The organism is Rouxiella badensis (assembly GCF_026967515.2).
GTDB classification, from domain to species: Bacteria; Pseudomonadota; Gammaproteobacteria; order Enterobacterales; family Enterobacteriaceae; genus Rouxiella; species Rouxiella badensis.
Map to the genome: position 1 here is coordinate 4,250,368 of NZ_CP114062.1, position 57,671 is coordinate 4,308,038.

Consider the following 57,671-nt stretch of genomic DNA (forward strand, 5'->3'; position numbering starts at 1 on the left):
AAAGCAGGTCGCCGTGGTGCCTTCGCCGAGCTGGGGCCGTTTCCCGCACGCGTTTAGCCACATCTTTGCCGGGGGTTATGCGGCAGGTTATTACAGCTATCTGTGGGCAGAAGTGTTGTCTGCCGATGCCTACTCACGCTTCGAAGAGGAAGGGATTTTCAACCGCGAAACCGGTCAGTCCTTCCTGGACAATATCCTGACGCGCGGCGGATCCGAAGAACCTATGGAGTTGTTTAAACGCTTCCGTGGTCGTGAACCGCAGCTGGATGCTATGCTTCGTCATTATGATATTAAAGAGCAGAGCCTCGAAGGATAACAACCTCCCGTGAGTGTGTTTTTAGCATGTGAAGAAGGCGCCGATGCAGGCGCCTTATCTATTCTGGCCGAGCGCTGGAAGCTGGTTTCCGATCCAGATGCCCTGATGGCGCTGGTACTGACCCCTGAAAGACTGGAATTGCGTAAGCGTGACGAACCGAAGCTGGGTGCCATCTTTGTCGATTTTGTCGGCGGAACCCTGGGGCATCGTCGTCGATTTGGCGGCGGACGCGGTGAAGCTGTGGCCAAGGCGGTAGGGATTAAGGGCAGTTATCTGCCTGACGTCGTCGATGCAACGGCAGGGCTGGGCCGAGACGCCTTTGTGCTGGCGGCGCTCGGTTGTCGGGTAAGAATGATTGAACGCAATCCGGTGGTGGCTGCGTTGCTTGACGACGGATTGTCGCGCGGTTACCGCGATGCGGAAATCGGTTCCTGGCTGCAGGAGCGCATGACGTTGCTGCATGGCTCAAGCCTGACGGCGCTCAGCGAAATCACACCTCGCCCGCAGGTGGTTTATCTCGACCCGATGTACCCCCATCGACAGAAGAGTGCACTGGTGAAAAAAGAGATGCGGGTCTTCCAGGGGCTGGTCGGTGCGGATGACGATGCAGACGGCCTGCTCGAACCTGCGCGCCGTCTGGCGACCAAACGAATAGTGGTAAAACGCCCCGACTATGCCCCGCCAATGGCCGATACGCCTGCTCAGGCGGCGGTGACCACTAAGAGCCACCGTTTTGATATTTACACGCCGCTTTAAGCAGCGTTGCCTTGCCGAGCAGCATCACCGGCAGGCCCTGCGTTAACCACGAATCAAACACGGCCTGCTGGCGACTGTCCAGCGGCGTGTCTGACCAAATGAGATAATGCTCCATCGGCGAGGCCGCCAAGTCTGGCTCTTCAACCTCGCAGTGGACTATCTCGACGTTAAGCCCCTCGCCGCACAGCCTCAGTGACTCCAGCCACAGCTCGAGCGGATCGTCGATTTGCATCGGCAGCAACAGTACCTGCGGACGCGCCCTGTGACGCAGCGTACGCATAAGGTAGGTGGCATATTCAATTATGATGCTGTCCAGCAGCCCTTTTTGCTGTATCGGCAGTCTCTGTCTGCTGGTGGAAAGAAAGGCGCGAATAGGGCGAAGCACCCGGTTAACCAGGCAATCGAGTGGATATTCTCGCCCAAATTGCCAAATCAAACGACGTAGCTTGAGTAACTCACCCTCGCCGAGGGCGTTTAAGATCTCTGCCTGTAGAGCGTGCCAGCTGCTGTGAGGTGCTGGACCGATATTCTCGGCTATCCGCTTTGGCTCTGACGCGCTAAGGTGCGGGCGGATCTGCGCGATCGGAATACCGTCCGTGACTTTTCGCAAGATCGTATGTAGCTGAGTAAGATCGCTCTCGCTGTACCAGCGGCTCCCTTTGGCATCGCGCTGTGGGTGAATAAGCCCATAACGTTGCCAGGTGCGTAGCGTTATGGGCAATACACCGCAAAGCTGGGCTGTAGTTTCAATACTGTAATGGCGGGCTAACGGACGCGGCGTATTTGGGTGAGATGAGTGCATTTCCATAGGGCAACAAATTCCATTTGTTCGCTAATGACTGACTAGCTATAAGTGAAAAAAATGGCTTTGTATAGTGGGATGCAAGTTGATCTAAATTTAATGAAGCGAAATTTGAGCTGTGTCATTTATTGATGAAAACAAGGAGAGCGGGAGATGCAACATCACACCCCCCGGAGAGAGTACGAACATTACTCTTTGGTGTCTTCAGGGTCACGCAGAGGCACAATCAGCATATCGATGTGTACCGTGTTAATCAGCTGGCGTGCCGAGGACATCAGCTTGCTCCAAAAGTCCTGATGATGGCCACACAACACGAGATCGACGTCGTATTGTTTGATGGCATCAACCAGCACCTGAGCCAAATCGCCGCTGCCGCTTAGGGTCTCTGCAATAGGATAACCGGCGTTATGTGACAGTTCGCTCAGTGCGTTGTGCGTTTCTTCAGAGATACGTTTTTGCATGTCACCGAGGTTGACGTCTATCAGGCCGGTATAGAGGTCCGAATAATTGACATCAACGTGGATAAGAGACACTTTGGCATTGTAAGGTCTGGCAAGGGAGACCGCTTTCTCAACCAGCACTTTACTCTCTGGTGACAGGTCCACCGCAATGAGGATATGTTTATAAGCCATAAGAAACTCCTTCCATAAGTCATTTAACGTTTATTCGGATTATCGGGGTGTCGTCCAGTACTGCCGTATAACCACGACTTTCATAAACTAATGTTGCATAAACAACAGTCTAAAAACTTAACCTACCTCAAGTATAGCCATAAAACGTCTACTTATGCCGGACTATTCTCCAGGCGAATGGTTTGCATCACATTGTTCGAACAGGCTTAGCGACAGAAATATTCTTTTTTTGTCCCCCGATTTATATTTCATTTCCTACACTCAATAATAAGCGGGAGTTCGGCATATTGCCTCTTTTCGCAAGTGAAGCGAACGCTGAGTTGGCTAGCCCGGAAAGGGTCTGGGGGGCGGGCATAAAATTGCCCAGGTATCGGGTAAAAGGCGGTGAGAAAGGGCGAAAGGCTTACAGGTCGCTGACGGTAAGTATAGATGTCGCCGTAAGGGGGAATCATGATCAGTCCCATTGCGCTATTTTGGGCTTTATGTGTTGTATGTGTTGTGAATATGCTGCGCTACTACTCTTCTCTTCGTGCGTTGCTGGTGGTGTTACGAGGATGCGATCCGCTGCTTTATCAGTATGTTGACGGAGGAGGATTTTTTACCGCGCACGGGCAGCCCAGTAAGCAAATTAGGTTAGTGCGTTACATCTATGCGCAGCGCTATGTTGATCATCACGACCCCGAGTTTATTCGTCGTTGTGAAAGGGTTCGCGGACAATTTGTGCTAACAACAGGGTTATGCGGCTTAATCCTCATCAGTATGTTGGCGATGCTGATTTGGTATTAAATCCGATAAAAAAGGACGATGAATGAGAGTTAAACGACAGTGAGTCTGAATATTGAGGCAAAAAAATAAAGGCGGCGCACTTAACATGCACCGCCTTTTTTACGCATAAAGTCCGTTAAATCAGCTTCAGCGCCAACCAGTACAGTACGCCTGAGAGCAGAATCGACACCGGCAGGGTGAGCAACCACGCCAGCGCGATGTTCTTAATGGTCTTGCTCTGTACGCCACCGCCGTCAACTATCATGGTGCCCGCAACCGCAGAAGAGAGCACGTGGGTGGTTGAAACCGGCATACCGGTGTAGCTCGCCACACCAATAGAAACTGCGGCAGTAACCTGTGCAGAGAGACCCTGCGCATAGGTCATGCCTTTTTTGCCAATCTTCTCACCGATGGTGGTCGCGACGCGTTTCCAGCCAATCATGGTACCCAGAGCCAATGCTAATGCAACGGCAACGATAATCCAGATAGGCGCGTATTCAACGGTTTGCAGCAGATCGCCGTGTAAATCGTTGAGGAAACGCTTATCGGCAGCGCTGGTTTCACTCAGCTTAGCCGTTTTATCTACCGTATCGGAAACACACATCAGCAGGCGACGCATCTGGCTACGCTGTTCCGGCGCGAGTTCACTGTAGCTTTGCAGGTTATTCAGCATTCCCTGAGTACGAGAAAGTGCTTCAAGCGCAAGGCTGTCATTACAGTGGAACTCGACGGGCGTCTGAGTGCTGCTGTCTGTCGGCGCAGGTACCAGCGGAGTCAGGGCAACCACGTGCTGTAGGGTATCCGTATGCTGCTGATAGTACTGTTGCAAATGCGTCACGGCATCACGGGTGCGGGTGATGTCATAACCGGTAGCGTTCATATTCAATACGAAGCCAGCAGGAGCAACGCCAATCAATACCAACATAATCAGGCCAATGCCTTTCTGACCGTCGTTCGCGCCGTGGGAGAAACTTACCCCAATAGCGGAAAGGATCAGAGCAATGCGCGTCCAGAATGGCGGTTTTTTCTTGCCGTCCTGCTTCTCACGTTCAGCCGGCGTCAGATGGATGCGCTGACGCTTTTTGTTCCCGCTCCAGTAACGGCGGAGCAAGAAAATCATGCTTCCCGCGACAATCATACCCACCAGAGGCGAGATAATTAACGACAGGAAAATGCTAATCATTTTCGGGATGTTAAGGGCATCGATAATCGAGCTGTGGGTCATTAACGCGTTGGTCAGACCTACGCCGATAATGGCACCGATGAGCGTATGGGAGCTGGAGGCCGGCAGGCCGAAATACCAGGTACCCAGGTTCCAGATAATCGCCGCCAATAGCATAGAAAACACCATAGCGAGACCATGAGCAGAACCCACGTTCAACAGCAAATCAGTAGGAAGCAAGTGGACGATGGCATATGCCACGCTCAAGCCGCCAAGCATGACGCCAAAGAAGTTGAATACGCCAGCCATCACAACGGCAAGTTGCGAACGCATAGCGCGCGTATAAATCACAGTCGCGACTGCGTTTGCTGTGTCATGGAAACCGTTGATGGCTTCGTAGAACAGCACAAACAGCAATGCGAGAATCAATAACAGGCCGGTATGGAAATCCAACCCGGCGAATAAATGCAGCATAATTGTTACGCCAGTTTGTGGACATGAACGCCGCGCATTATCTGCGAGAACAGGGTGAGTGGAAAAGGAAAATATGACATTTTTTTGACTAAAGATAGGTAAAAAATCAAGGGTATGCAAAGTAAGGCTTTGAAACCTATTGAGTTAAAAGGCGTTTTTCTTCTGAAACATTTTCTTACCAGCGCGGATTAATGTTTGAGAATCTAGCTTATAGACGCCGCAGAGCTTACAATCTGGCACGCAACAGGCTGAATTGACGCTTTTTTGCACAGCGTTGGCATTTATCCCCGCCGTTTTAACGCGTAATCACTTTTTGACGTGTGAAAGTTATAGAGAGAGGTTTTTGTGGAACAGTACGACGTCGTAGTCATTGGTGCCGGTGCGGCAGGAATGTTTTGCGCAGCGCAGGCGGGCCAGGGCGGCTGCAAGGTACTGTTGCTCGATAATGGCAAGAAGCTAGGGCGTAAAATCCTGATGTCCGGCGGCGGCCGCTGCAATTTCACGAATATGCACACTGAACCGGCTGCCTATCTTTCTGAAAATCCGCATTTCTGCAAATCCGCGCTGGCGCGTTATACCCAGTGGGATTTTATCGATCTGGTCAACCGTTACGGCATCGCCTGGCATGAGAAAACGCTGGGTCAACTTTTCTGTGATGATTCTGCTCAACAGATTGTGAGCCTGCTCGAACAAGAATGCCAAAAAGGTAAGGTCACCTTCCGCTTGCGCAGTGAGATAAGCGCGGTTGAAAAAACTGAACAAGGCTATGCGATTCAGGTGAATGGTCAAGAAGTGAGCACTCGCTCACTTGTAGTGGCGAGCGGGGGGTTATCCATGCCAGGATTAGGTGCCTCGCCGTTTGGTTACCGCCTTGCCGAGCAGTTTGGCCTCAAAGTATTGCCCACCCGTGCCGGTCTGGTGCCTTTTACCCTGCACAAGCCGCTGCTTGAACATTTGCAGACGCTTTCCGGGGTCTCAGTTCCGGCGGTGATGACCGCGGCAGACGGCACTGTTTTCCGTGAAAGTATTTTGTTCACCCACCGTGGACTCTCTGGACCCGCCGTTTTACAGCTTTCGAGCTACTGGCAACCTGGCGAGTTTGTGAGCGTTAACTTACTGCCTAACCTAGACCTTAGCGCATTTCTTAACCAGCAGCGTCAAGATCATCCTAATCAGAGCCTCAAAAATACGCTGTCGTTGCATCTGCCTAAACGGCTGGTGGAATGTCTACAAACGCTGGGACAGCTTCCTGAAGTCACCCTAAAGCAGCTTAATGTGCCGCAGCAGGCGGCACTGATTGAGCAACTGCAAAACTGGCAGGTTCAGCCGAACGGCACCGAAGGCTATCGCACCGCCGAAGTGACTCTGGGCGGCGTCGACACGCGCGCGCTGTCGTCAAAAACCATGGGCGCCAACGCGGTACCGGGCCTGTATTTTATCGGCGAAGTGGTTGATGTCACCGGCTGGCTTGGTGGCTACAACTTCCAGTGGGCCTGGAGCTCTGCCTGGGCCTGTGCTCAGGACTTGATCAACCAGCGTAGCGCTTAAGCCTAATTTAACGGCAGTCTGTCGAGTATGGCCTGCGCGGTATTCACGTCGGTGACCAGGGAGTTTATCATCCCCGAGCGCACCGCACCGATGATGCCCGCCGCCTTTTCTGGCGTCGCGGCCACGCCGATGGTCAGCGGCGTACGGCGCAGCTGTTCGACCGAGGCGGCAATCATCCGCTCTTCACCTTCCCAATGCAGAATCTCTCCGGACTCGGTGATGTAGTGGCGCAGCACGTCGCCATTGGCATGGCTGAGCGCCTGTTCACCCGGCGTTGCGGTGCTGCTCTCACTCGGACGAGGTTCGTGCGTCAGACCAATACCGACGATCGCCACGTCCAGCCTGTCCCACAGTGAAATAATTTCCTGCACGCTGGGATCGCGTAGAAACGCCTCGCGCAGTTCCGGGGAGGAGATATAAGGCGCGTGAAGGAAATAGGGCGTTCCCTCCATCTGCTCGGCCGCTCGGCGCACGAATTCGGTTATCTGAAAATGTGGTGCGGCCTGCTGCATGCCGCCGTTGAGCGCCACGGTCAATACGCCCGGCAGGCGCGGCAGTCCGGCCAGCGTCACCTCTCGCACTGCACGACCCCAGCCTATCCCTAATACCGAACCCGCGCTCAGACCTGCCTGCGACAGCAGCGAGGCCAGTGGCGTGCGCAAAGAGTCCAGAACGTTGTTTGGGGGCGCGTCGACGACGTAGGCGTGTTTAAGCCCGAGGCGCTGGATAAGATCCGCCGTCATGTTTTCAGGTGAAGATAACCCAATGACTTCTATACGAACAATGCCCGCGGCTCTGGCTTTATTCAGTAGACGAGAGATGGTTGCCGTCGAGACATCCAGCTTGCGGGCAATCTCGACCTGCGACATATCGGACTCGTAGTGCAGCTTTGCCACCATATGCATTAATGTGCGCGTTGCTGCAATATCTTGCAAAATTGGCTCTTTCAGCTTGAAATTCCTTTCTGTAATGAATTACACTCAAAGCGTTGGTTGAGGAATTATTGCTCAATAGCCGTGATAAAGCAATGTTCCACACAGGGGTTAAACCCTTTAAAACCGGCATTGTTCATGAATTTTCGGCCTCCCTTGCTCACAGGGGAAACGACAGAGCGTCCAGTGTAATCGAGATTTTTTAATCTGTAATAAATTTCACGCAAAGGAGAGTTTCATGTCAAAGTTGTCAACTTCAGAATTACGTGGCTATCAGCAAATTTGTGGCCAGAACGGTGCGATGCTGGTTATCGCCTGCGATCAGCGCGGAGGTATGCGCACCTTGCTTGCCAGCGACCCACAGCAGCAGGCTTCCATCTCCGAAAAACAGTTAGGCCTGATCAAGGCCGACATCACCCAGTATCTTGCCAGCAAAGCGTCCTGCGTACTCGTCGATCCTGTCTGCGCGGTTCCGCAGTTGGTCGATGATGGCATTATTGCCCGCGATACCGCGTTGCTCATCGGGCTAGACGCCTCCGGTTGGGACACTTCTGCGCAAGGCTATCGCCTGTCGCGGTTGGCTAAAGACGTTGATGCGCGTCGTGTGCGTGAGCTAGGCGCCACCGGCGGAAAAATCATGGTGTATCTGCGCTCTGACAAACCGGAAGCTAATCGTCACAATATCGAGATCCTGCATAAATGCATTAAAGACTTCAGCGGTGAAGATTTGTTGCTGGTCGTCGAGTTCCTGACCTATAAGCTTGATAGCGAAACGGACGAGGAATATAAAGCTAAGGTGCCTGAACTGATTTACGGGGGAACGCAAATCTGCCTCGAGGCCGGTGCAAAAGTGCTGAAGCTGCCGTATCCGGGGTCTAAGCAGGCCTGTGCAGATATCACTAAGCTTGCCGGAGACGTGCCGTGGGCTGTACTGTCAGCAGGGGTCGACCACGCCACCTTCCTTAAGCAGGTTGAAGATGCCATGAGTACCGGCGCATCGGGCGTGATTGCCGGACGTTCACTGTGGAAGGACTGCATCTCTCTGGATCACGCCACCACCAGAAACAAGCTGGAAACGGTCGCGGTTCCGCGCTTGAAAGAGCTACAGGCAGTCATCCAACAATATTATAAGGCGGCCCAAAAGGGTAAAAACGCCTCAACCGAACAGGTGGAACATGTCTGAGAGCAGAGAAGGGGTTAACGCCGATACGCTGGGCACGCCGGGCAAACGGGTTATTCTGGTTAATGGAATCCCTGCCTCGGGTAAAAGCAGTCTCGCCGTTGCACTTTCTGCTAAGACCGGCTGGTTACCGCTGTCGCTTGATGGCATTAAAAATCCGTTTCTCCAGCGAATCGAAGGTGTAGACCGCGCGTTTAACCGTAAGCTCGGGCAGGCCAGTTATCAGGTTATCTGGTCTATCGTGGCGGATGCGCCGCAGGGCAGTACTTTTATTGTTGATGCCTGGTTCGGTTTTCAGCCCAAAGAGGTGCTCAGCGACTATCTGACTCAGGCGGGTGTCACCCAGATTTTAGAAATTTGGTGCCAGGTATCGGCAGAAACCGCAGCTGCGCGTTATGAGGCGCGATTAGGCGAGCGTGTCGCGGGACATTTAGGTGCAGAATATATTCCTGAATTAAAAATATTAGCTGGAAAAGCTCAGCCGATGGGATTAGGTCCGGTATATTATTCTAATCAGGAATTCCCTGTTGATATTAATGCTATCAAAAGCTGGATAGACAATAATCTCACACGATAATCATTGAGCCACAATATAACGTAATTTTACGTTTAAGCTTGATAATGTTGCCTGACATAAAACTCGGTAAGCATTGAGTCTCTGTGTCATTAAATTCAGATATAATTGCGTATTATTATTTTTCATCAATGATAAATAGGAATGGGTAGATCACAGTTTTTGTTATTTATTAATAGAATACTGAGGTAAGTCATTTTTATTTTAAACAAATTTTTTGAAGAGGTAATATGTTAACCGACTGGATTAATGAAAGTAATATTAACATCGTTGAACATACGCCGGACTGGCAACAGGCTGTGGCATTAGCCGTTCAACCCCTCATCGATTCGGGTGCCGTTGAACCACGGTATCTCCAGGCAATATATGATATGCACCGAGAAATCGGCCCTTATTATGTCCTGGGCGAAGGGATAGCCATGCCGCATGCTCGACCCGAGGAAGGGGTAATTCATACCGCCCTCTCTCTGGTTATTGTTTCTGAAGGCGTTGAGTTTCATAGCGAAGATAACGATCCGGTCTACATTGTCTTCGCCCTCGCGGCCATAGACAGTGATTCACATATAGAAATGATTGCCAGCCTGTCGCACCTGTTCTGTGACGATGAGGTGGTGCAAAAATTACGACAATGCCATAGCAAAGAAGACGTACTGCAGGCTATTCGGCAGTACTAGTGAGTGTCTCCCCCTTTGGCACTCATGCCATCGGGGAAATCCGACGTGTGTCTTATTAATTAACGGCAACCCAAGGAACACCTATGAAAAAGTTATCTATTCTGGCGGTATGTGGTGCGGGTCTCGGCAGCAGCTTTGCCTGTGAAATGAGTATTGAAGCGGCATTGAAAGATCTCGGTATTGATGCCGATTTATCTCACTGCGATATCTCCAGCGCAACGTCTACGCGTGCCGATATTATTTTTACCGGCGAGAATTTCAGATCACAGTTCGCGCATTACAATATCAGTGCCACCATTATTTATCTGAAACGTCTGGTGGATAAAAAAGAAATAAAAGAAAAACTCACGCCCGTGTTACAAGAAATGGGGCTGATGGCGTATTAACAGTAAACAGTAAAATAGAGTGATATAAAAAACTCAGAGCCTGTTATTAGAACAATATCTTACCCAATAGCTCGATCACCGTGAACTCTACAGGGGACTTTATATGTCTTTCCTTCACTTTATTGTCAACGACGTACTGGGCCAGGCGTCTATTTTAATATCCCTGATTGCTATGATAGGGCTGATTGCTTTAAAGAAAAGTCCGGGGCAAGTCATTACCGGTACGCTGAAAACGTTGCTCGGTTTTTTAGTGTTGCTTTCAGGGGCAAGTATTATTGTCGCGACGTTAACCTTCCTGGGCGAGATATTCCAGAAAGGCTTCAACATGCGCGGTATCGTGACCGACGTCGGCTCAATAGCCGGGATTGCGCAGCAGACGCTCGGGCGTGAAACGGCATTAATCATGGTGCTGGCGTTTATCGTTAATATTCTCATCGCGCGTTTCACCCGCTTTAAGTACATCTTTCTGACCGGACAGGCCTCGCTGTGGATGGCAACCGTCTGTTCGGTTATCGGATATATGGGCGGCCTGCGCGGCACCGAACTTATCCTGATCGGTGGCGTGATTGCCGGGGTAATGGCGGTGGGTATGCCGGTTCTGGCACAGCCGATTGTGCGTAAGATTACCGGCTCTGATGATATCGCCCTCGGTCATTTCTGCACGATTGGCTACATTATCCAGGCGGGTGTTGCCAAAATAACCGGCGACGTCAGTAAGAGCACCGAAGATTTCGAGCTGCCGCAGGCCTTCTCCTTCCTGCAGGACACCTATCTGTCGATGATGGTGGTGATGATCCCGATTTATCTCATCCCCGCTGCCGTCGCCGGACCTGCGGTGATCGCGCCCTATGCCAACAGCGTCAACTATCTGGTTTATGCATTCCTGCAATCCATTCAGTTTGTGGTTGGGGTTTATGTATTGCTAGCCGGTGTGCGCCTGCTGCTGGCCGAAATCGTGCCGGCATTTCGCGGTATCGCGCTGCGCATTGTGCCCAACGCTATTCCGGCGCTCGACTGTCCGGTGCTGTTCCCTTACGCCCCGAACGCGGTGATCATCGGCTTTATCTCGACCACCATCGGCTCCATCATCGGCATGTTCCTGTTCCCAAGCATTGGGCTTGCGATGATTCTGCCGGGTATGCTGACCAACTTCTTTGCTGGAGGCACTGCCGGAATATTCGGTAATGCCGTCGGCGGACGTCGCGGGGCTATCATCGGTGGCATCTTCCACGGGCTATTTATCACGTTGCTTCCGGCGCTGTTGCTGCCCCTGCTCGGTAAATTTGGTTTGTCTAACGTGACCTTCAGCGACTCGGACGTGATAAGCGTCGGGCTGGTATTTGGTCACATCCTTAACTTCTTCCACTAGGTTACACGGAGGCTGATATGACGATTGAAATCGACGCTATTCTGGCACAGAACCTGGCACCTGCGGACTGTGCCAAGGCACTGAATGAGTTGGGTAAACGTTATGCGGAACAGCAGGATACCGACACGGCCATTGTCTGCTGGGAGAAGAGCATGGCGTGCTACGGCAAGCCCGGTTTTGCACAGGCGCAGTTGATGAAGGCCTACAACGCCAAGCGGCGTGAATGCTCGCAGGCGGGTGACGGTAAGGGGCTTGAGCTTTATTCTGACAAAATCGACGGCCTGATGCAGAAAAGTAAGGACGCTATCCGCTACGGTTTCTGACGATAATCGTGAATTTGCATGTATTTAAGGCCAACGATCCCACATTGTTGGCCTTTTTCTTTTATCTTTAACCTAGAGCTTTTATCATCAAGGTTAATTTTTGAACGGACGAGAGGACCTATGTCAGTAAAACTAATCGCAGTAGATATGGACGGTACGTTTCTCGATGACCAGAAAAAATATAATAAAACAAAGTTTCTTTCACAGTATCAGCAGCTGAAAGAGCGGAGCATCAAGTTCGTGGTCGCCAGCGGTAATCAGTACTATCAGCTGAAATCCTTCTTCCCTGAAATCGCGCCAGAAATCGCTTTTGTGGCCGAAAATGGGGCCTATATCGTTAATGAAGAGCAAGACTTCTCCGTCGCTGAACTGAGTGCCGATTCGGTCGACAAAATTCTGCGATTCATCGACGCTATCCCCGGCCTCAATACGGTAATTTGCGGCAAGAACAGCGCCTACATTCTTTCGTCGCAACCCGAAGCGTTCTATCAGAAGATGAAAAATTACTATCCTCGGCTGAAAAAAATCAACGATTATCAGGAAATTGACGACAGCATTTTCAAGTTCGCGACCAACATTGACGACCAACACCTGGCGAATTTTATGACCTCGCTCGACGAGGCGCTGGGCCATATCATTACGCCGGTCTCCAGCGGTCACGGCTCTGCCGACCTGATTATCCCCGGCCGTCACAAGGCCAACGGATTGAGCATGCTGCAAAAAATCTGGAATATTGATGACGCCGAGGTCGTGACCTTCGGCGACGGGGGGAACGACGTCGAGATGCTCAGGCAGGCCGGATTCGGTTTCTCGATGGCCAATGCTATGCCCGCTGCAAAAGCCGCAGCGAGCTATACCACCGTCTCCAACAATGATGAAGGTGTGTTGAAAATCATCGATAAAGTCTTGGCCGGCGAAGCCCCTTTTAATTAATCCGCCGAGAGAAGGAGATCGATAAACTGCATTAGCGAGGCCGCGATGGCTGTCGGGGCCTCAAGCGGCAAAAGATGGCCTTTACCCTCAATCACCTCAAGTCTGGCGTTACTGAGGTGCGGCATTAACTTTTCCTGGAGGGTGGCGGGTGTATCGACTCGATCCTTTTCGCCACTCAACACATGGACGGGTACGTCGATACTGGCGGCCTGTTTCAGCACCTCTTCCCCTATCCCGACCTTAGGCCACCAGGTTTTGGCGTCGCGGCTGCCTGCTATTGATGTCTTCAGCGCTTTCTGGCGTATTGCGTGTGGAAGTCCGCCCGCCGTGAGGACATTGTCGAGCACAAACGCGGTAGATTCTGCCGAGTCATAGGCATGGATCATCGTTTCTCGCTGCTCTGCCGATAACGCCATCGCGGTCGGCGGCGCGGGTGCGACCAGCATGAGACCTGCAAGATTCGCCGGACGCGAACCGGCAATAATTTGTGCGACCTTACCGCCCATCGAATGGCCGACCAGCAGATAACGGCCTGAAGTCCGGCGGGCAATAAATTCCTCTATGTCTGCGGCGAGCAAGTGAAGGCTGGCATCTGATGGCATCTCTGAGTGATTTTCTCCCCAGCCGCGAAACTCGGGCGTATGCGTCTTAACGTCCGCGGGCAACAGATTAATGACGCCGTCCCAGGTTGCGGCACTACCGCCCCAGTAGTGTAAAAATATCAGTTCCAACGGTCTGTTGGCCGCCGGTGAAGGGGATTGATGAGTCATGTTGGTTCTCCACAATAAGGTGAGCGATTACTCTACTCTGCGAAAAAACCGGTGATAAGATGACGAAAAGGTCATGCACTATTTACTGAGAGTACATAATCAGGATGGATAATTTCACCGCTATCAATGTATTTTTAGCCACCGTCGAACAGGGCAGTCTGGCCGCCGCCAGCCGACAATTTAATATTACGCCGCCGATGGCCAGCCGCTATCTGCGCGCGCTTGAGTCCTCCCTTTCCGTTTTACTCCTGCAACGCACTACGCGAAAACTGACACTTACCCCAGCGGGTAAACACTATTACGATCGTTGCAGAAAGATAATGGACGAGCTTGAACAGGCGAATCAGGAAGTGGCCGAGTCTGCTATTTCACTGTCAGGTGAGCTTTCAATTACCGCGCCGGTCATGTTTGGCGAGCACTATCTCGGCGAAATTATCGCTCAGTTTCTTGAGCAGCATGAAAATGTGACGCTGAAGGTGAAATTAACCGACCACTATCTGGATATGTTTACCGAAGGTATCAGTCTGGCGATAAGAATCGGGCATCTGGCGGACTCGACTATCATCGCCCAGCGGCTGGCGGGGTGTCCGATGATGGTTTGCGCCGGGGTAGATTATCTGCGACGAAAAGGGGTGCCTACCCGGCCAGAGGATATTGCACATCACGATACGCTGCTATTTTCTGAAGCGACGTCACCCGATGACTGGACGCTTTATAGCAAAGGCGGAGAGAGGTTTGAAGTCAGCGGTCGGTGTCGGCTAAGGTCCGACAACATGCAGCTGTTGCTCAATTCGGCGCTAAACAATATTGGCATCGCCTACGGGCCAAGATTTGTCTTCCAGTCCAGTATCGATGCGGGTTCACTGGTGCCGGTATTGGAAGATTACGCGCCGACTGAACTGACAACCTATGCGGTATACCCTTCGAGGCGATACTTGCCCGCTTTGACACGGGCATTTTTGGACCACCTCAAAGAAACGCTGCGGTTGGATAGAGGGTGAAATTTTTCAATTGTTGCACTGATTAGTGGAAACGTCGCGACCATGTGGGCAGATGTCGCTGTTAACGGGAATAATTCTAAACAAAGATTCGGCTGCTCCAGTACCACAGCCTGTCAACATCAGCAGGCTCAAAATCAGGATAGTCAGTTTCATTGCAATTCCAGCGTAAAGACAGGCGAACAATGCATGGGGACCCCATACGCCATTGAAGAGAGAAAGTTATTTTTTAGACAACGCCTCAGCATAACGGAGAGGTGGTCTTAAATACGTTTCTTTTCTTAATGTAGTGCTGCCCTCTACACTGTCAATCCGCGGTCAGCAAAGTCGTGACTCTGGCCGCGATTTAGGGGCATTACTGCGGGGTGGATTCGGCAATGTTCCGATGCACCGCGATATACCGCTCGAATTTCGACGGCCTGAGCATGGAAACATCGACAAGTACCAGCCCGTCGATACAGTTGTTGAAGGCCGGATCGCAGCCAAAATCAATAAACTGCACGCCACCCGTTTCGCAAAGTTCAGAGTATTGCTTGTAAAGCGGCGGAATACTGCAGCCAAAATTCGCCAGCAGACGCTTTAAGCATTGCAGGTCCTGTGAATAATTATCGCCGCAGAACTGCGCCAGAACTTCAGGCAGCGTCGCTGGATAAGGGCGGCGGGAGCTAGCCAGCGGCAGTGAAGGAGCAAAATAAAGGCGATAGAAGGCGATTAACAGGTCACGCGCGGCCAGCGGCAGGCCACCTGAAATGGAAACTGGGCCAAACAGGTAGCGATACTGCGGATATTTTGCCAGATAGGCACCAATGCCCAACCACAGGTAATCGAGACCTCTTTTTCCCCAGTAGGTCGGCTGAATGAAACTGCGGCCCAGCTCGATGCCCTGCGCGAGAATAGGGTCCATCTGATGGCCATAGTTGAACAGGCTTTGGCTGTAGATGCCGCTGAGGCCTTGCTTTTCAAGCTGCTCGGCGGTGGGGATAAAACGGTAGGCACCGACTATCTCCAGCGCCTGTGGATCCCATAGCACCAGGTGATAATAGTCATCGTCGTAGCCGTCAAGGTCGCGCCTGCGGCCGCTGCCTTCACCCACGGCGCGGAAGGCAATTTCGCGCAGTCGACCCAGCTCACGCAGAATGGGCACATAGTCTTCACCGTTGCGTCGATAAAGATAAATCAGCTTGCCATCAGGCGTCTTCCCGAGCACCTCTGTCGCCTCCAGCGCATGTTTCAATACGGCGCGATCTTCAGCACGGGCAATGGCCGATTCGGTTCTAAATAATCCGGGCTTTCCCTGCCCAAGACGATAAACATGTTTGCGAAAGCGTGCCGCCAGATCCTTCGCTCGTGAGTGACCGTCGTGCCAGCTGTCGTAGGGAATGCGTGCGCCTATCTGCAGTTTAAGCGTGCTGCCGCGATGGCCAAACATCTCGTGGACCAACAGCAGCGTGGCAATCGGTTTGTAAACCATTGAGCTCAGGTAAAACAGTGCGCTGTTGTTGCCGCTGATATGTACCGGCACGATAGCGGCGCGTGTCTTGGCCGCCAGCTTGACGAAACCGCTGTGCCAGCGGCCGTCGCGCACTCCTTTTGAGGTGACGCGTGAGACTTCACCCGCCGGGAACAGGATCAGCACGCCCTGATTTTCCAAATGTTCCTGCATCATCGAAATTTGCGCTCGTCCGGTGCGATTGCCGCCCATGTTGTCGACGGGGATCATTAGGCTGCTGAACGACTCAATCTGTGAAAGTAGGCGATTGGCGACCACTTTCACGTCGGCGCGCACCGACGCAACCGCGCTGAGCAGCGCAAGCCCTTCGAGCGTACCGATAGGATGGTTGGCGACGATCACCACGGGACCATAACTGGGGATCTGTTCGAGGCAACGGTCGGAAAGTTCGCACCGAATCTGGAAGTAGTCGAGGATTTGTTCGACCATGTCAACGCCTTTAAGATGGCGGTTGTTTTCGGCAAGTTGTTGAAATTCTTTCTCGCGGAACAGCTGTTTCAATAGATTCAGCTGCCATGAAGGCGTTTTACGCTGCGGGGCAAGATCCTGAAGTACGTGGTCCATGCTGAACATAGAATGTCCTCCGGTTGAGTTATCTCGACCATAGGACATAACAATGACAATTATATTTCAGCGCGATGACGGAATAGGGAATTCTGCACGGGGAAAAATGCCAGATAACGGCCGGGATGTTGAGGCAATCTTTTATACTGTATTATCAATTGCTCTAGCCAACCTCGGGAAAGATTATGAGCACCGCAAACGCGTTTCAGCCCACCAATTATCAAACTATCGCTGACAGTATTGCGACGCTGCTTTTCCCTCACGCCGAGGTGATTTTGCATGACCTGAAAACACAGCAGGTGGTGCACATCGCCAATAATCTCTCCAAGCGAAAAATTGGCGACGACTCTGCGCTCGACGAATTGCACAGCGATCCGCGATCGGCGCAAAGCATCGGTCCTTACGAGAAGCTTAATTGGGACGGGCAGCGTATGCGTTCCATTACCAGTATCCTGCGCGACGGCGAAGGGCAGGCAGTGATGGCGCTGTGCATCAATCTAAATTATTCGGTGCTGGAACAGGCGCGCGATGCGCTGAATCTTTTTTTCCAGGCCAGTCGAGTCATGCCGCAGCCCGAAGCGCTGTTCCGCGACGACTGGCAGGAGCGTATCAACACCTTCCTGCACGCCTGGCTGCATAAAAATAGTCTGAGTCTCAACGGGCTACGTCGGGAGGATAAACGCCAACTGGTTGAGGCGCTGTATCACGAGCGGGCGTTTGAAGGCCGAAGCGCCTACGACTATGTTGCAAACGTGCTATCGATGGGCAGGGCCACGGTCTATAAATACGTCAAGGCCCTGCGCGAAGAATAGCCCACTGTCATCAGAGGCCGGGCAGCGCCTCGGCGCAGGCCTGCATGGCATAGCCGGCTATCTGTGCGTCCTGCACCGCGACGCCGGTTAAATCGGCCAGCGTAATCTGCCGATCGTTGTCGCGGCCTTGCACTTTGCCTTCGAGCAACAGCCCCAGTTCCAGCAGCTGTTCCCCGACAATCAACCCCTGTTTTACTGCATGCGAGACCTCGCCGTATTGGCTGCACTGCTGCACCGAATCCACCGCGATGACGTCGGCGCGGGCGACCAGATGGGTATCTAGCTCCTGCTTGCCGCCGCCGTCTGCCCCTACCGCCGTGATGTGGGTTCCAGGCTGGATCCAACCGCTTTGCAACAGCGGCTCGCGTGACGGGGTGGTAGTCACAATCAGATTGGCGTTTTGGGCCACCTCACGGGCATCCTGCGTGGTGGTTACGCTAAAGCCCAACGAGTCGGCGAATTGACGATAGGCCTCCAGCGCGGCCGGATTTCTGCCCCAGACGGTTAACTTGCGACAGTCAGTCAGCGGCACGAGCTGCTCCAGCTGCATCTGCGCCTGCACGCCGCAGCCGAGAATGCCGATGCCGGTAATCACCGAAGGGGCCAGCAGTTTTGCCGCTATCTGGCCTGCCAGCGCGGTGCGAATGCAGGTCAGCCAACCCTCATCCTGCAACAGGGCTTTGGGGGCACCGGTCTGGGCGCAAAGGACCAGCATCAACCCGTCGTTACTGGCTAACCCTTTGGCGGGGTTATCGTAAAAGCCGGTTGATATTTTCACGGTGAAGGTCTCGCTGCCCTCAATCCAGGCGGATTTAACGCAGCAGTCGCCGTTGGCCTGCTCAAAGCTAAAATTCTGTACCGGTGGCACCTGAACGCGGCCCTGAGAATAGGCGATAAAGCCTTCGGCGATGCGGGCGGCGGCGATTTTCATGTCTATCGCGCCGACTATCTGCGTCTGCTGATAGATTTTCATTGAATGGCTCCAATGAATTTCTCGAGCAATATGTTGCGGCCGCAAAGTACGACTGCGACCTTTTTCCCCTGATACTGCGCCGCCAGCTTGATGGCACCCGCCAATGCCACGCCCGCGGCTCCTTCAATCATCCAGCGCTCAAAGCGCGCAACGGCTTTCATGGCTTCGCGGATTTCCTGCTCGCTGACCAGCACGGTTTGAGTCACCAACTGCTGGCAAAGCGGGAAGGTGATGCTCCCCGGTTCGACTCCGCCCGCGGTGCCGTCAGACAGCGTTTCTTCTTCTTCCATCTCGATAATCTCACCGACCTCGAGTGAACGTTGCAGGGTGGATGCATTCTCGGGCCAGCAGCCGATGATGTCGGTGCCCGGTTTTAAGTGTGCCAGCGCCGCAGCGATACCGGAGATAAGGCCGCCGCCGCCGACCGCGATAAATACCGCATCGACGTCGGGAAGCTGTTCGACCAGCTCCGCGCCAACCGTGCCTTGCCCGGCAATAACATCGAGATCGTTATAAGGTGAAACGAACAGGGTATCCTGCTGCTGCGCCTGTTTTGCCGCCTCAAGTTCGACGCTAAGCGGATCGGTATCGAGAGAAATAACCTTGGCACCAAAGGCTTTGACGGCCGCCAGCTTAGTGGGGGACGCGCTGGTGGTGGTATAAACCGTGACGGGCACGCCAGCGCGAAGCCCCGCCAGCGCCAGTGCCTGACCGTGATTCCCTGATGAGGCGGTGATCACGCCTTTCTTACGCTGTTCGTCGGTCAACGCAAGAACCTTGTTGCTGGCTCCGCGAAACTTAAATGAACCGGTATGCTGGAGGTGCTCGCACTTCAAGAAAACTTCACAGCCGGTCAGCGCCGACAGCGGAGCGCTGTGGGTCAGGGCCGTTACGGCAACCTGCGGGCGCAAGGCCTGATGCGCATGAAGGATGGCGTCGGCCAGGGTATTCAGAGAATCTTTAGTCAGGCTCATGGCGGTTCTTCCGATTAAAAGTGTTGTAAAAGTTGTCCGGCTTTGCGGTGCGCAAGCGGCGTTTTCCCCGCCAGCAACGCCACGCGCTGCCCGGTCCTGACCATTTTGAAAAGCGGCTGTACGATAATTTTCCCGTCTATGTCGCTGTAGACCGGCACTCTCGGCGTGCCGAGGGATGCCTCTATCGGCACGATTTCGGCAATTAACTCGCCCAGACTGACGGTGTCGCCCAACCGTTTTTTCCACACCAGCAATCCCATGGCCGGTGCCTGTAAATGCGAGGCACCTTCGAGCGGATAGGTCTCGACCTGGGCTAAAGGGGCAAGGGGGGGCGTCAGGCGCAGCAATCCTTCGCGTGCCAGGAACTGCAAAATACCTTCGGCATCAGCCCGCGCCATTTCATCGTTGACGTCAGCCTGACCGCGCAGCTCGACGCTGGTTGAAAAGCCGCAGTCCAGCGGATTGGCGAGACCGGCCTGGGTCAGCTTTTTCCACGGTTTACCGAAGGCTTCGTCAAACGGCTGTCCACCGGCCTGCTCTTCGAGGAATACGGTTTCAATTCCCATACATCCGGCCAGCAGCACGGCGCGCTCCTGCTGATGAAGCGTTGCATAAAGATGCAGGGTGGCAGAGGTATCACAGTGCAGGTCCAGCACGATATCGTGGCGCAAGGCCTCTTTGAGCAGCAGTTTTTTATTGGTCGCTACCGTGTCGTGCGCCGGAATGGCGTCAATAGCCTCGGCAAATCGGCGTTTAATGTCTGCAGAAGAAAGTGGGCTGGCTGCACCTTCAGCGATCATCGCCTCAACGGCGGGCGTAATATCCGGGAAGTTGCGATTAAAGTTTTCACCGTTGGCCAGATTAAAACGGCCTGTCACATAGCCAAAGATGTTCTGTCCGAGGCCGACCGGGTTCGCAAAAGGACAAACAGCGACTTCACCCAAGAGGTCGCCGGCTTGCTCTATTTCCTGCAATCGCTCAAGAAGATGTTGGATAACCAGCAGACCCGGATGTTCATCGGCGTGAACGCCTGCCTGAATATAGGCACTGCGACCGCTTTGGCCGCCGCTGAATTTGTGAATGGTAAGCTGATGCTGTGTCCCCGGTGCCATACCGGGAAGGGGAGTGATTTCAGTAGTAATAGACATGGCAGTCTCATTATGTGGAAATATTGTCCACAGTAGACTTATTGTCTATTTATCGCAACGGATTTTTTTGTCAGGATGAGACTCGACTCGCAGATAAACTTATTTCCAGGATATTAATTTAAATATTATCCTTTGTTGCTGTCCTATATATATTGCATTACACGAAACTGAAGTATTATTTCACTGTACTAATAGTACGAATATCATTTTCAATGAGTTCAATAATCTTATAATGAATAGCGAACGTTGACCTATTATATTTATCCATCAATGATTGCTGATCTATATAATTTCGTAATTCTTATAGGATTTTACCCCAAGGAATGACGAGTAAAAGGATTATTTATGATTATGGAGCCAAAAGGCGTTAAAGGTTTCCTTGCCATTGTCGAGAACGGTAATTTCGAAAAAGCGGCGAAGAAACTGGGCATTACCACTTCCGCACTCTCAATCAGAGTCAGTACGCTAGAGCGAATAATTGGCGGAAAGCTGCTGATACGCAAACGACCGTTCGTCCTCACCGAGACTGGAAATATCTTCTACCGCCACGCGGTTCAACTGCGAGATCTCGAAAACAGCCTGCGTGAAAAGATAGAGAAAATAGCTTGCTAACTATTTCCCGTTCATCATTTAAATCCTGAGTGAGTTTTCTTGCTCAGGATTTTTTGACGCCGTAAATCCTGCTTTTTGTTAATATTAAGAGTGATTAAAATTATTATTCTCTTATATTACAATGTGATAGATCTTACCTCTTATGAGGGTTTTAATTAATTATAAGAGAATAACTAAGTTATGTAGCCTATTCGTTTTAAGAATTTTAAGCGAATTTTGGTATTGTTTTACGATGGGTTGTGGCAATTTCTTCACCTTCTGAAGGAGAGTGATAAAAATATTGTTATCGTGTTGTTGAGTTAATACCAAGAGATCAGTGATTTACTGTGATCAGAATTATTTTCCGTGAATTATCGATATAACATGTCTTTATATGATCCCTCTATGTCGTATTGCAAACAATTAAACTAGGTAGAGTCATTGTAAATGATCTCAATCCTAAAAGGCTAACAAGGAGTTAACATGTTTTTAGAACCTAAGAGTATCAACGGGTTTTTGGCTATCATTGATAATGGGAATTTTGATAAAGCGGCCAAGATTTTGAACATCACCACTTCCGCGCTGTCCATCCGCGTGAGTTCACTTGAAAAGACAATGGGCGAAAAGCTGTTGGTAAGAACCCGCCCTTTTAGCCTGACACAGGCCGGTGAAATTTTTTACGAGTACGCGTTAGAATTCAAAAAAATGGAGTCTTCATTAAAGACCCGACTTAGTGAGATGTCAGAATAATCGTATTCAAAATAGTCGCTTTCTTTGAAATCGACTATTTTTTTGTCAAAAAAATACCGAATCCGGAGTGAATGAGATTCGGTATAAAGAACTGAATCAACGCATTAACGCTCTTGTTATTATTTAGAATTGATAAACCAGACCCAGGCCCAATACGTTATCGGTATTGATACCATTGCGGGTCGTAAACTCGTCTTTATTCAGCATGTTAATTTTATAATCAACGTAGGTGTACATGTTTTTATTGAAGTTGTAGGAGGTGCCTACTTCAATATATTTTACTAGCGCATGGTTACCCGTTTGAACGCTGCTGGCCTCATCCGCTGCCAGTGTTGTCTGCACACCCTGACCGGTCGATTGCAAATATGAAATCGAAGGACGCAGGCCGTCTGCTGCGCCACCGACAAACAGGTATTGCGCGACTAATTCAATATTTTTGGTTTTTGGTGCAACGCTTGTTTTGCCATAAGGCGTCATGTTTTTGCTTTCAGCATACATGGCGGCAAGATAAAGCTGATTGGCGTTATATTTAATGCCTGCGGTCCAGGCCTCAGCGCTGTTGCCGTTGTTATCTGCTTTTTGCGCTTCAGTGCGGTTAGACTGTGCAAAAGCCGCTGCCAAACTTACCCCATTACCGAGCTCGTAAGACGAAGACATGCCCCAACCTTCGCCGTTAGAGGTTAGCGGCTTGTTGGCCACTTCATTTTTACCTTGGTACTGCAAGGCGAAATTCAGGTTATTAACGCTGCCAAAGAGGTCTTTGGTGCGCAGCGTAGCAAGGCTATTGGATCTGCCGGACATAAAGTTGTCGGTTCTTGACCAGGTATCGCCACCAAATTCCGGGTTAAGGTCGGTCCAGGCCTCAACGTCATAAAGTACGCCGAAGTTGCGACCGTAGTCGAAGCTGCCGAAGTCGGCGAATTTTAGGCCGGCAAAGGCGAGGCGGGTCGCTGCATTGGCTGCTGAGCTTTCTTCAGGCGTGTTGGTTTTAATATTGTATTCCCACTGACCGTATCCGCTCAGCTGCTGGCTTATCTCCGTGGTTCCCTTGAATCCAAAGCGAGCATAGGTTTTATCGCCATGCTCATTTGAATTACTTGAAATATAGTTCAGGCCAACCACTTTCCCGTATAAATCTAATTTATTTGAATCTTTGTTATAAATTTCTGCGGCATTTACTGAGGAGCTGGCAACGAGCGCGGAAATGAGCACTGCCAATGATTTACGCATCATTATATTATCATCCTTATTTTAATATATATTGAATTTGAGTTGTCTTTTACTTATTTCCCAAAAGGTTCCTTACGGTACCGATAAAATTGAACGATAAAAAATCATTTTTTGAACTAAATGGTTTCTTTGTGATGTCGCTCAATAATATAACTTTGATTGTTTAAATGAATGAAATAATAAGGTCTGGTTATTTAAATGATATTAATTCAGCGCTGATAATAAAATAATCAAAACATTAAATTTAAAAAATCATGATTTAAATTTAATAGGGGGAATAGGCGGAGGTAAAAGAAAGTGATCTCTTATCAGAAATTTTCAGTATTTAAAGGATTGAAGACCGTTAAGAGAGTTTTTTGCATAATGTATTGATATTTATAGTGAAAATTTCGTTACCTGTGAGTGATTGCTTAAATAATTCATAACTAATAAAGTCCCTATTAGGGTTTTGTCAGTTATATGACTGCCAAATTTTCTTGTAGCCTATTGAGACTCTTAATTTTAATGTCGCCTCACGCATCAAAACCGTCACGGCCGGTTAATATTAATGTGCAGATTCTGGCCATCATGATCTTCAACTTCGCCAACTATTTGACGATTGGTCTGCCGTTGGCCGTTCTACCGGGTTACGTTCACGACAGTCTGGGCTTTAGCGCCTTTTGGGCTGGGGTGGCTATCAGTATGCAATACTTCGCCACCCTGATCAGTCGACCCCATGCTGGCCGCTATGCCGATGTGCTCGGGCCAAAAAAGGTGGTACTGATTGGCCTCTTCGGCTGCCTGCTCAGCGGGGTATTCTACCTGGGTGCCGTTGCATTCGGCGCTTCACCGGCAATAAGCCTGGCACTGCTCTGTGTGGGCCGTCTGGTGCTCGGCGTCGGGCAAAGTTTTGCCGGAACCGGTTCAACGCTGTGGGGAATCGGCCGCGTCGGCTCCCTGCATATTGGCAAGGTGATTTCCTGGAGCGGAGTCGTCACCTATGGTGCGATGGCCATTGGCGCGCCGCTTGGGGTATGGATTGTGCATCTCGGCGGTCTTGCGTCGCTCTCACTGTGCATTATCGGTATTGCGCTGGCCGCACTGCTGCTGGCGATGACCAAGCCCGACGTTGCCAAGGGGACAAGCACGGTTATCCCTTTCCGTCAGGTTCTGGGAAAAGTTCTGCCTTATGGCCTGGTACTCGGATTGGCCTCGACGGGGTTTGGCGTAATAGCGACCTTTATTACGCTGTTCTATGCCGCCAAAGGCTGGAGCGGCGGCGCATTTGCCCTGACGTTGTTCAGCACCGCGTTTGTCGGCATGCGTTTGCTGTTTCCAAACAGCATCAACCGTTTTGGTGGCCAGCGCGTGGCAATGGTCTGCTTCTGCTTTGAAACGCTGGGGCTGTTGTTGGTGTGGTGCGCCGCCGCGCCTTTGATGGCGCTATTGGGTGCGATGCTGACAGGGGCTGGGTTCTCGCTGGTATTTCCAGCGTTGGGCGTGGTGGCGGTCAAGCGATTACCGCAGCAGAATCAGGGCAGTGCGCTGGCGACCTACACGGCATTTATGGATTTGTCGCTGGGGATAACCGGCCCGCTGGCGGGAATATTAATGACTCACGCGGGCGTGTCCTCTATCTATCTGGCGTCGGCCTTTGCGGTTTGCCTGAGTGCGGCGCTGGTGCTGAGACGGGTGAAAAAAGAAAAATCGTGGGTCACAGAGTAAATTTTGCCCTTCCCGCCGAGGCGGCGGAACGGGCATTATCAGGCTTTGACTCTTCCCATGTGATGGGCATCAACCAGCTTGCCGTTGCGCATCGCAAAGGCGGGTGAGGTGCCCTCCACCCCGAAACCAAACTTCTTGTATAGCGCAATGGCGGATGGATTATCGACAAACACCGTCAACTCGACGCGCGTAATGTTCAGCCAGTTGTCGCAGAGATCCAGGACTGCCGCCAGCAGGTGACTGCCCACGCCTTGCCCCTGAAATTCGGGATGTACGGCCATACCGAAACCGGCGACGTGGCGGCGACGCATTGACTGTTCAACGTGCAGGGTGATTTGCCCGATCACGCGCTCGCCAAAGCAGGCCACCAGTCGATAAGTGCCAGGTCGTTCTTCCGTCGTGCGTTTTTGCCATAGGCTTGTGGCCGGATGCGGGAGCTGGAGTGTGTCGCTATACACCTCTTCATGGCAAAAAAGCTGATGAAGCTGAAGAGAATCTTCAGGTTCTACATGACGAATTTCAATCTGACTCATAATGGCTCCCTGCATGGCTTGAATAATAACCTCTTAATTTATCTGCCTATATTTTATAGTCAATTTAAAAATTGATGAAAAAAAAAGCTTTACAAGTGCGAATGATAATGATTATTATTGCCATGCGTTCCGGGGATGGCTATTCACCATAGCCAAACGGGTCCCTGGGAGGCACGACATTGCTCACATTGCTTCCAGTATTTCTTAGCCAGCCGGGTGCTGGCTTTTTTTTTGCCTCCTGTTCCTCTCTCGCCGGTTTCCAACAAATCCTTTGTTTTTATCGCCCTAAACTTATTCAATTTTTTTGAGTAGAGGGGTTAAGTTTTTACGCTTTCTTATTGTGAGCCAGTAGCTAGACTAGAGAAAACATTGAGGAGAGTTGACTATGATCTACTTACGTAAAGCTCAGGATCGCGGCCACGCGACGCACGGCTGGCTGGATAGCTGGCACACATTCTCTTTCGCTGATTATTACGATCCCAATTTTATGGGCTTCTCCGCGCTGCGGGTTATCAATGAAGACGTGATCGATGCGGGACAGGGTTTTGGTACCCATCCGCATAAAGATATGGAAATCCTGACCTATGTTCTGTCCGGCACGGTCGAGCATAAAGACAGCATGGGAAATAAAGAGCAGATTCAGGCGGGTGAGTTTCAGATTATGAGCGCCGGGACCGGCGTGAAGCATTCTGAATACAACGGCAACGCCGATCGTCCGTTGCACCTTTATCAGATCTGGATTATTCCCGATACCAAAGGCCTGGAGCCGCGCTACGAGCAGCGCATGTTTGACGCGCCGCAGGGTCGCCAGCTGGTGCTGTCACCGGACGCGCGCGACGGCTCGCTGAAAGTCTTCCAGGACATGGAGCTTTCCCGCTGGGCCTTCAAGCAGGGTGAAGACGGCGAGTACGCCATAGCGGCAGATCGTCGTATCTGGATTCAGGTAGTGAAGGGCAGTCTGGCGGTGAACGGTCAGGCGGTGAAAACCAGCGATGCATTAGCCATCTGGGACGAAACCGCGTTAAGCCTACACGCCGACGCAGACAGTGAAATCCTGCTGTTTGACCTGCCGCCGGTCTAAATCGGTCCCTTCCTTCACCTACGTGTGGGAAGGGATTGCTGTTTTTGTGCCAAATCCCGCCATTTTTTGCTAAAATTCACGCTTGTTCCCTTACTGCCAGTTCGTTGAAAATGAAGAAAAAAAGGCCAGTGCTTCAGGACGTCGCCGACAGGGTTGGTGTCACCAAAATGACGGTCAGCCGTTATTTGCGCAACCCCGAACAGGTTTCTCTGCTGCTGCAAGAGAAAATCGCCGCTGCGCTGGACGAATTGGGCTACATCCCGAACCGTGCCCCTGACATTCTTTCCAACGCCAAAAGCCGTGCCATTGGCGTGCTGCTGCCGTCCCTGACCAACCAGGTCTTTGCCGAAGTCCTGCGCGGTATTGAAAGCGTGACCGATATTCATGGCTATCAGACGATGCTTGCCCACTACGGCTACAGCGCCGAACGCGAAGAACAACGCCTGACCTCATTGCTTTCCTATAACATTGACGGACTCATCCTCTCTGAGCGCAATCACTCGCCGCGCACGCTGAAGATGATTGAGGTGGCGGGTATTCCGGTGGTCGAGATGATGGACTGCATTTCGCCGTGCGTCGATTTAGCCGTGGGGTTTAACAACTTTGAAGCGGCACGCCAGATGACCCAGCAGATTATTGCCCACGGCCATCGTCACGTGGTGTATTTCGGTGCGCGTCAGGATGAGCGAACCTTAATCAAGCAGCGGGGATACGAGCAGGCAATGCGTGAGTCCGGGCTTCAGCCTTACAGTGTGATGACCAGTCGTTCATCAAGCTACACGGCCGGTGCCGAACTGCTTCGTCAGGCGCAGCTTGATTATCCGCAGATAGACAGTATTTTCTGCACCAACGATGACCTTGCGGCGGGTGCCTTTTTCGAATGCCAGCGGCAGGGGCTGCACATTCCATCACAGATGGCGATCGCCGGTTTCCACGGGCACAACATGGGTCAGGCGATGGAGCCGAAGCTGGCCAGCGTGCTGACACCACGTGAGCGCATGGGGCAAATCACCGCTGAGCGTCTGCTCGCGCGGCTGCGTGGCGAAGAGGTTGTTCCGACGATGGTTGACGTCGGTTTCACCATCTCGGCGGGCGGCAGTATTTAAACTGCCGCACTGCGGGGACGAACAGACCAGAAGGTCAACGCTTCACGCGGCAGGGGAGGTCAGGCTTCTACCTTCACCTTGGCGTTTTCCAGGGCCGTTACGCAGCGTTTCACCACACCTTCAATCTGATGATCAATGTTCACGCGTACGACGTCCGTTTCATCTTCGCCCGGTTCTTCGAGGGCCGCGAACTGGCTTTTCAGCATATCCGGCGAGAAGAAGTGACCGGCACGCGCTTTAAGACGCTGCAAAATGACCTCTTCGCTGCCCTTCAGATACAGGAAAATCATGCCGTCGTTGCCTTTACGCAGCGCATCGCGATAGCGACGTTTCAGCGCCGAACAGACGATGATGCCGGTTTCGTTCTTGTGCTTTAGGCTGTAAGCCGCATCGCTCAAGCGTTCGAGCCACGGGGCGCGATCGTCATCGTTTAGCGGCTGTCCGCTGGCCATTTTCTGAATATTGGCGCGGGGGTGAAGATCGTCACCGTCAATGAATTTTGCATTAATCGCTCTTGCTACGGCTGCGCCTACGGTTGTTTTACCGCTGCCAGACACACCCATCAAAATGATGCTTTGCCCTGCCATAAGTTTGATCTCCGTCCCATATTTAGAATTTACCCGAGCGGGTGATTCCTTATATTAGCATGTTACCGGTATCATGATACCGGTAACAAATGGAGGTGTGACTAATATCACAAAGGAACCATTATCAATTTTAGCGCTACCTGCAAAAACAGGCCTGAGCTGAATTCGCAAACTTACAAAAAAATATCACTCGTGCACTTTTATCTGCGCTGCATAAACCAGCCTGTCACAGAGGTTCTATAAGGTTTAGCAAACAGGAAAAGGCGGAAGGGGAAAGTTATGCCATTAGTCATTGTTGCAGTTGGCGTTGCCATACTGCTGTTGCTTATGATCCGATTCAAACTAAACGGTTTTATCGCATTGATTCTCGTCGCGCTGGCTGTCGGCGTGATGCAGGGAATGCCAGTAGACAAAGTCATTACCTCGATTAAAAATGGCGTGGGCGGCACGCTCGGCAGCCTGGCGTTAATCATGGGCTTTGGCGCAATGCTGGGAAAACTGCTGGCTGACTGCGGCGGTGCACAGCGTATTGCCACCACGCTTATCGATAAGTTTGGTGTGAAATATATTCAGTGGGCGCTGGTGGTGACCGGTTTCATCGTCGGCTTCGCGCTGTTCTACGAAGTGGGCTTTGTGCTGATGCTGCCGTTGGTGTTCTCCGTTGCGGCCTCTGCGCGTTTACCCCTGCTTTACGTTGGCGTACCGATGGCGGCTGCGCTGTCCGTGACGCACGGCTTCCTGCCTCCGCATCCGGGCCCAACCGCTATCGCGACCATTTTCCATGCTGACATGGGCAAGACGCTGCTGTATGGCGCGGTTCTAGGCGTGCCGACCGTGATTCTGGCCGGTCCGGTCTATGCGCGTTTCCTGAAAGGCATTGATAAGCCGGTTCCTCAGGGCCTGTTCAACCCGAAAACCTTTACCGAAGAAGAGATGCCTGGTTTCGGCGTGAGCGTTGCGACCTCTCTGGTGCCGGTTATCCTGATGGCCTTCCGCGCCATTACCGAAATGATTGTGCCGAAAGGCCACCCGATTCTCTCCTACGCCGAGTTCTTTGGTGACCCGGTGATGGCGACGCTTATCGCCGTGCTGATTGCTATCTTCACCTTTGGTCTGAACCGTGGACGTAAAATGGATGAAGTGATGGGGACCATCACCGACTCAATCAAGATTATCGCCATGATGCTGTTGATCATCGGCGGTGGCGGCGCGTTCAAACAGGTACTGGTAGACAGCGGCGTTGATAAATATATCGCCGCTCTCATGCAGGGCAGCACGCTTTCTCCAATCCTGCTGGCCTGGACTATCGCGGCCGTGTTGCGTATCGCGCTGGGTTCGGCGACTGTGGCTGCCATCACCGCCGGCGGTATCGCGGCACCGCTTATCGCGACCACCGGTGCCAGCCCGGAGCTGATGGTTATCGCCGTCGGTTCAGGCAGTGTGATTTTCTCTCACGTCAACGACCCGGGTTTCTGGCTGTTTAAAGAGTATTTCAATCTGACCATTGGCGAGACCATGAAATCTTGGTCCGTTCTGGAAACCATTATTTCTGTCTGTGGTTTGGTCGGTTGCCTGGCGTTGTCTCACATCGTCTAATATATTCTGCCACGTTTCTCGACTCATCAGGTTCCTGCGCCGCACGGTGGCAGGAACCTGCTCGCCTGATTGCGTAAATAAATACTCAAGAAGAGTGAAAGCCGCCCAAAATTGTGGCTCAATACCGGCCAAATAATTTTTGCTGCCGGACACTCCCCCATGCCCTCAGTGTTGCACTTTATACTGGCTCTCGTAGTCATCTTCTTTATGGCGTTCATTTTCAGTAACGATCGCAAGAAAATTCGCCCGCGCGTGATCCTCCAGCTGGTGGTGATTGAAGCCTTGCTGGCGTGGTTCTTCCTGCATGCCAGCAGTGGTCTGGCGATAGTGACTGCCGTTTCAGGATTCTTTGAAAACCTGCTGACCTATGCGGCCCAGGGTTCAGACTTTGTCTTTGGCGGAATGAGCAAGGCGGGTCTGGCTTTCATCTTCCTCGGTGTGCTGTGTCCGATTATCTTTATTTCAGCGTTAATCGGCATTATGCAGCACTTGCGCATTTTGCCGCTGCTGATCCGTATTGTCGGGACTTTGCTGTCGAAAGTGAACGGCATGGGAAAGTTAGAGTCTTTCAACGCGGTTAGCACGCTTATCCTCGGCCAATCGGAAAACTTTATCGCCTATAAAGGGGTGCTGGCGGATATCTCCCCGCGTCGACTTTACTCGATGGCGGCTGCGGCGATGTCGACCGTGTCTTTGTCTATCGTCGGTGCCTATATGACGATGATTGAGCCAAAGTACGTGGTCGCGGCGCTGATTCTGAACATGTTCAGCACCTTTATTATCCTGTCGATTATTAACCCGACACCGCCGGGTGACGAGCCGGAAATCAAGCTCGACAAGCTGCATGAAGACCAGAGCTTCTTTGAAATGCTGGGCGAGTATATTCTGGCTGGCTTCAAGGTCGCGGTGATTATCATGGCGATGCTGATTGGTTTTATCGCCATCATTGCGGCCGTGAATGCGCTGTTTACCGCTATCTTTGGGATCAGCTTCCAGCAGATTCTGGGTTACGTGTTCTACCCGTTTGCGTGGTTGATTGGCATTCCGGGGCCTGATGCGCTGAAATCTGCCAGCATCATGGCGACCAAGCTGGTGACTAACGAGTTTGTGGCGATGATTGACCTGAAGAAGATTGCGGTGGAGCTTTCGCCGCGTGGATTGGGCATTCTGTCGGTGTTCCTGGTCTCGTTCGCCAACTTTGCGTCTATCGGCATCGTGGCCGGAGCGATTAAAGGCCTGAACGAAAATCAGGGCAACGTGGTATCGCGTTACGCGCTGAAGCTGGTGTATGGCTCAACCCTGGTCAGTCTGCTTTCTGCGGCATTCGCCGGTCTGGTGCTTTAAGCTTCCAGATTTTAAAAAAAGAACCCGGCCTGTTGCCGGGTTTTTTTATCAAAAATCCACGCACGCCGGGTTATCGACCTGCATAACCGAGTCCTGCTTGAAGCGTTGTTTATAGATATCGCGTATCTCGCTGATTTTTTTCTGCTCCTGCGGGTCGGCAGCATGAATCAGCATCAACGCCTTGCTGTTTTCCTTGATGACAACGCCTTCACTTCTCAGCCATTGCCCTTTCGCGTCAAACACACTCAGGCCGTCTTTAAAGCGCGGTGTCACGTCTTTATCCACGAAGGACTGCCACTGGGCGGCGCTTACCGGCGCAGCGTTGTGGCGGCTCAGCCCGAAGTACAGTGTGGTCTGAGTCATCAGGTTACCGGTTTTGCAGACAATCGGCGGCGCTGGCTGCGGGGTCGGCGCCTCTACCGCCTTCGGCGGGAAGGGAGCCTGAGGCGCAGGGTGCGTGGCTGCACATCCGGTAAGCGTCAGCGCCACTAGCGCGGCAAGCAGAGCGGGGGTCTTCATTGCTGATTCCTTGTGGTTTGCTATCAATCATGGGTGGCGCAATGCCTTCGCGCCTGATGCGGAAAATCTGTCCGCCGTCGTCATCATAGGGTCTGACGACGTTATTTCGCAATCACTCAAGGTTCTGAAAACGCCCCCGCTGTCAGTCCGTTACCCTTGATACTGCAGATAAGCGACGTGGGTTTGCAGATATTCCTCCAGCCCGTGACGTCCATCCGCTCCACCGATCCCCGACTTGCGCCAGCCCGCATGGAAGCCCTGCATCGCCTCGAAGTTCTCGCGGTTCACGTAGGTTTCACCAAACTTGAGTTTCTTCAGCGCGGTCATCGCGGTGTTGATGTTCTGGGTATAAATCGCCGAGGTCAGGCCATATTCGCTGTCGTTGGCCAACGCGATAACCTCGTCCAGCGTCTTGAAGGTGGTGACCGGCAGTACCGGGCCAAAAATCTCGTGCTGCATGATGTCCATCTTCTGAGTGACGTTGGTGAGGATGGTCGGCTGGAAGAAGAAACCCTTGTCGCCCGCGCGCTTACCGCCAAGCAGCACTTTCGCGCCCTGTTGCACCGCGGCTGCGACCTTTTCTTCCACGCGTTTCAAGGCATCGGCGCTGATCAGTGGGCCCATATCGAGGTCGCTGTTATCCGCGGTATCGCCAAATTTGACTTGCTCAAACGCCTTGCTCAGTCGGGTCATGAATTCGTCATAAACGCCTTCCTGCACGTAAAGACGTTCTGCGCAGTTACAGACTTGCCCAGTATTGATCACGCGTGAGCTGACGATGGCCTTGACCGCCAAATCCAGGTCGGCGTCGTTCATCACGATGGCCGGAGCCTTGCCGCCGAGTTCTAGCGAAACTTTGGTCACGTTCTGTGCGGCGGCAATCATGGTCTGAATACCGGCGTTGACGCTGCCGGTCAGGCTGACCATGCCGACTTTTGGGTTGGCGGCCAGCTCATGCCCGACCACGGGACCATAGCCCGTCACCAGATTGAAGACGCCTTTCGGCAGGCCAATCTCGTCAACGATTTCGGCGAAGATAATCGCGTTATTCGGCGTCAGTTCACTGGGCTTGATGACGATGGTATTGCCGGTCAAAAGTGCGGGTGCCGCCTTGCGTGCAATCAGGAAGAATGGGAAGTTCCACGGCAGAATACCCGTGGTGACGCCGATAGCCTTTTTGAACACCAGAATATTTTCATTCGGACGATCGCTCTGCACGATTTCGCCCTCATAGCGACGCGCCCATTCTGCCACGTAGTCGAGATAGTCGGCGGTAAACAGCACCTCGGTCTGCGCTAGCCCGCGCGTCTTGCCGCCCTCCGCGATAATGGTGTTGGTCAGCTCGGCTTCGCGCTTACGAATGCCAGCGGCAATTTTATGCAGCCAAACCCCGCGTTCAACCGCTGGTAGAGCCTCCCAACCGTCCTGCGCGGCCTGCGCCGCATCGATGGCGCGTTTGGCATCGGCCGTGGTGCCTTCAGGAACCTGCGAGATAACCTGCTCGGTCGCCGGGTTGATGACGTCTATCCATTTATCACTTTGGTTTTCAACAAACTGTCCGTCGATATACATGCGTTGTTGAACAATGGTCATTTGCAGATTCTCCGTTATCGCTGGGATCGAGTGATGTGTCACATAAGTTTGTTAATGAAACTTATTTGTTAATTAAGTGGGTTAAAATTGTTTCATTATTCAAGCGTGACGCAGTTTTCCCGGCATCACCTTTTCGCCATTGCCACAGAAACGGGCAGGTTGGCAAAAATGAGCGTACTGGCCGGATCCACCCGGCAAATTTGCAATTAAGCCAGTGATAGCAGGGTTGGTGGGTGATTTAGGCAAAAAGGGCCGATTAAGGGCAGAAAAGAAATTTGTGATCGCGGTCGGTGAAATCTCCTCGATTTAGCCAGAAAAACCGCTGGGTGGGCAACCATACAGAGGTTGTTTGCGGTGACAACTCCTTAGACTCCTTCGTATGCAGGAAGCCGCTTATTTCCTGTTCGCCTCAACTCTACGAAGGAATTAATAAAAATGAATAACGCAATCCTGTTAGGCATCATGTGGCACTTTATCGGCGCCACCAGTGCGGCTTGTTTCTATGCCCCATTTAAGAAAGTGCGTCACTGGTCGTGGGAAACCATGTGGTCGGTCGGTGGTGTGATGTCATGGCTTATCCTGCCGTGGGTCGTCAGTGCCATTCTGCTGCCGAACTTCTGGAGCTACTACGGCTCGTTTAGTTTCTCTACGCTGTTGCCGGTGTTTCTGTTCGGGGCAATGTGGGGCGTCGGTAACATTAATTACGGTTTGACCATGCGCTATCTCGGCATGTCGATGGGAATTGGTATCGCCATCGGCGTCACGCTGGTGGTCGGTACGCTGATGACCCCGCTGCTGCAAGGCCGCTTCGTCGAACTGTTCAGCTCTGAGGGGGGACGACTGACGCTGCTCGGCGTGCTGGTCGCCGTGGTAGGTGTCGCGATTGTCTCTCGTGCCGGTTTGTTGAAAGAGCGGGCGATGGGCGTCACGGCGCAGGAATTTAACCTGAAGAAAGGCCTGCTGCTGGCGGTGATGTGCGGGATTTTCTCTGCCGGCATGTCTTTTGCGATGGACGCGGCAAAACCGATGCATGAGGCCGCCGCGGCGTTGGGCATTAATCCGCTGTACGTCGCGTTGCCAAGCTATGTGGTGATTATGGGCGGCGGTGCCATCGTCAATCTGGCCTACTGTTTCATCCGTCTGGCGACCAAGAAAGAGCTGTCGGTGAAAGCGGACTTCTCGGTTGCGAAACCGCTGCTGGTGGCAAACGTGCTGTTTGCCCTGCTCGGTGGCACCATGTGGTATCTGCAGTTCTTCTTCTACGCCTGGGGCCACGCACAAATTCCTGCGCAGTACGATTTCATCAGCTGGATGTTGCACATGAGCTTCTACGTGCTGTGCGGCGGGTTGGTCGGACTTATCATGAAAGAGTGGAAAAATGTGGGTCAGCGTCCGGTCGGCGTGCTGAGCATTGGCTGTTTGGTTATCGTGATGGCAGCGAATATTGTCGGTCTTGGAATGGCGTCCTAAACTGCTGACGCCAGGCGCTGGGGGTCATGCCGGTCTCACGCGTAAACACCACCGAGAAATAATTACTGTCGTCAAAGCCGCAGCGGGCGGCGACCTCACCAATCAGGCGATCGCTGCTGCGAAGCAGATGTTTCGCCTGACACAGCTGAAGCTGACGAAGATAGTGTCCAATGCTCATGCCGGTTTGCTGACGAAAAAGCTGCTTCAATCCGCGTTCGGCCAGTTGATGTTGATGACAAAATGTCGTCAGGCAAAAAGGGGTGCCTACGTCGACCTGAATCGCCGACATCAGCAGATCCAGCTGTTCTCCCTCCGGCAGGGCGTAGGCCCTGTCAGCGGCGTAACGATGGCGTCGCAGCACCAGCGCCAGCTGTAAAAAAAGCGCCTCGGTTAACTGCAACGACAGCACGTCGGTCTTTCTGCTTTCCTGCACCAGCTGCAAAATCACCCCTCTCGCCAGCGCCATACCGCGCGTCGTCAGTCGCCAATGGGTCGGGCTGTCCTCCTCATCACGCGGCAACATTTCTGACCAGTCCAGCCCGAGTTTGAAACGTTCTGGGCAGTAAATAATATTGTCGAGTACCAGACAGTTAACCGCATCGTAGCTGTGACAGTCGGTGTCGCGAATATAAAAAATATCCCCGCACGTGACCAGCCATGGCCTGTCGTTGAGCACATGCAGCCCGTTACCGCGCCAGACAATCACAATCTCGCAAAACTCGTGCGTGTGCGCGGGAAACGAGGGCTGAGGCGCCCGATCGGCGACCGCCACCGGCATCAGGTCTGAGGGGAGATAGTCGGCTTTGGGCAGGCGAAGTGTCATAGGGCCTCTGAGTTAATTCATATGCTGGCGAACGTTGCGCGGGGCATAACCAAATTCGCGCTTAAAAAGCGTCGAAAAGTGGTTACTGTCGCCGAAACCGCAGTGAAATGCGATATCGGTGACGCGCATGTCGCTATGGCGCAGCAGGTGTCTTGACTGTAGGAGTCTGAGGCGATTCAGGTAGCGCTGTGGCGTGCTGCCGGTTTGCTGCTTTAGCTGACGATGCAGCGTACGCAGCGACAGCGAGAATTGGTTTGCCAGTTCGTCCCAGTCAATCTCCTCGCTGTAGTGTTCGTTTAGCCAGTCTAGCAGGTGGCGCAGTCGGCTCTCCTGACCGTTGTCCTCCTGCGTGTTGCGGCCCTGGCGTAGCAGCACCAGCAGCTGCATAAAGCGTAGCTCCTGCTCGGCCTGCTGCTCGAGTGAAAACTGCGTCGCGCTGCGCGGCAGTTGATCAATCAGCGCTTTGGCCTGCGCCATTACCTTGTTATTGATGCGCCAGAGGGCAGCATAGTTGCCGTCTTTTTCCTGTGGCAGCAGATCGCGCAGGCCGGAGAGAAAACGGAATGCGTCGGGGCCACGATAGAGCACGTTAGTCAGATGCAGATTGTCGGTTTGTTCATACAGATGACGGTCGTGATCGCGAATAAAGCACACGCAGCCTCCGCACAGCGTCTGTGGCTGGCCGTTGAGCACGTGAATACCGCTGCCTTGTTCTACCAGAACGATTTCATGAAAATCATGATGATGCTCGGGAAAGGCGCCCTGCGGCGCGCGGGGCTCAACGGCAATGGAGAAACCACCGGCGGGGAAAAAATCAACGCTGTGTAACACGGTCATTTTTAACACCTCATTAATAAATTCTTAACCGATGGTAGTAATCCCGCCACAACTTTACCTTGAATTTTTGACCGCGAAATCCTTTTGGGGGACGGATTTTTTAAGAATGACCCAAAATTGATTCAGAAATGCGGCGGCGGTCACAGCTTGCAGGACAAACGGCAAAAGAAAAAAGTGTGAGCTGGTTCAAGCTCATCTTTGCGCAATTGCCAGCAAGCGTTTGGCGCTGGCAGTAACGAAAAGGCGGCGAATTTCAGTGATTTTAGACTGTAGGCATTGAATCAGCAGGGACTGAAATCCAATGACCATTCGTCATATTGTCGCTATCGACCTCGGTGCTTCCAGCGGCCGCATTATGCTGGCCCTTTCCGACCTCCAACAGGGCACGCTGACCCTGCGGGAAGTCAGCCGTTTCTCCAATCATCTGGTGCAAATCGATGAACATGAATGCTGGGATGTTGACGCGCTGGAGCAGGCCATTAGCGCCGGTTTACAGCAGCTGGACGATGAAGGTATTGCGTTGGACAGCCTCGGCATTGATACCTGGGGCGTCGATTTTGTGCTGCTGGATGCCGACGGCCAACGTCTGGCACCCGCTGTCTCTTATCGCGATAAGCGCACTCACGGTGTGATGGCGAAGGCGCAGCGTGAGCTGACCTGCGAGGCGATTTATAAACAGACCGGCATTCAGTTCCTGCCGTTTAACAGCCTTTACCAAATGCGGGCGCTGACGCAGGCCCAGCCGGAGCTAATCGAGCGCATCGCTCACGTGCTGCAAATCCCCGATTATCTGCACTATCGCCTCACCGGCGCGCTGTGCTGGGAATACACCAACGCGACCACGACGCAGATGCTAAATATCGAGAGCGGCGAGTGGGACAGCAAGCTGCTGCACTGGGCAGGCGCCAAGGCCGCGTGGTTTGGCCGTCCTTCCCAGCCCGGCCACACAGTAGGCGAATGGAAAAGCCCGCGCGGCAAGGGTGTTCCGGTTATCGCCGTCGCAACGCACGACACTGCCAGCGCCGTGCTGGGTACGCCGCTTGCCCACGCCGATGCCGCCTATCTCAGCTCGGGCACCTGGTCGCTTATGGGCTTCGAAAGTCAGACGCCCTACAACAGCCGCGCCGCGTTGGAGGCCAATATCACTAACGAAGGCGGCGTTGAAGGGCGTTATCGGGTGCTGAAAAATATTATGGGGCTTTGGCTGCTACAGCGCGTCTGCGAGGAGCTGCACATCGATGACCTGTGCGCGCTGATTGACGATGCGGCGCGTCAGACCGCCTGCCGGTGGCTTATCAATCCCAACGACGATCGTTTTATCAACCCAGCCAGCATGGTGCGTGAGATTCAGGACGCCTGCGTCGAAAACGCCATGCCGCAGCCACACAGCCCCGCCGAACTTGCGCGCTGTATTTTCGACAGCCTGGCGCTGCTGTACCGCCAGGTGCTCGAAGAACTGGGCAACGTGCGCGGTAAACCCTTCACGCAGCTACATATTGTCGGGGGGGGCTGTCAGAACCATTTCCTCAACCAGCTGTGCGCCAATGCCTGCAATGTGCCGGTCATTGCCGGACCGATTGAGGCGTCGACGCTCGGCAACATCGGCTGTCAGCTGATTGCGCTGGGTGACATCAAAGACGTCGGCGCGTTTCGCCAGCGGGTGGCAGAACATTTCCCGTTACATCGCATTGAACCTCATTCCAATAGCGCAATCGCGGCCAGCTGGCCACGTTTTCAGGCGCTGAGCCTACCTAATAAGGAATTTTGCTTATGACCAAGCTTATCGATCAGGCGTTTGACCTTGCGAAACAGCGTTTTGCCGCCGTGGGCGTAGACGTTGAGGCCGCACTGGCCAAACTCGATCAACTGCCTGTCTCCATGCACTGCTGGCAGGGCGATGATGTGCGCGGCTTTGAAAACCCTCAGGGCGCGTTGACCGGCGGTATTCAGGCAACCGGCAACTACCCGGGCCGTGCGACCACTGCCGTGGAGCTGCGCGCCGACTTGGATAAAGCCCTCTCGCTGATCCCGGGTCCAAAACGCCTGAATCTGCACGCGATTTATCTTGAAAGCGACAGCCCGGTCGAGCGTAACGAGATTGAACCCAAGCATTTCAGCAACTGGGTCGACTGGGCCAAAAAGAATCGCCTTGGCCTGGACTTCAACCCAACCTGCTTCTCGCATCCACTGAGCGCCGACGGCTTTACGCTCTCTAGCGCCAATTCTGAGACTCGCCAGTTCTGGATTGAACACTGTCAGGCAAGCCGCAAGGTGTCTGCGTCATTCGGCGAGCAGCTTGGCACACCGTCGGTGATGAATATTTGGGTGCCAGATGGCATGAAAGACCTGACCGTCGACCGCTTCGGGCCGCGCCAGCGTCTGATGACCGCACTGGATGAAATCATCAGCGAGAAGCTGAATCCGCAGCACCACATTGACGCGGTCGAGAGCAAGCTGTTCGGCATTGGCGCAGAGAGCTATACCGTGGGATCCAACGAATTTTTCCTCGGCTATGCCACCAGTCGCCAAACCGCACTGACGCTGGATGCCGGTCACTTCCATCCGACCGAAGTGATTTCCGACAAAATTTCGACCGCCATGCTGTACGTGCCGCGCCTGCTGCTGCACGTAAGCCGCCCTGTGCGCTGGGACAGTGACCACGTGGTCATTCTCGACGATGAAACGCAGGCCATCGCCAACGAAATCGTGCGCAACGATCTCTTCGACAAAGTCCACATCGGCCTCGACTTCTTCGACGCCTCCATCAACCGTATCGCCGCCTGGGTTATCGGCACCCGCAACGCCAAGAAAGCGCTGCTGCGTGCCCTGCTGGAGCCACTCGATCAGCTGCGCAAGGCCGAAAATGAGGGCGACTATACGCTGCGTCTGGCGCTGCTCGAGGAGCAGAAATCGCTGCCGTGGCAGGCAGTGTGGGAAACCTACTGCCTGCGCAATGACGTGCCCGCCGATGCCGGTTGGATTACCGACGTGCGCCGTTATGAACAACAAATACTCAGTCAACGTTAAGGATTTATCATGCAAAGCATTCTTTCCTCTTGGTTTGTGCAGGGAATGGTGAAGGCAACTAGCGACATGTGGCTGAAGGGCTGGGACGAGCGCAACGGCGGCAACATCAGCCTGCGCCTGCTGGAGGACGAGGTCGCGCCATTCAAGTCCGATTTTGTGGCCGCACCGCGCCATATCGAGCTAAGCCAACCCGCGCCACTGTTGGCTAACTGCTGGTTCCTGGTGACCGGCTCCGGAAAATTTTTCCGCAATGTGCAGCTTGACCCCGCAGACAGCCTGGTGCTGCTTCAGGTCAGCGAAGACGGCAAGTCTTATAAAATCCATTGGGGACTGGTGAACGGCGGTGTGCCAACCTCCGAGCTGGCGTCGCATTTCCAGTCGCACAGCGTGCGTAAACAGCTGACCAACGGCACCGACCGCGTGATCATGCACTGTCACGCGACGAACTTTATGGCGCTGAGCTACGTGCTGGAGCTGGACGCGGCGAGCTTTACGCGCCAGCTTTGGGAAGGCAGCACCGAGTGTCTGGTCGTGTTCCCGGACGGCGTGGGGATTGTGCCGTGGATGGTGCCTGGCACCGACGGCATTGGCGAGAAGACCGCCGAGCAGATGAAGTCGCACAGCATTGTGCTGTGGCCGTTCCACGGTATTTTCGGCGCAGGCCCGACGCTGGACGAGACCTTTGGATTGATCGACACTGCCGAAAAATCTTCGGAAGTGCTGGTGAAGGTTATCTCGATGGGCGGCATGAAGCAGACGATTACCACGCAGGAGCTCATCGCCCTTGGCAAGCGTTTCGGCGTTAATCCGTGGCAGGAGGCATTGCATCTGGACAAACGCAATGTTGCGTAAAGCCTTCGTGATGCAGGTATATCCTGACGCTCACGCCGAATATCAGCGCCGACACTCGCCGATTTGGCCTGAACTGGAGCAGACGCTCAAGGCGCATGGCGCCCACCATTACAGTATTTTTTTGGACGCGGAACGTAATTTGCTGTTCGCGGTGGTGGAAATTGAGTCGCAGGCGCGGTGGGACGCGGTGGCCAGCACCGAGGTGTGTCAACGTTGGTGGCAGTCGATGTGCGAGCTGATGCCGTCGAATGCGGACAACAGCCCGGTGAGTCAGGAGCTTAAGTCGGTATTTTATTTAGCCTAATGTACGGTGCTCCCTGCGGAGCACCGTTCTAAATCTTCAAATAGGCCCGCACGCCGTCCAGGAACATCTGCGTCGAGAGCATGACCAGCACTAATCCCATCAGGCGTTCAAGCGCGCTGACCCCTCTGTCGCCCAACAGGCGCAGGAACAGGTTGGACAGCAGCAGGATACCCATCGAGATACCCCAGGCGATGAACAGCGCCAGCGTGAGGTGGCCAATCTGGTTAGGATACTGGTGTGAAAGCAGCATCAGCGTTGCCAGAATGGAAGGGCCCGCAACCAGCGGAATAGCCAGCGGCACTAAAAACGGCTCTTCGCCCGCGGGAAGCCCACTGCTGTTATTTTCATGCGACGGGAAAATCATCTTGATAGCGATTAAGAACAGGATAATACCGCCGGAAATCGAGACGGTTTCGGTACGCAGATTCAGGAACGAAAGGATCTTCTCGCCCGCGTAAAGGAAAATTAGCATCAGGATCAAGGCGATCAACATTTCTCGGATCAACACCACGCGGCGTCGTTTGGGATCCAGATGCTTGAGCACGGACATGAAAATCGGCAGGTTGCCCAGCGGATCCATAATCAGAAACAACAAAACCGTAGCCGAAATCATTTCAGTCATAACCGCAAATCCCTCAGGTTTTATTTATATATAAGCAGCGCTGCTAACAAAGCGCCTGGTATCGATTAAATTCACTTGCCACTTAGCGTACATTTTGTAAGGTATAGGCTCGCGCGCTCATAGGGCAGTACATCGCACTTTTATCCATTTTTGACGGGTGAATTGTGCCAAAACGGTGCAAACGCGCAATATTTGCAGTAATCACCCTCACGGCAGGACAGATATTATGAAAAATGTAGGTTTCATCGGTTGGCGCGGTATGGTCGGTTCTGTGCTCATGCAACGCATGACAGAAGAACGTGATTTCGACGCCATTCGCCCGGTATTCTTCTCTACCTCGCAGCACGGCCAGCCATCACCGGTTTTCGGTGGGCATCAGGGTACGCTGCAGGACGCCTTTGATATCGACGCACTTAGCGCGCTCGACATCATTATTACCTGTCAGGGCGGAGATTATACCAATGAAATCTATCCAAAGCTGCGTGAAAGCGGCTGGCAGGGATATTGGATCGACGCCGCCTCTTCTTTAAGAATGAAGGACGACGCGATTATTATTCTGGATCCGGTTAACAAGAACGTGATCCATGAAGGCATCGACAAAGGCGTCAAAACCTTCGTTGGCGGTAACTGTACCGTGAGCCTGATGCTGATGTCGCTCGGCGGTCTATTTGCCAACGACCTGGTCGAATGGGCGTCTGTTGCCACCTATCAGGCGGCTTCCGGCGGCGGTGCTCGCCACATGCGCGAACTGTTGACCCAGATGGGCATGCTGCACAATTCTGTGGCGCACGAGTTGCAGAATCCGGCTTCGGCCATTCTCGACATCGAGCGTAAAGTCACCGATCTGACCCGCAGCGGCACGCTGCCAACCGACAACTTCGGCGTACCTTTGGCCGGTGGCCTGATCCCATGGATAGACAAGCAGCTGGACAACGGCCAGACCAAAGAAGAGTGGAAAGGCCAGGCAGAGACCAACAAAATCCTGCGTACTTCCAACGTCATTCCTGTCGACGGTCTCTGCGTTCGTATCGGTGCGCTGCGCTGTCACAGCCAGGCGTTTACGCTGAAGCTGAAAAAAGACGTGTCGATTCCAGAAATCGAACAGATGCTGGCAACGCACAACGACTGGGTTCGCGTGATCCCGAACGATCGCGAGCTGTCGATGCGTGAGCTGACGCCCGCTGCGGTAACCGGTACGCTGAACACGCCGGTGGGTCGTCTGCGTAAGCTTAATATGGGGCCTGAGTATCTGTCGGCCTTTACCGTAGGTGACCAGCTGCTGTGGGGCGCCGCTGAACCGCTGCGCCGCATGCTGCGTATCCTGCTGTAATCTGCTTTAGCAAAAAAACGTTAAGGGATGCCCGTTGGCATCCCTTTTTTATTGTCTTACCGTCACCTTTTAGTCTGTTTTTTGACCATTCCCACGCTTCTCATCTTTACGAAAAATTTCTTTTAATTCAGGCCTTGTTCTCAGAAAGCTTTAGCTATGCTTAGTAGAGAAGATTTTGGAAATTTAGTAGGGCATTTATCTGCTTTTTTTAAAAATGTGAGTACAGCCAATCTTCGCCGGCTAGTTCTGCGCAGAGTAGTGAGTCAGGAGCGGAGTATTTTTCTCGGGTTAAATCTGGCAAATGGGTCTTTTCAGGGATGAAAACGCGACGCTAAAGGAAAAAACGATCGGGCCGACAGAATGATTGTTCTTGGATTTGTTGATTAATTGATCACAGGATGAAATACCATGCCAGTACTTCCCGACCAGCACGTCATTAACCAAATCTTTTCCGGTCGCTACGCCGATCCTTTTTCCTTTTTAGGAATGCATGAGGTCGCTGCGGGATTGGAAGTGCGTGCACTTTTACCGGATGCCGACGAGGTTTGGGTTATCGACACCCAAAAGCAGAGTCGCGTTGCCGAACTGCGGCGCTATGACGACCGTGGATTCTTTGTGGGCTTGATGCCCCGCCGGAAAAAATCTTTCAGCTACCAGCTGGAGGTGCGCTGGGGCGACAACCGTTATGTTATTGATGACGCCTATCGTTTTGGTCCTTTGCTTGAGGAGCTGGATATCTGGCTGCTGGCTGAGGGCACCCACCTGCGGCCTTATGAAAAATTAGGCGCACATCCGCTGACGCTCGACGGCGTTGAAGGTGTGATGTTTGCCGTTTGGGCACCGAACGCGACCCGCGTTTCCGTCGTGGGTGATTTCAACTATTGGGACGGACGTCGCCATCCGATGCGTCTGCGCCGTGAAAACGGTATTTGGGAACTGTTTATCCCCGCCGTTCGCGAAGGTCAGCTTTATAAATTTGAAATTATCGACTGCCGCGGCAACCTGAGCCTGCGCGCCGACCCTTACGCTTTTGAGGCGCAGATGCGCCCCGAAACCGCCTCTGTGGTGCGTCAACTTCCTGCGCCGGTGGCGTTTTCTGACGATCGCCGGAAGGCCAATCAATTCAACCAGCCCATTTCCGTCTATGAGGTACACCTCGGCTCCTGGCGTCGTCATGCTGCCAACAACTATTGGCTGAGCTACGGTGAGCTGGCCCAAGAGCTGGTGTCCTACGTCAAATGGATGGGGTTCACCCACATTGAACTGATGCCGATTAACGAGCACCCGTTTGACGGCAGCTGGGGTTACCAGCCGCTCGGCATGTACGCGCCGACGCGGCGCTACGGTTCGCCGGAAGAGTTCAAGGCGTTCATTGACGCGGTGCACGACGCCGGGCTGAACGTGATCCTCGATTGGGTGCCGGGGCATTTCCCGAGCGACTCCCACGGTTTGGCACAGTTTGACGGCACCGCGCTGTACGAATATGCCGACCCGCGCGAAGGCTACCATCAGGACTGGAATACCCTGATTTATAATTATGGTCGCCACGAGGTACGCAACTTCCTGTCGGGCAACGGTTTTTACTGGATTGAACGTTACGGCATCGACGGACTGCGCGTTGATGCCGTCGCCTCGATGATTTATCGCGACTACAGTCGCAAAGAGGGGCAATGGATCCCGAACTATTACGGCGGTCGCGAGAACCTTGAGGCTATCTCGTTCCTGCGCTATACCAACCAGACCATCGGTCGTGAGCTGGGCGGCGCAGTGACGCTCGCCGAAGAGTCTACCGACTATCCGGGCGTGACGATGCCGCCAGAGGCCAACGGGCTGGGTTTCCATTACAAGTGGAACATGGGCTGGATGAACGACACGCTGCGCTATATGCAGCTTGATCCGGTGCACCGTAAATATCATCACAACCTGCTGACCTTTGGCGTGCTGTATGCCTACAGCGAAAACTTTATCCTGCCTATCTCTCACGATGAAGTGGTGCACGGCAAGGGCTCGATGCTCGACAAGATGCCGGGTGACGCCTGGCAGAAGTTCGCTAACCTGCGCGCCTATTACGGTTTTATGTGGGCGCATCCGGGTAAAAAGCTGCTGTTTATGGGCTGCGAATTCGCTCAGGGACGCGAGTGGGACTTTAACTACAGTCTCGACTGGCATCTGCTTGAAGAGCCTTACGGCTGGCACAAAGGTGTGCAGCATTTGGTGCGCGACCTTAACTTCTGTTATCGCGATCAGTCGGCGCTGTATGAGCTGGATTTCAACCCACGCGGCTTCGAGTGGCTGGTGGTGGATGATTACGAAAACTCGATCTTCGCCTTCGCCCGCCGCGATGAGCAGGGTAACGAACTGATTGTTATCAGTAACTTTACGCCGGTTCCTCGCTATGGCTATCGCATTGGTGTCAGTCGTCCGGGCCGCTATCACGAAATCATGAACACCGATTCTCACTATTATCGCGGCAGCAACGTGGGTAATCAGGGACACGTCTACACCGAGCCTTATGCCAGCCATCACCGCGAACACTCGCTCTCGGTAGTTATCCCACCGCTGGCCACCATTTATTTGCGGCGGGAGGACGTCTAATGGCCTCTCTTCAGCCCGGTAAGCCAGCGCCGTTTGGTGCCAGTTTCGATGGAGATGGCGTCAATTTTTGCGTTTTTTCCTCCGGTGCTGAAAAGATTGAACTTTGCCTGTTTGACGAGAAGGGGGCGGAAGCGCGCCTGCCGTTGCCGTCGCGCACCGGCAATCTGTGGCACGGCTATTTGCCGGGCGCTCAGGTGGGTCTGCGCTACGGTTTTCGCGCCCATGGCCCCTTTGATCCGGCTAAGGGGCTGCGTTTCAACGCACAGAAATTATTGCTCGATCCCAGCGCTCATGCGCTGGAGGGCGGTCTTGGCGATGACCCTCGGTTGTGCGGCGGTGTAAAGGTTGCCGACCCGCGTGACAGCGCCGACCTGGTGCCAAAATCGGTGGTCACCCACGATCATTTTGACTGGCAGGATGACGCCGCTCCGGCCGTTCCGTGGGGCGAAACCGTGATTTATGAGGCACACGTTCGCGGCCTGACGCAGCTTCATCCGGATATTCCTGAAGCTCTCCGTGGGACCTACGCGGCGCTCGGGCATCCAGTGATGCTGGATTATTTCAAGCGTCTCGGTATTACCGCGCTGGAATTGTTGCCGGTGCAGCATCATGCCGATGAACCTCGCCTGCAACACATGGGGCTGAGCAATTACTGGGGTTACAACGTACTGGCACCCTGTGCACTTGAACCTAGCTATGCCAGCGGCGTAAACGGCGTCAGTGCCGCTCACGAGTTCAAGACCGCCATTAGGGCGCTGCATCAGGCCGGGATTGAGGTGCTGATAGACGTCGTGTTCAACCATACCGCCGAGCTGGACGTCGAAGGGCCGACGGTTTCCCTACGCGGCCTGGATAACCGCAGCTGGTACTGGTTGAACGACGACGGCAGTGACAACAATTTGACCGGCTGCGGAAATGCTATGCGGCTGGTCGACGACGAGGTGGTCGCCTGGACGCTGGAAAGCCTGCGCTACTGGGTAGAGAGCTTTCACGTCGACGGCTTTCGCTTCGATCTTGGCACTATGCTGGGTCGTACACCCGAATTTCACGCTGATTCGGCGCTGTTTAAGGCCATCAAGGCCGATCCGGTACTAGGACACTGCAAGCTGATTGCCGAACCTTGGGACATCGGACCGGATGGCTATCAGGTTGGCAATTTTCCTGCGCCTTTCGCCGAATGGAGCGACCACTGGCGCGATGACATTCGCAGATTCTGGCTCTATGGAACGCTGCCGATAGGCGATTTTGCAACCCGTTTTGCCGCATCTGCCGATATTTTCGATCACGATGGCCGACTGCCTTCCGCCGCTGTGAATATGCTTACCGCGCACGATGGGTTCAATCTGCGCGATCTGGTCAGCTTTAATGACAAACACAATCAGGCCAACGGCGAAGACAACCGCGACGGACACGACAACAACTACAGCCAGAATCACGGGCAGGAGGGGCTGGAGGTGTCGGAAGAGGTCGCAAAGCAGCGCCGCCTCAGCCAGCGAGCGCTGCTCGCCACGCTGTTTTTATCGCAGGGGACGCCGATGCTGCTGGCGGGGGACGAGTTCGGTCACTCCCAGCAGGGCAACAACAACGCGTATTGTCAGAACAATGCCTTGACCTGGCTCAACTGGCGGGACGGGGACAAGGGACTCACCGAGTACGTAAGCGCGCTTATATCTTTACGCAAAAAAATTCCTGCGTTGACGCAGAACAGCTGGTGGCAGGGAATGCCGGAAGACGTGCAGTGGCTCGACGGCGCCGGACAGCCGATGACAACAACAAGCTGGGAGCAAAGCGGGCAGCAGTGCCTGCAAATACGTTTGTCTGACCGCTGGTTGCTGGTGGTCAATTCATCACTTAATGACGTTGAAATGGCATTACCAGAGGGCCGCTGGCTGTGTGTTGCGCCTTTTGACAATGAACAACAAAACGTCAGGGAAGGCTCGCCTTGGCGAGCGACGGCAAAAACGCTCTGCGTGATGACCCAAGGCTAGCAGGGCAACAGGAAGGATTCAGCTATGGCTACATTAGAATTCAATGACCGCATGATGTTGGCGAGGCAATTACCTCTCAAGTCGGTAGCGCTGATCCTGGCCGGGGGCAGAGGATCGCGTTTAAAAGATCTGACCGCCACTCGTGCTAAACCCGCAGTTCATTTCGGCGGTAAGTTTCGCATTATCGATTTCGCATTATCGAACTGTCTCAACTCTGGGATCCGGCGGATCGGCGTGATCACGCAGTATCAGTCGCACACGTTAGTGCAGCACATTCAGCGCGGCTGGTCGTTCCTTAATGAAGAGATGAATGAATTCGTTGACCTGCTTCCGGCGCAGCAGCGTCAGAGCACCGAGCATTGGTATAAGGGAACCGCCGATGCGGTCTATCAAAATTTGGACATAATTCGGCGTTATCGTGCCGAGTATGTGGTGATTCTTGCCGGGGATCATATTTACAAAATGGACTACTCCCGCATGCTGATCGACCACGTCGAGAAGGGCGGGCAATGCACCGTGGCCTGCCTCGAGGTGCCGTTGGCGGAGGCCAGCGAGTTCGGCGTCATGGACATCGGCCCGGACTACCAGATCAAGTCATTTATTGAGAAGCCGAAGGATCCGCCGTCGATTCCTGGTCAACCCGATAAGGCAATGGCCAGCATGGGCGTCTATATTTTCAATGCGGACTATTTGTTCCAGCTATTGGAAGAGGACATGGCCAGCGAAGAGTCCAGCCACGATTTCGGGAAAGATCTGATTCCTAAGATTACCCGTCAGGGCGTGGCGTGGGCGCATCCGTTCGGTTTGTCGTGCGTGACTTCGAACAATGAGTTGCCGCCATACTGGCGCGATGTCGGCACCATAGATGCCTACTGGCGCGCGAATCTGGACCTGGCATCGGTGACGCCGGAGTTAGACATGTACGACACCAACTGGCCGATTCGTACCCACATGGAGCCGCTGCCGCCCGCTAAATTTGTGCAGGACAGGTCCGGCAGTCACGGCATGACCATGAACTCACTGGTCTCGGGTGGCTGTATTGTGTCGGGTTCGGTCGTGGTGCATTCGGTGCTTTTTCCACGTGTACGCATTAATTCATTTTGCAATATCGACTCAAGCATTCTATTACCTGATGTCAATATTGGCCGGTCCTGCCGCCTGCGCCGTTGCGTAATAGACAGAGCCTGCCACATCCCGGAAGGCATGGTCATCGGGGAAAATGCAGAGGAAGACAGCAAACGTTTTTATCGATCGGAAAGCGGGATAGTGCTGGTAACGCGCAGCATGTTGGCGAAGTTATAAAGCCTGCCGAAGAGATCGAATTTTTAACTTATTTCGGTTCGCGCAATTCGACGTGTTTGGCGCGATGAAAATTCAGGAGCGAGAATGCAGGTTTTACATGTTTGTTCCGAGCTGTTTCCTCTGTTAAAAACCGGCGGCCTGGCAGACGTCGCCGGTGCGCTCCCCGCCGCGCAAATTGCCGAGGGAGATGATGTTCGCGTTTTGATTCCTGCTTTCCCCGATGTCAAAAAAGGCATCGGGGAAACTCATCTGGTAGGCTCGCTGGACACGTTTGCCGGACACGTTGAGCTGCGCTATGCCCTGTATCAGGGCGTGGGCATCTATCTTATTGATACACCAAAATTATATGACCGCCCCGGCAGTCCATATCACGATCAGGCCTCAAACGCCTACGTCGATAATCATCTGCGTTTCGGGCTGCTGAGCTGGATGGCGTGCGAGCTGGCGTGCGGTTTTGACCCTAACTGGAAGCCGGAGGTGGTGCATTCCCACGACTGGCATGCTGGCCTGACATCGGCCTATATCGTCGCGCGCGGGCGTCCGGCGAAGACCGTTTTCACCGTGCATAATCTGGCGTTTCAGGGATTGTTCTTTGCCCAGCATTTGCAGGAGCTACAGATCCCACCCGAGTTCTTCCAGATGCACGGCCTCGAATTCTACGGCCAAATTTCCTTCCTCAAGGCCGGGCTATTTTATTCCGATCACGTGACCACCGTCAGCCCAACCTATGCCAAAGAAATAACCCAGCCTGCGTTCGGCTATGGCATGGAGGCGCTGCTGCTAGAGCGGCAGAGCGAAGGTAAACTGACCGGCATTCTCAACGGTGTAGATGAGGCGATTTGGGAACCCAGGACCGACGTCCTGCTCTCTGCGCGCTACAGTGCGGAGGACCTCCGCGCTAAGGCCGTCAATAAGGCTTACCTACAGCGGGCGATGGGGCTGGACGTAGACGATTCGCGTCTGGTGTTTGCCGTGGTGAGCCGACTGACTAATCAGAAAGGGTTGGACCTGGTGCTCGAAGGCCTGCCAGACCTGCTTGAGCAGGGCGGTCAGCTCGCGGTGCTGGGTGCCGGTGATGCCGTGCTGCAACAGGCTTTTCTGGCCGCCGCAGCCGAACATCCCGGGCAGGTCGGCGTTCAGCTCGGTTATCACGAAGCCTTCTCGCACCGCATTATTGCCGGTGCTGATGTCATTATGGTCCCAAGCCGTTTTGAGCCTTGCGGACTGACGCAGCTCTATGGATTGAAGTACGGCACGCTGCCGTTGGTCAGGCGCACCGGCGGACTTGCGGACACGGTGGTCGACTGTGCGTTGGAAAACCTGGCCGATGGCACGGCCAGCGGATTTGTTTTTGAGGAAAGTACCGGTAAATCGTTGAGTAACGCCATTCGACGTGCGTTTGTGCTCTGGAGTCGCCCCAAGCATTGGCGACACGTGCAGCACCACGCGATGGGCATTGATTTTGGTTGGAAAGTGGCTGCACAGGCATATCAGAATCTGTATCAACGGCTTTGAACCACTCACCAGATTGGGGACGAAATGCTATGACTTCACCGATTAACTACACCTCACCTACCGTCAGCGTTGATGCGCTAAAGCATTCCATCGCCTATAAATTGATGTTTATTCTTGGTAAAGATCCCTCCGTTGCCAACCAGCACGACTGGCTGAACGCCACGCTGTTCGCGGTGCGCGATCGTATGGTCGAACGCTGGTTGCGCGCCAACCGCGCACAGCTGTCGCAGGACGTGCGGCAAGTCTACTATCTGTCGATGGAGTTTCTCATTGGTCGCACCCTGTCGAACGCGCTGCTTTCGATGGGCATTTACGACGACATCAAGCAGGCGCTTGACGAGATGGGGCTGGATCTCGAGGAGTTGATTGGTGAAGAAAATGACCCCGGTTTAGGCAACGGCGGTCTGGGGCGACTGGCGGCCTGTTTCCTTGACTCACTGGCTACGCTGGCCCTGCCGGGACGGGGTTACGGCATCCGCTATGAATATGGCATGTTTACCCAGAACATCGTCGACGGCGAGCAGAGAGAGTCGCCGGACTACTGGCTTGAATACGGCAATCCGTGGGAGTTTCAGCGCTACAATACCCGCTACAAAGTGCGCTTCGGCGGACGTTTGCAGCACGAAGGCTCGAAGACCCGCTGGCTCGAAACCGAAGAGGTTGTTGCGGTCGCTTACGATCAGGTCATCCCCGGTTTCGATACGGATGCCACCAACACGCTCAGGCTCTGGGGCGCGCAGGCGAGTAACGAAATCAACCTCGGTAAGTTTAATCAGGGCGACTATTTCGCGGCGGTGGAAGATAAAAACCATTCTGAAAACGTGTCGCGGGTACTGTATCCCGACGACTCGACCTATTCGGGCCGCGAACTGCGTCTGCGCCAGGAGTATTTCCTGGTCTCGGCGACGGTGCAGGATATCCTCAATCGCCATTACAGCACCCACAAAACCTTCGACAATCTTGCGGATAAAATCTCTATCCACTTGAATGACACCCACCCGGTGCTGTCTATTCCCGAACTAATGCGCCTGCTGATTGATGAACATAAAAAAAGTTGGCTTTCTGCGTGGGAGACAGTGAGTCGCGTCTTCTCCTACACCAACCATACGCTGATGAGCGAAGCGCTGGAAACCTGGCCGGTGGACATGCTCGGCAAAATTCTGCCGCGTCATCTGCAAATAATCTTTGAGATTAACGAACACTTTCTTAACTACGTCGAAGAACTGTTGCCCGGCGACAATGCCATGAAAAGCCGGGTTTCGATTATCGACGAAACCAACGGCCGCCGGGTGCGTATGGCGTGGCTGGCGGTGATTGCCAGCCATAAGGTCAACGGCGTGTCTGCGCTGCACTCGGACCTGATGGTGCAGTCGCTGTTTGCCGACTTCGCGAAAATTTACCCCGGTAGATTCTGCAACATGACCAACGGCGTGACGCCGCGTCGCTGGCTGGGGCTGGCCAACAAACCGCTGTCGGCGCTGCTCGACGATGCGATTGGTCACACCTGGCGTACCGATCTCAGCCAGTTGGCCGAGCTGAAGCAGGACATCGACTATCCTAGCTTCCTCAAGGCTCTGCAAAAAGCCAAGTATGAAAACAAAAAGCGGCTGGCGGCTTACGTCGGTGAAAAGCTCGAGGTGGTTATCGATCCGCACAGTCTGTTTGACGTGCAGATCAAGCGTATTCACGAGTACAAACGCCAGTTGCTAAACGTACTGCACGTGATAACCCGCTATAACCGCATTATCGACGATCCCGATGCGAACGTGGTACCGCGCACGGTGATTTTTGCCGGTAAAGCTGCGTCGGCCTACTATGCCGCGAAGCAGATAATCCACCTGATTAATGACGTCGCCACGGTTATCAACAACGATCCTCGGGCGCATCACAAATTGAAGGTGGTGTTTATTCCCAACTATAGCGTCAGTCTGGCGCAGATGATCATTCCCGCAGCGGATCTTTCCGAGCAGATCTCGCTGGCGGGGACCGAGGCCTCCGGCACCAGTAACATGAAATTTGCGCTCAACGGTGCATTGACCATCGGCACGCTGGACGGGGCAAACGTCGAGATGCTGGAACACGTGGGTGAGGAGAATATCTTTATCTTTGGCAACACGACGCCGGAGGTCGAGGCGCTGCGTAACAACGGCTATAACCCGCATGAATACTATGAGAACGATGCCGAGCTGCACAAGGTACTAACCCAGATTGCGACCGGTACGTTTAGCCCGGGTGACCCGAAACGCTATCACAACCTGTTTGATAGCCTGGTCAACCTCGGTGACCACTATCAGCTGCTGGCAGACTATCGCAGCTATGTCGATACGCAGGATAAGGTCGATGAACTGTACAAACAGCAGGACGAATGGTCACGTCGCGCGCTGCTTAACATTGCCAATATGGGGTATTTCTCTTCGGACAGGACGATTAGCGAATACGCTGAGAAGATTTGGAATATCAAACCGGTCAAGCTTTGAGGGGATAAAATGTCCCCCGCTGAAAAGCGGGGGACGAGGATGTTTGATAAAGGCTTAAGAAGCCAGAGACAACCCTTTACGCGCCTGACGGTGTTCTTTTAACCACTCGGCGACGCGCGCCTGCTGAGGTACTGTCAGCCACATACCGAGCTTGGTGCGACGCCAGATGGCATCATCGAGCTCGACGACCCACTCTTTCTCGACCAGATAACGCAGCTCCGCTTCGTAAAAATCATGCCCGAAGTTTTCGCCCAGCGAGTCCAGAGCTGTCGCGCCAGCGAGTATCAGCTCAGTCTGGCTGCCGTAAGTGTGGGTATAACGGCGTGCCAAAGATTCTGGCAACCAGCTGTGGCGACGACGCAGTTCTGCCTCGTAGCTCTCTCGGCTTTCACCAATCTTACCACCCGGCAGCAGGCCATTTTTGGTCCACGCTGGACCGGCATCAGGATAGTACTTCGACAGTTTCTCCATCGCGTGCTCGGCGAGCTTGCGATAGGTGGTCAGTTTGCCGCCGAAGATAGACAGCAGCGGCGCTTGACCCTGTTCGTCGTGCACATCTAGCGTGTAATCGCGGGTGATCTTTTGCGCTGAATCTGACTCGTCATCGCACAGTGGGCGCACGCCGGAATAAGTCCAGACGATGTCTTCACGCGTCAGCTGTTTCTTGAAATATTCGTTGTAGATTTTCAGCAGATAGTCGATCTCGCTATCATCGATTTTGACGTTTTTAGGGTCGCCCTTATATTCAACGTCGGTGGTGCCGATGATCGAGAATTCGTCCATCCACGGGATCACGAAGGCGATACGATTGTCTTCGTTTTGCAAAATATAAGACTGCGGCTCGTTATGAACGCGCGGCACCACGATGTGGCTGCCTTTGATTAAACGAATACCGTAAGGTGATTTCAGCTTCAACCCATTATCAAAGAAGGTTTTCACCCACGGACCGGCAGCGTTAACCAGGCCTTTGGCGCGGAAGGTAAAGGTTTTACCGCTGTCTATCTCTTGTGCTTCAACCATCCACAGGCCGTTTTCTCGCCATGCCCGCGTAACGCGAGTGCGGGTACGAACTTCGCCGCCGCGCTCTTCCACTTCCTGTGCGTTGAGTACCACCAGACGGGCGTCGTCAACCCAACAGTCTGAATATTCGAATCCGCGCGTGATTTCGGGCTTCAGCACCGAATTCTGGCCAAATTTTAACCCTTTACTGCCCGGCAGGCTGGTACGTTTGCCAAGATGGTCATACATGAACAGACCGATGCGGATCATCCAGGCCGGACGCAGGTGCGGCTGGTGAGGCAGGCGGAAGCGCATCGGGAACGCAATGTGTGGGGCCAGCTTCAGCAGGACTTCACGTTCGGCCAAGGCTTCGCTCACCAGACGAAATTCGTAGTGTTCCAGATAGCGCAGGCCACCGTGGATCAATTTAGTACTGGCCGAAGAGGTCGCGCAGGCCAAGTCTTGCGCTTCAAGCAGCAGAACGGATAGCCCACGGCCAGCTGCATCCGCAGCGATACCGGTACCGTTAATACCGCCACCGATTACGATCAAGTCTTTGGTTTCCACGTCATCTTCCTCCAGATGTTCGTAATAGCTCTTTAATGCTCGTTTTCGCTCATGATTGTAATCGATAACCAACAAACAAGCCAAGAGTTAACCAAATAAAAACATTCATGCGTGATGGAGGTAACATTTTCACCCCGATTTAACCGGGTAAGGATGACGAGAAGATGACTTTTTATCCTCATTTTTCGTTATTGCGCGTTTTGGGAGGAGGGTTGGGCAGGGATGCAGGGAAAACGAAGGTCGAAATAGAAAGAAGGTGGGGAGAGGTTGCCGGGCAATAAGCAGGCATCGCCCGGCGGGGTATTAGCAGAGTTCGAGGTGGACTTCGTACTTGTTAATCAGCGCCATTACGCTTTCTGGCGGTCTTTGGTCGGTAAACATCGAGTCGATAAGGCTCATGTTACCGAGGTTGACCATGGCGTTGCGGCCAAATTTGGAATGGTCGGTAACCAACATCACATTGCGCGAATTCTCGATGATTGCGCGCTTGATTCGCGCTTCATGGTAGTCGAACTCGAGCAATGAACCGTCCATGTCGATGCCGCTGATGCCTAAAATGCCGTAGTCGAGGCGGAACTGGGAGATAAAGTCGAGCGTGGCCTCGCCCATGATACCGCCGTCACGGCTGCGTACTTCACCGCCGGCCAACAGAATACGGAAGTCCTCTTTCGGCGTCAGCAGGGTGGCAACATTGAGGTTGTTGGTCACGATGCGCAGGTCACGATGGTTAATCAGCGCGTGGGCAACGGCCTCCGGCGTGGTGCCGATGTCGATGAACAGCGTAGACCCGTCGGGAATATGGCTCGCCGCGCGCGCGGCAATACGTGCCTTTTGATCTGACCACATGATCTTGCGGTCGTTATAGGCAGCATTCACCGAACTGGACGGCAGCGCCGCCCCACCGTGATGGCGATGAATCTTGTTCTGCTCGGCTAAATCATTGAGATCGCGACGAATAGTTTGCGGGCTGACGGCAAAATGCTCCACCAGCTCCTCAGTACTGACATAGCTCTGCTGGCGGACCAACTCGACGATGGCGTCATGACGTTGTGTTTGTTTCACCGAAATCCCCTAACTGCTTTTCTTACGCGGCGTACGCGTATCGCAAAAGGCCATAATAAGTCCCACGGCCAGACCGAATACATGGGCTGCATTGGCAATCGCCAGACCCATCACATTAAAGTATCCCAGCGCCAGCCAGGCAATAGCGAACACCATTAATCCGCGCGGCAGAGAGAGCTGACGTTCAGGTTTTAGCTCGCCGGTCAGCCAGACGTAGCCCATCAATGCATAAACTACGCCGGAGAGGCCACCAAAATAGATGCCGCTGAACAGGGACTGTCCCCAACCGCTTAACAGCGCGGAGATGAGCGCGATAGTAAACAGTTTGCCGCTGCCGAGGCGTTTTTCAACCGGCCCGCCGAGATACCACCACCACATCAGGTTAAACAGGATGTGCAGGATGGAAAAGTGCAGGAATGCCGGGGTGAACCAGCGCCACAGTTCACTATATTGGCTTCGGTCGGCGGGCCATGCCAGCCACTCCATCACCGTCTGGTCGCCGTAAATTTGCTGAAGGATATAGACCAAAATACAAATAACCATCACGGTCATCGTCAGCGGACCCGCCTGGCTGCGGATCCGCTGCCAGTAGGAGTAACGTTCGTATTGCAGATTGGCCTGGGTGCTGCCAGTGTGCCAGCTGGCCGCCTGATAGCGTGCATGCAGCGGATCTTTCAGAAAAAGGTTGAGCTCAGGCTCGACCTTTTCCAACTGTGACTCATCCTCCAGCCAGAGTTGGACTTCCTGTCCATCATGTTTCACCTGCAGCTGGACCCCAAGTGTTGCCATGTAGTCGACAAACGCCTGCGCAATGCGGGGGTTAGACAGGCTGATAATTCTTATCATAGTGTTCTGCTGGTCCCGTAATTATCTGATTTAAAGATTTATTATCTTGCTTCCTGGCAATGACCTGCGGTGAGCCAGGTCTTCGAGCTATCGATTATAACGTTAGCTTCCCTCGCTGTATGCCAGAGAAATTCGGCGCAATGTGTCTGACGCAACATCATAAACTGCAATTTTTGTTTGCTTCCGTTTTGCCAATCAACCTATGAGCAGCATCACTCTTTAATTGGCCGAGCGCATTTATTCTGAGAATAGAAAAGGTGGATGACTATGTTTCTTGAAGAGCGTCGGCAGCAAATTCTGGATTATCTGGATAAATACGAGCGGGTAAAGGTTGAGGTCCTGGCGTCATTATTTTCGGTGACCCGTGAAACCATTCGTAGCGATCTCAACGCATTGGCTGAGGAAAGGCTGGTGCAGCGCTGCCACGGTGGGGCAATGGTGATTCGCCGGAGTTTGCAGTCAAAGCTGATTACCGACACCGGTGGCAACTTCGAAGTGTTGCTTAAACGCCTGCAAATTCAGAAAAGAAAGCAGGCCGTGCAGCAACATAAAGGAAAGGACATGAAAGGTAAGGTCTGCATTCTGGGGTCGTTCAACGTCGATATTGTCGCAAAGGTTGAACGTTTTCCGAAGGGCGGAGAATCCCTGCTGGCGTTAGGCAGTACGCTTGGACCGGGGGGTAAAGGAGCGAACCAGGCAACGGCGGCCAGCCGTGCGGGTGCCAAGGTGCATTTCGTTTCCAAGGTGGGTAAAGACCAGTTCAGTCAATTTGCCTATGAGCACCTGACCTCTTCAGAAATCCACTCTTTTACGCTCTATCAATCGGAAACAGAACCGACTGGCAACGCCATTATTTATGTCTCGCAGGAGAATGGCGAGAACATGATTGCCATCTATTCCGGTGCCAATAAAACCATTAGCGAAGACGAGGTGGTGGCTATTGCGCCTGAACTCGAAGATTCCGACGTGCTGCTGGTGCAGCTCGAGAATAACTTTGCCGCCACGCTGAGCGCGATGAAGCTGGCGAAAGCGCTGGGAGTAACGGTAATACTCAACCCTGCCCCCTCTTCCAGCCATGCGCTTGAGTGCCTCGAATACGTTGATGTTATCACGCCCAACGAGACCGAAGCCTCGCAGCTTTCAGGTATCGACGTGCAGGATCTGGCGAGTGCCAAAGAGGCGGCGCAGCGGATTGTGAGTCAGGGTGCACAGCGGGTGATCATCACTATGGGGTCACGCGGGGCCCTGTTGCTCGACGGCCATCAGTTCCAGCATATCCCGGCTTTTCCGGCGCTGAGCGTCGACACGACCGGTGCAGGCGATGCCTTTAACGGCGCGTTGGCCTCAAGCCTAGCCAACGGGCAGAGTCTGGTGCAGGCGGCAACCTATGCGGCCGCGTTTGCCTCACTGGCGGTCGAGCGTGAAGGTGCATCGAACATGCCTGATAACGCGCAAGTTTTAGCGCGCCTGGCGCAGCGTTAAATGCTGCGTTCACTGTTGAGTTTCCTGTGGCGGTCGCTGCCTTAAATAACTTTTTTAGCGTCCGCGTAATCGATTACGTCTGATGCCTGCGGGCACTGTGAGGAGTAGTGATGAGTAAAAGTATTGAGGGCATTGTGCCGGTGATGTTGACGCCTTTCAGCGCAGACAACCAGATTGATTATCCGTGCCTCAGCCGCCTGATCGACTGGTATCTCGAGAAGGGTGTCGACGCGCTGTTTGCCGTGTGTCAGTCGAGCGAAATGCAGTTCTTGACCCTCGACGAGCGCGTGGCGCTGGCCAAATTTGTGGTCGATAAGGTGGCAGGGCGTATTCCGGTGATTGCTTCGGGCCATATCAGTGACGA

The 57,671-nt window shown here is 53.4% G+C and carries 53 protein-coding genes (2 of these 53 only partly in view); 33 read left to right on the forward strand and 20 right to left on the reverse strand.

Features of this window, described 5'->3' with window-relative positions:
- Together prlC and rsmJ are read left to right on the forward strand one after the other, a co-directional pair.
- Positions 1-316 carry the 3' end of an oligopeptidase A gene (prlC, locus tag O1V65_RS19555; RefSeq protein ID WP_017492767.1) on the forward strand. The gene continues 1,772 nt to the left of window position 1, outside the view, so only the last 316 of its 2,088 coding nucleotides appear in the window; its start codon lies off the left edge, out of view; its stop codon occupies positions 314-316.
- Positions 317-325: 9 nt separating this feature from the next.
- Positions 326-1,072 (forward strand): 16S rRNA (guanine(1516)-N(2))-methyltransferase RsmJ, encoded by a 747-nt coding sequence (gene rsmJ, locus O1V65_RS19560; RefSeq protein WP_227953622.1) that lies wholly within the window; start codon positions 326-328, stop codon positions 1,070-1,072.
- Here rsmJ and O1V65_RS19565 read toward each other — a convergent pair.
- The gene (locus O1V65_RS19565) at positions 1,035-1,880 is read right to left on the reverse strand and encodes a MerR family transcriptional regulator (protein WP_017492769.1); all 846 of its coding nucleotides are present in this window, start codon (positions 1,878-1,880) and stop codon (positions 1,035-1,037) included. The two genes, rsmJ and O1V65_RS19565, sit on opposite strands and share 38 nt — an antisense overlap.
- Positions 1,881-2,062: 182 nt before the next feature.
- Positions 2,063-2,506: a universal stress protein UspA gene (gene uspA / locus O1V65_RS19570; protein ID WP_017492770.1), complete on the reverse strand. Its 444-nt coding sequence runs from the start codon at positions 2,504-2,506 to the stop codon at positions 2,063-2,065.
- Positions 2,507-2,956: 450 nt separating this feature from the next.
- On the opposite strand from uspA, the gene uspB reads away from it, so the two are divergent.
- The gene (gene uspB / locus O1V65_RS19575; protein WP_009635668.1) at positions 2,957-3,292 is read left to right on the forward strand and encodes a universal stress protein UspB; all 336 of its coding nucleotides are present in this window, start codon (positions 2,957-2,959) and stop codon (positions 3,290-3,292) included.
- A gap of 115 nt (positions 3,293-3,407) precedes the next feature.
- Here the strand turns inward: uspB and pitA are convergent, their stop codons facing one another.
- The gene (gene pitA, locus O1V65_RS19580; RefSeq protein ID WP_084913309.1) at positions 3,408-4,907 is read right to left on the reverse strand and encodes an inorganic phosphate transporter PitA; all 1,500 of its coding nucleotides are present in this window, start codon (positions 4,905-4,907) and stop codon (positions 3,408-3,410) included.
- Between the two features lie 345 nt (positions 4,908-5,252).
- Here pitA and O1V65_RS19585 point away from each other — a divergent pair, with 345 nt between their 5' ends.
- Complete coding sequence (locus O1V65_RS19585) at positions 5,253-6,455, forward strand: BaiN/RdsA family NAD(P)/FAD-dependent oxidoreductase (RefSeq protein WP_084913308.1); 1,203 nt, start codon at positions 5,253-5,255, stop codon at positions 6,453-6,455.
- A 2-nt stretch (positions 6,456-6,457) separates the two neighbouring features.
- Here O1V65_RS19585 and O1V65_RS19590 read toward each other — a convergent pair whose 3' ends face one another.
- Entirely contained in the window at positions 6,458-7,390 is a 933-nt protein-coding gene (locus O1V65_RS19590) for a sugar-binding transcriptional regulator (RefSeq protein ID WP_017492773.1), read from the reverse strand.
- Between the two features lie 235 nt (positions 7,391-7,625).
- Here O1V65_RS19590 and O1V65_RS19595 point away from each other — a divergent pair, with 235 nt between their 5' ends.
- The 7 genes from O1V65_RS19595 (at position 7,626) to O1V65_RS19625 (ending at position 12,826) form a co-directional block, all read left to right on the forward strand.
- Positions 7,626-8,570, forward strand: a complete 945-nt coding sequence (locus O1V65_RS19595) for a tagatose-bisphosphate aldolase (RefSeq protein ID WP_017492774.1) — start codon at positions 7,626-7,628, stop codon at positions 8,568-8,570.
- Positions 8,563-9,144: a P-loop nucleotide/nucleoside kinase family protein gene (locus O1V65_RS19600; protein WP_017492775.1), complete on the forward strand. Its 582-nt coding sequence runs from the start codon at positions 8,563-8,565 to the stop codon at positions 9,142-9,144. Before O1V65_RS19595 ends, O1V65_RS19600 begins: the two co-directional genes overlap by 8 nt.
- Before the next feature lie 227 nt (positions 9,145-9,371).
- Positions 9,372-9,815, forward strand: a complete 444-nt coding sequence (locus O1V65_RS19605) for a PTS sugar transporter subunit IIA (RefSeq protein WP_017492776.1) — start codon at positions 9,372-9,374, stop codon at positions 9,813-9,815.
- 83 nt (positions 9,816-9,898) lie between these two features.
- Positions 9,899-10,201 carry a PTS sugar transporter subunit IIB gene (locus O1V65_RS19610; protein WP_017492777.1) on the forward strand — a complete coding sequence of 101 codons (303 nt, stop codon included), beginning with the start codon at positions 9,899-9,901 and terminating at the stop codon, positions 10,199-10,201.
- Between the two features lie 103 nt (positions 10,202-10,304).
- Positions 10,305-11,570, forward strand: coding sequence for a PTS sugar transporter subunit IIC (locus tag O1V65_RS19615; RefSeq protein WP_017492778.1), 1,266 nt, complete (start codon positions 10,305-10,307; stop codon positions 11,568-11,570).
- A gap of 17 nt (positions 11,571-11,587) precedes the next feature.
- Positions 11,588-11,893: a hypothetical protein gene (locus tag O1V65_RS19620; RefSeq protein WP_017492779.1), complete on the forward strand. Its 306-nt coding sequence runs from the start codon at positions 11,588-11,590 to the stop codon at positions 11,891-11,893.
- Positions 11,894-12,013: 120 nt separating this feature from the next.
- A complete protein-coding gene (locus O1V65_RS19625) occupies positions 12,014-12,826 on the forward strand; it encodes a Cof-type HAD-IIB family hydrolase (RefSeq protein ID WP_026110655.1) in 813 nt (270 codons plus the stop codon).
- Here the strand turns inward: O1V65_RS19625 and O1V65_RS19630 are convergent.
- Positions 12,823-13,596 carry an alpha/beta fold hydrolase gene (locus O1V65_RS19630; RefSeq protein WP_017492781.1) on the reverse strand — a complete coding sequence of 258 codons (774 nt, stop codon included), beginning with the start codon at positions 13,594-13,596 and terminating at the stop codon, positions 12,823-12,825. The genes O1V65_RS19625 and O1V65_RS19630 overlap by 4 nt on opposite strands.
- 104 nt (positions 13,597-13,700) lie before the next feature.
- Here O1V65_RS19630 and O1V65_RS19635 point away from each other — a divergent pair, with 104 nt between their 5' ends.
- Positions 13,701-14,597: a LysR family transcriptional regulator gene (locus O1V65_RS19635; protein WP_017492782.1), complete on the forward strand. Its 897-nt coding sequence runs from the start codon at positions 13,701-13,703 to the stop codon at positions 14,595-14,597.
- A 352-nt stretch (positions 14,598-14,949) separates the two neighbouring features.
- On the opposite strand, the gene olsF is transcribed toward O1V65_RS19635, so the two are convergent.
- A complete protein-coding gene (gene olsF, locus O1V65_RS19640) occupies positions 14,950-16,677 on the reverse strand; it encodes a bifunctional ornithine lipid synthase OlsF (RefSeq protein WP_017492783.1) in 1,728 nt (575 codons plus the stop codon).
- 176 nt (positions 16,678-16,853) lie between these two features.
- Between olsF and O1V65_RS19645 the strand changes: the two genes are divergently transcribed.
- On the forward strand, positions 16,854-17,480 hold the full coding sequence (locus O1V65_RS19645; protein WP_017492784.1) for a helix-turn-helix transcriptional regulator: 627 nt from the start codon (positions 16,854-16,856) through the stop codon (positions 17,478-17,480).
- Between the two features lie 10 nt (positions 17,481-17,490).
- Here O1V65_RS19645 and O1V65_RS19650 read toward each other — a convergent pair whose 3' ends face one another.
- From O1V65_RS19650 to O1V65_RS19660, 3 genes are read right to left on the reverse strand one after another with little or no spacing between them, the layout of a single operon-like run.
- On the reverse strand, positions 17,491-18,453 hold the full coding sequence (locus O1V65_RS19650; RefSeq protein ID WP_084913315.1) for an ornithine cyclodeaminase family protein: 963 nt from the start codon (positions 18,451-18,453) through the stop codon (positions 17,491-17,493).
- Complete coding sequence (locus tag O1V65_RS19655) at positions 18,450-19,406, reverse strand: threonine/serine dehydratase (protein ID WP_269130534.1); 957 nt, start codon at positions 19,404-19,406, stop codon at positions 18,450-18,452. Before O1V65_RS19655 ends, O1V65_RS19650 begins: the two co-directional genes overlap by 4 nt.
- A 35-nt stretch (positions 19,407-19,441) precedes the next feature.
- Entirely contained in the window at positions 19,442-20,575 is a 1,134-nt protein-coding gene (locus O1V65_RS19660; RefSeq protein WP_084913313.1) for a succinylglutamate desuccinylase/aspartoacylase family protein, read from the reverse strand.
- Positions 20,576-20,920: 345 nt separating this feature from the next.
- Between O1V65_RS19660 and O1V65_RS19665 the strand changes: the two genes are divergently transcribed.
- Together O1V65_RS19665 and O1V65_RS19670 are read left to right on the forward strand one after the other, a co-directional pair.
- Positions 20,921-21,187, forward strand: a complete 267-nt coding sequence (locus tag O1V65_RS19665) for a LysR family transcriptional regulator (RefSeq protein ID WP_165429919.1) — start codon at positions 20,921-20,923, stop codon at positions 21,185-21,187.
- Positions 21,188-21,649: 462 nt separating this feature from the next.
- Positions 21,650-21,916, forward strand: a complete 267-nt coding sequence (locus O1V65_RS19670; RefSeq protein ID WP_165429920.1) for a LysR family transcriptional regulator — start codon at positions 21,650-21,652, stop codon at positions 21,914-21,916.
- 123 nt (positions 21,917-22,039) lie between these two features.
- Here the strand turns inward: O1V65_RS19670 and O1V65_RS19675 are convergent, their stop codons facing one another.
- Positions 22,040-23,152 (reverse strand): porin, encoded by a 1,113-nt coding sequence (locus O1V65_RS19675; protein WP_273637444.1) that lies wholly within the window; start codon positions 23,150-23,152, stop codon positions 22,040-22,042.
- A 498-nt stretch (positions 23,153-23,650) separates the two neighbouring features.
- Between O1V65_RS19675 and O1V65_RS19680 the strand changes: the two genes are divergently transcribed.
- Positions 23,651-24,850 (forward strand): MFS transporter, encoded by a 1,200-nt coding sequence (locus tag O1V65_RS19680; RefSeq protein WP_017493784.1) that lies wholly within the window; start codon positions 23,651-23,653, stop codon positions 24,848-24,850.
- A 38-nt stretch (positions 24,851-24,888) separates the two neighbouring features.
- On the opposite strand, the gene O1V65_RS19685 is transcribed toward O1V65_RS19680, so the two are convergent.
- Positions 24,889-25,383 (reverse strand): GNAT family N-acetyltransferase, encoded by a 495-nt coding sequence (locus O1V65_RS19685; RefSeq protein WP_269129960.1) that lies wholly within the window; start codon positions 25,381-25,383, stop codon positions 24,889-24,891.
- A 385-nt stretch (positions 25,384-25,768) separates the two neighbouring features.
- Here O1V65_RS19685 and O1V65_RS19690 point away from each other — a divergent pair, with 385 nt between their 5' ends.
- Together O1V65_RS19690 and gntR are read left to right on the forward strand one after the other, a co-directional pair.
- The gene (locus O1V65_RS19690; protein WP_017493782.1) at positions 25,769-26,464 is read left to right on the forward strand and encodes a pirin family protein; all 696 of its coding nucleotides are present in this window, start codon (positions 25,769-25,771) and stop codon (positions 26,462-26,464) included.
- 110 nt (positions 26,465-26,574) lie between these two features.
- Complete coding sequence (gene gntR / locus O1V65_RS19695) at positions 26,575-27,570, forward strand: gluconate operon transcriptional repressor GntR (RefSeq protein WP_026110784.1); 996 nt, start codon at positions 26,575-26,577, stop codon at positions 27,568-27,570.
- A gap of 59 nt (positions 27,571-27,629) precedes the next feature.
- On the opposite strand, the gene O1V65_RS19700 is transcribed toward gntR, so the two are convergent.
- Positions 27,630-28,157, reverse strand: coding sequence for a gluconokinase (locus O1V65_RS19700; protein WP_017493780.1), 528 nt, complete (start codon positions 28,155-28,157; stop codon positions 27,630-27,632).
- Positions 28,158-28,436: 279 nt separating this feature from the next.
- On the opposite strand from O1V65_RS19700, the gene gntT reads away from it, so the two are divergent.
- Both gntT and O1V65_RS19710 read left to right on the forward strand, forming a co-directional pair.
- Positions 28,437-29,753 (forward strand): gluconate transporter, encoded by a 1,317-nt coding sequence (gntT, locus tag O1V65_RS19705; protein ID WP_269129961.1) that lies wholly within the window; start codon positions 28,437-28,439, stop codon positions 29,751-29,753.
- 159 nt (positions 29,754-29,912) lie between these two features.
- Positions 29,913-31,097, forward strand: a complete 1,185-nt coding sequence (locus O1V65_RS19710; RefSeq protein ID WP_017493778.1) for a NupC/NupG family nucleoside CNT transporter — start codon at positions 29,913-29,915, stop codon at positions 31,095-31,097.
- 48 nt (positions 31,098-31,145) lie between these two features.
- On the opposite strand, the gene O1V65_RS19715 is transcribed toward O1V65_RS19710, so the two are convergent.
- Positions 31,146-31,616, reverse strand: coding sequence for a DUF3574 domain-containing protein (locus O1V65_RS19715; protein WP_017493777.1), 471 nt, complete (start codon positions 31,614-31,616; stop codon positions 31,146-31,148).
- Between the two features lie 150 nt (positions 31,617-31,766).
- Positions 31,767-33,209: an aldehyde dehydrogenase gene (aldA, locus tag O1V65_RS19720; RefSeq protein WP_084912571.1), complete on the reverse strand. Its 1,443-nt coding sequence runs from the start codon at positions 33,207-33,209 to the stop codon at positions 31,767-31,769.
- A gap of 435 nt (positions 33,210-33,644) precedes the next feature.
- On the opposite strand from aldA, the gene rhaT reads away from it, so the two are divergent.
- Positions 33,645-34,679, forward strand: coding sequence for an L-rhamnose/proton symporter RhaT (gene rhaT / locus O1V65_RS19725; RefSeq protein WP_084912572.1), 1,035 nt, complete (start codon positions 33,645-33,647; stop codon positions 34,677-34,679).
- Here the strand turns inward: rhaT and rhaR are convergent.
- Both rhaR and rhaS read right to left on the reverse strand, forming a co-directional pair.
- Positions 34,633-35,502, reverse strand: a complete 870-nt coding sequence (rhaR, locus tag O1V65_RS19730; RefSeq protein WP_165429923.1) for an HTH-type transcriptional activator RhaR — start codon at positions 35,500-35,502, stop codon at positions 34,633-34,635. The two genes, rhaT and rhaR, sit on opposite strands and share 47 nt — an antisense overlap.
- Before the next feature lie 12 nt (positions 35,503-35,514).
- Entirely contained in the window at positions 35,515-36,339 is an 825-nt protein-coding gene (rhaS, locus tag O1V65_RS19735; protein WP_017493773.1) for an HTH-type transcriptional activator RhaS, read from the reverse strand.
- A 316-nt stretch (positions 36,340-36,655) separates the two neighbouring features.
- Between rhaS and rhaB the strand changes: the two genes are divergently transcribed.
- From rhaB to rhaM, 4 genes are read left to right on the forward strand one after another with little or no spacing between them, the layout of a single operon-like run.
- On the forward strand, positions 36,656-38,113 hold the full coding sequence (gene rhaB, locus O1V65_RS19740) for a rhamnulokinase (protein WP_420066656.1): 1,458 nt from the start codon (positions 36,656-36,658) through the stop codon (positions 38,111-38,113).
- Positions 38,110-39,366 (forward strand): L-rhamnose isomerase, encoded by a 1,257-nt coding sequence (locus tag O1V65_RS19745; RefSeq protein ID WP_017494401.1) that lies wholly within the window; start codon positions 38,110-38,112, stop codon positions 39,364-39,366. Before rhaB ends, O1V65_RS19745 begins: the two co-directional genes overlap by 4 nt.
- A 9-nt stretch (positions 39,367-39,375) precedes the next feature.
- Entirely contained in the window at positions 39,376-40,218 is an 843-nt protein-coding gene (gene rhaD, locus O1V65_RS19750) for a rhamnulose-1-phosphate aldolase (protein WP_017494400.1), read from the forward strand.
- A complete protein-coding gene (rhaM, locus tag O1V65_RS19755) occupies positions 40,208-40,522 on the forward strand; it encodes an L-rhamnose mutarotase (RefSeq protein WP_017494399.1) in 315 nt (104 codons plus the stop codon). The genes rhaD and rhaM overlap by 11 nt, the downstream gene beginning before the upstream one ends.
- Positions 40,523-40,550: 28 nt before the next feature.
- Here rhaM and O1V65_RS19760 read toward each other — a convergent pair whose 3' ends face one another.
- Positions 40,551-41,144, reverse strand: coding sequence for a YhgN family NAAT transporter (locus tag O1V65_RS19760; protein WP_084912576.1), 594 nt, complete (start codon positions 41,142-41,144; stop codon positions 40,551-40,553).
- Between the two features lie 226 nt (positions 41,145-41,370).
- Between O1V65_RS19760 and asd the strand changes: the two genes are divergently transcribed.
- From asd to glgP, 6 genes are all read left to right on the forward strand, one after another.
- The gene (gene asd / locus O1V65_RS19765) at positions 41,371-42,474 is read left to right on the forward strand and encodes an aspartate-semialdehyde dehydrogenase (protein ID WP_269129963.1); all 1,104 of its coding nucleotides are present in this window, start codon (positions 41,371-41,373) and stop codon (positions 42,472-42,474) included.
- A gap of 408 nt (positions 42,475-42,882) precedes the next feature.
- The gene (gene glgB, locus O1V65_RS19770) at positions 42,883-45,069 is read left to right on the forward strand and encodes a 1,4-alpha-glucan branching enzyme (RefSeq protein ID WP_017493061.1); all 2,187 of its coding nucleotides are present in this window, start codon (positions 42,883-42,885) and stop codon (positions 45,067-45,069) included.
- Positions 45,069-47,057 (forward strand): glycogen debranching protein GlgX, encoded by a 1,989-nt coding sequence (gene glgX / locus O1V65_RS19775; protein WP_017493062.1) that lies wholly within the window; start codon positions 45,069-45,071, stop codon positions 47,055-47,057. Before glgB ends, glgX begins: the two co-directional genes overlap by 1 nt.
- 24 nt (positions 47,058-47,081) lie before the next feature.
- Positions 47,082-48,359, forward strand: coding sequence for a glucose-1-phosphate adenylyltransferase (gene glgC / locus O1V65_RS19780; RefSeq protein ID WP_017493063.1), 1,278 nt, complete (start codon positions 47,082-47,084; stop codon positions 48,357-48,359).
- A gap of 84 nt (positions 48,360-48,443) precedes the next feature.
- Positions 48,444-49,874: a glycogen synthase GlgA gene (glgA, locus tag O1V65_RS19785; protein WP_017493064.1), complete on the forward strand. Its 1,431-nt coding sequence runs from the start codon at positions 48,444-48,446 to the stop codon at positions 49,872-49,874.
- Positions 49,875-49,903: 29 nt separating this feature from the next.
- Complete coding sequence (gene glgP, locus O1V65_RS19790) at positions 49,904-52,351, forward strand: glycogen phosphorylase (RefSeq protein WP_084912578.1); 2,448 nt, start codon at positions 49,904-49,906, stop codon at positions 52,349-52,351.
- A gap of 54 nt (positions 52,352-52,405) precedes the next feature.
- Here glgP and glpD read toward each other — a convergent pair whose 3' ends face one another.
- The 3 genes from glpD to glpG all read right to left on the reverse strand — a co-directional run bounded on the left by glpD (position 52,406) and on the right by glpG (position 55,825).
- The gene (gene glpD, locus O1V65_RS19795; RefSeq protein ID WP_084912579.1) at positions 52,406-53,917 is read right to left on the reverse strand and encodes a glycerol-3-phosphate dehydrogenase; all 1,512 of its coding nucleotides are present in this window, start codon (positions 53,915-53,917) and stop codon (positions 52,406-52,408) included.
- 303 nt (positions 53,918-54,220) lie between these two features.
- Entirely contained in the window at positions 54,221-54,979 is a 759-nt protein-coding gene (locus O1V65_RS19800; protein WP_017493066.1) for a DeoR/GlpR family transcriptional regulator, read from the reverse strand.
- A 9-nt stretch (positions 54,980-54,988) separates the two neighbouring features.
- The gene (gene glpG / locus O1V65_RS19805) at positions 54,989-55,825 is read right to left on the reverse strand and encodes a rhomboid family intramembrane serine protease GlpG (protein ID WP_017493067.1); all 837 of its coding nucleotides are present in this window, start codon (positions 55,823-55,825) and stop codon (positions 54,989-54,991) included.
- Between the two features lie 267 nt (positions 55,826-56,092).
- On the opposite strand from glpG, the gene rbsK reads away from it, so the two are divergent.
- Together rbsK and O1V65_RS19815 are read left to right on the forward strand one after the other, a co-directional pair.
- On the forward strand, positions 56,093-57,307 hold the full coding sequence (rbsK, locus tag O1V65_RS19810) for a ribokinase (protein WP_017493068.1): 1,215 nt from the start codon (positions 56,093-56,095) through the stop codon (positions 57,305-57,307).
- Between the two features lie 110 nt (positions 57,308-57,417).
- On the forward strand, positions 57,418-57,671 hold the start of the coding sequence (locus tag O1V65_RS19815; RefSeq protein ID WP_269129964.1) for a dihydrodipicolinate synthase family protein. Its footprint extends 676 nt past the window's final position; only the first 254 of its 930 coding nucleotides appear in the window; its start codon is at positions 57,418-57,420; its stop codon lies off the right edge, out of view.

Coding starts and splice junctions, on each gene's coding strand:
- asd (WP_269129963.1), top strand. CDS start 41,371: ATGAAAAATGTAGGTTTCATCGGTTGGCGCGGTATGGTCGGTTCTGTG.
- O1V65_RS19700 (WP_017493780.1), bottom strand. CDS start 28,157: ATGGCAGGGCAAAGCATCATTTTGATGGGTGTGTCTGGCAGCGGTAAA.
- rhaT (WP_084912572.1), top strand. CDS start 33,645: ATGAATAACGCAATCCTGTTAGGCATCATGTGGCACTTTATCGGCGCC.
- O1V65_RS19650 (WP_084913315.1), bottom strand. CDS start 18,453: ATGAAAATCTATCAGCAGACGCAGATAGTCGGCGCGATAGACATGAAA.
- glgA (WP_017493064.1), top strand. CDS start 48,444: ATGCAGGTTTTACATGTTTGTTCCGAGCTGTTTCCTCTGTTAAAAACC.
- glgP (WP_084912578.1), top strand. CDS start 49,904: ATGACTTCACCGATTAACTACACCTCACCTACCGTCAGCGTTGATGCG.
- gntT (WP_269129961.1), top strand. CDS start 28,437: ATGCCATTAGTCATTGTTGCAGTTGGCGTTGCCATACTGCTGTTGCTT.
- uspA (WP_017492770.1), bottom strand. CDS start 2,506: ATGGCTTATAAACATATCCTCATTGCGGTGGACCTGTCACCAGAGAGT.
- O1V65_RS19630 (WP_017492781.1), bottom strand. CDS start 13,596: ATGACTCATCAATCCCCTTCACCGGCGGCCAACAGACCGTTGGAACTG.
- glgC (WP_017493063.1), top strand. CDS start 47,082: ATGGCTACATTAGAATTCAATGACCGCATGATGTTGGCGAGGCAATTA.
- O1V65_RS19625 (WP_026110655.1), top strand. CDS start 12,014: ATGTCAGTAAAACTAATCGCAGTAGATATGGACGGTACGTTTCTCGAT.
- rhaS (WP_017493773.1), bottom strand. CDS start 36,339: ATGACCGTGTTACACAGCGTTGATTTTTTCCCCGCCGGTGGTTTCTCC.
- rhaM (WP_017494399.1), top strand. CDS start 40,208: ATGTTGCGTAAAGCCTTCGTGATGCAGGTATATCCTGACGCTCACGCC.
- pitA (WP_084913309.1), bottom strand. CDS start 4,907: ATGCTGCATTTATTCGCCGGGTTGGATTTCCATACCGGCCTGTTATTG.
- O1V65_RS19660 (WP_084913313.1), bottom strand. CDS start 20,575: ATGTCTATTACTACTGAAATCACTCCCCTTCCCGGTATGGCACCGGGG.
- rhaR (WP_165429923.1), bottom strand. CDS start 35,502: ATGACACTTCGCCTGCCCAAAGCCGACTATCTCCCCTCAGACCTGATG.
- O1V65_RS19685 (WP_269129960.1), bottom strand. CDS start 25,383: ATGAGTCAGATTGAAATTCGTCATGTAGAACCTGAAGATTCTCTTCAG.
- O1V65_RS19645 (WP_017492784.1), top strand. CDS start 16,854: ATGAGCACCGCAAACGCGTTTCAGCCCACCAATTATCAAACTATCGCT.
- olsF (WP_017492783.1), bottom strand. CDS start 16,677: ATGTTCAGCATGGACCACGTACTTCAGGATCTTGCCCCGCAGCGTAAA.
- glpG (WP_017493067.1), bottom strand. CDS start 55,825: ATGATAAGAATTATCAGCCTGTCTAACCCCCGCATTGCGCAGGCGTTT.
- O1V65_RS19715 (WP_017493777.1), bottom strand. CDS start 31,616: ATGAAGACCCCCGCTCTGCTTGCCGCGCTAGTGGCGCTGACGCTTACC.
- O1V65_RS19680 (WP_017493784.1), top strand. CDS start 23,651: ATGTCGCCTCACGCATCAAAACCGTCACGGCCGGTTAATATTAATGTG.
- O1V65_RS19670 (WP_165429920.1), top strand. CDS start 21,650: ATGTTTTTAGAACCTAAGAGTATCAACGGGTTTTTGGCTATCATTGAT.
- gntR (WP_026110784.1), top strand. CDS start 26,575: ATGAAGAAAAAAAGGCCAGTGCTTCAGGACGTCGCCGACAGGGTTGGT.
- O1V65_RS19635 (WP_017492782.1), top strand. CDS start 13,701: ATGGATAATTTCACCGCTATCAATGTATTTTTAGCCACCGTCGAACAG.
- O1V65_RS19620 (WP_017492779.1), top strand. CDS start 11,588: ATGACGATTGAAATCGACGCTATTCTGGCACAGAACCTGGCACCTGCG.
- O1V65_RS19690 (WP_017493782.1), top strand. CDS start 25,769: ATGATCTACTTACGTAAAGCTCAGGATCGCGGCCACGCGACGCACGGC.
- O1V65_RS19665 (WP_165429919.1), top strand. CDS start 20,921: ATGATTATGGAGCCAAAAGGCGTTAAAGGTTTCCTTGCCATTGTCGAG.
- O1V65_RS19710 (WP_017493778.1), top strand. CDS start 29,913: ATGCCCTCAGTGTTGCACTTTATACTGGCTCTCGTAGTCATCTTCTTT.
- aldA (WP_084912571.1), bottom strand. CDS start 33,209: ATGACCATTGTTCAACAACGCATGTATATCGACGGACAGTTTGTTGAA.
- O1V65_RS19610 (WP_017492777.1), top strand. CDS start 9,899: ATGAAAAAGTTATCTATTCTGGCGGTATGTGGTGCGGGTCTCGGCAGC.
- O1V65_RS19600 (WP_017492775.1), top strand. CDS start 8,563: ATGTCTGAGAGCAGAGAAGGGGTTAACGCCGATACGCTGGGCACGCCG.
- rbsK (WP_017493068.1), top strand. CDS start 56,093: ATGTTTCTTGAAGAGCGTCGGCAGCAAATTCTGGATTATCTGGATAAA.
- rhaD (WP_017494400.1), top strand. CDS start 39,376: ATGCAAAGCATTCTTTCCTCTTGGTTTGTGCAGGGAATGGTGAAGGCA.
- O1V65_RS19595 (WP_017492774.1), top strand. CDS start 7,626: ATGTCAAAGTTGTCAACTTCAGAATTACGTGGCTATCAGCAAATTTGT.
- glgB (WP_017493061.1), top strand. CDS start 42,883: ATGCCAGTACTTCCCGACCAGCACGTCATTAACCAAATCTTTTCCGGT.
- O1V65_RS19745 (WP_017494401.1), top strand. CDS start 38,110: ATGACCAAGCTTATCGATCAGGCGTTTGACCTTGCGAAACAGCGTTTT.
- O1V65_RS19605 (WP_017492776.1), top strand. CDS start 9,372: ATGTTAACCGACTGGATTAATGAAAGTAATATTAACATCGTTGAACAT.
- glgX (WP_017493062.1), top strand. CDS start 45,069: ATGGCCTCTCTTCAGCCCGGTAAGCCAGCGCCGTTTGGTGCCAGTTTC.
- O1V65_RS19760 (WP_084912576.1), bottom strand. CDS start 41,144: ATGACTGAAATGATTTCGGCTACGGTTTTGTTGTTTCTGATTATGGAT.
- O1V65_RS19565 (WP_017492769.1), bottom strand. CDS start 1,880: ATGGAAATGCACTCATCTCACCCAAATACGCCGCGTCCGTTAGCCCGC.
- uspB (WP_009635668.1), top strand. CDS start 2,957: ATGATCAGTCCCATTGCGCTATTTTGGGCTTTATGTGTTGTATGTGTT.
- O1V65_RS19615 (WP_017492778.1), top strand. CDS start 10,305: ATGTCTTTCCTTCACTTTATTGTCAACGACGTACTGGGCCAGGCGTCT.